Origin of the sequence: Acinetobacter towneri DSM 14962 = CIP 107472, assembly GCF_000368785.1 — a bacterium.
GTDB classification, from domain to species: domain Bacteria; phylum Pseudomonadota; class Gammaproteobacteria; order Pseudomonadales; family Moraxellaceae; genus Acinetobacter; species Acinetobacter towneri.
Genome location: NZ_KB849689.1, coordinates 373,964 through 430,169, shown reverse-complemented (window position 1 = coordinate 430,169; position 56,206 = coordinate 373,964). Strand labels below are relative to the sequence as shown.

Annotated in this window: 58 protein-coding genes and 3 pseudogenes (1 of these 61 only partly in view); 28 read left to right on the top strand and 33 right to left on the bottom strand. The window is 40.0% G+C overall.

Going from position 1 to position 56,206, the window contains the following annotated elements; all coding sequences use genetic code 11:
• Window positions 1–641: pseudogene (locus tag F947_RS14255) on the bottom strand (IS3-like element ISAba20 family transposase); the annotation flags it as partial.
• A 71-nt stretch (window positions 642–712) separates the two neighbouring features.
• Between F947_RS14255 and F947_RS14975 the strand changes: the two are divergent.
• Window positions 713–832 (top strand): annotated as a pseudogene (locus tag F947_RS14975) (transposase); the annotation flags it as partial.
• Between the two features lie 54 nt (window positions 833–886).
• Entirely contained in the window at window positions 887–1,024 is a 138-nt protein-coding gene (locus F947_RS14615; RefSeq protein ID WP_154648276.1) for a hypothetical protein, read from the top strand.
• Between the two features lie 489 nt (window positions 1,025–1,513).
• Here the strand turns inward: F947_RS14615 and F947_RS14610 are convergent, their stop codons facing one another.
• Together F947_RS14610 and F947_RS06335 are read right to left on the bottom strand one after the other, a co-directional pair.
• Entirely contained in the window at window positions 1,514–1,675 is a 162-nt protein-coding gene (locus F947_RS14610) for a hypothetical protein (protein ID WP_004973471.1), read from the bottom strand.
• Between the two features lie 532 nt (window positions 1,676–2,207).
• The gene (locus F947_RS06335; RefSeq protein ID WP_026438431.1) at window positions 2,208–2,438 is read right to left on the bottom strand and encodes a hypothetical protein; all 231 of its coding nucleotides are present in this window, start codon (window positions 2,436–2,438) and stop codon (window positions 2,208–2,210) included.
• A gap of 212 nt (window positions 2,439–2,650) precedes the next feature.
• Here F947_RS06335 and F947_RS06330 point away from each other — a divergent pair, with 212 nt between their 5' ends.
• A complete protein-coding gene (locus F947_RS06330) occupies window positions 2,651–3,145 on the top strand; it encodes a CinA family protein (RefSeq protein ID WP_004973467.1) in 495 nt (164 codons plus the stop codon).
• A 7-nt stretch (window positions 3,146–3,152) separates the two neighbouring features.
• Here the strand turns inward: F947_RS06330 and F947_RS06325 are convergent, their stop codons facing one another.
• The 4 genes from F947_RS06325 to prpB form a co-directional block, all read right to left on the bottom strand.
• Complete coding sequence (locus F947_RS06325; RefSeq protein ID WP_004973465.1) at window positions 3,153–3,428, bottom strand: type II toxin-antitoxin system RelE/ParE family toxin; 276 nt, start codon at window positions 3,426–3,428, stop codon at window positions 3,153–3,155.
• 5 nt (window positions 3,429–3,433) lie between these two features.
• On the bottom strand, window positions 3,434–3,655 hold the full coding sequence (locus tag F947_RS06320) for a TA system antitoxin ParD family protein (RefSeq protein WP_004973462.1): 222 nt from the start codon (window positions 3,653–3,655) through the stop codon (window positions 3,434–3,436).
• Window positions 3,656–3,953: 298 nt separating this feature from the next.
• Window positions 3,954–5,090: a bifunctional 2-methylcitrate synthase/citrate synthase gene (gene prpC / locus F947_RS06315; RefSeq protein WP_004973461.1), complete on the bottom strand. Its 1,137-nt coding sequence runs from the start codon at window positions 5,088–5,090 to the stop codon at window positions 3,954–3,956.
• A 4-nt stretch (window positions 5,091–5,094) separates the two neighbouring features.
• Entirely contained in the window at window positions 5,095–5,979 is an 885-nt protein-coding gene (prpB, locus tag F947_RS06310; protein ID WP_004973459.1) for a methylisocitrate lyase, read from the bottom strand.
• 336 nt (window positions 5,980–6,315) lie between these two features.
• On the opposite strand from prpB, the gene F947_RS06305 reads away from it, so the two are divergent.
• From F947_RS06305 to F947_RS06295, 3 genes are all read left to right on the top strand, one after another.
• A complete protein-coding gene (locus F947_RS06305; RefSeq protein ID WP_004973457.1) occupies window positions 6,316–6,966 on the top strand; it encodes a TetR/AcrR family transcriptional regulator in 651 nt (216 codons plus the stop codon).
• A 112-nt stretch (window positions 6,967–7,078) separates the two neighbouring features.
• The gene (gene argF / locus F947_RS06300) at window positions 7,079–7,999 is read left to right on the top strand and encodes an ornithine carbamoyltransferase (RefSeq protein ID WP_004973455.1); all 921 of its coding nucleotides are present in this window, start codon (window positions 7,079–7,081) and stop codon (window positions 7,997–7,999) included.
• Window positions 8,000–8,147: 148 nt separating this feature from the next.
• Window positions 8,148–8,636: a hypothetical protein gene (locus tag F947_RS06295; RefSeq protein WP_004973445.1), complete on the top strand. Its 489-nt coding sequence runs from the start codon at window positions 8,148–8,150 to the stop codon at window positions 8,634–8,636.
• Between the two features lie 75 nt (window positions 8,637–8,711).
• Here the strand turns inward: F947_RS06295 and F947_RS06290 are convergent, their stop codons facing one another.
• The 7 genes from F947_RS06290 to rpiA form a co-directional block, all read right to left on the bottom strand.
• The gene (locus F947_RS06290) at window positions 8,712–9,065 is read right to left on the bottom strand and encodes a YnfA family protein (RefSeq protein WP_004973443.1); all 354 of its coding nucleotides are present in this window, start codon (window positions 9,063–9,065) and stop codon (window positions 8,712–8,714) included.
• Window positions 9,066–9,180: 115 nt separating this feature from the next.
• Window positions 9,181–11,457, bottom strand: a complete 2,277-nt coding sequence (gene clpA, locus F947_RS06285; RefSeq protein WP_004973441.1) for an ATP-dependent Clp protease ATP-binding subunit ClpA — start codon at window positions 11,455–11,457, stop codon at window positions 9,181–9,183.
• Between the two features lie 9 nt (window positions 11,458–11,466).
• Window positions 11,467–11,883 (bottom strand): ATP-dependent Clp protease adapter ClpS, encoded by a 417-nt coding sequence (gene clpS / locus F947_RS06280; protein ID WP_004973438.1) that lies wholly within the window; start codon window positions 11,881–11,883, stop codon window positions 11,467–11,469.
• Between the two features lie 19 nt (window positions 11,884–11,902).
• Entirely contained in the window at window positions 11,903–12,676 is a 774-nt protein-coding gene (locus F947_RS06275) for a DUF6776 family protein (protein ID WP_004973436.1), read from the bottom strand.
• Between the two features lie 79 nt (window positions 12,677–12,755).
• On the bottom strand, window positions 12,756–13,811 hold the full coding sequence (gene argC / locus F947_RS06270) for an N-acetyl-gamma-glutamyl-phosphate reductase (RefSeq protein ID WP_171062573.1): 1,056 nt from the start codon (window positions 13,809–13,811) through the stop codon (window positions 12,756–12,758).
• A gap of 187 nt (window positions 13,812–13,998) precedes the next feature.
• Window positions 13,999–14,679 (bottom strand): M48 family metallopeptidase, encoded by a 681-nt coding sequence (locus F947_RS06265; protein ID WP_004973431.1) that lies wholly within the window; start codon window positions 14,677–14,679, stop codon window positions 13,999–14,001.
• A 91-nt stretch (window positions 14,680–14,770) separates the two neighbouring features.
• Window positions 14,771–15,442 carry a ribose-5-phosphate isomerase RpiA gene (gene rpiA, locus F947_RS06260; protein WP_004973429.1) on the bottom strand — a complete coding sequence of 224 codons (672 nt, stop codon included), beginning with the start codon at window positions 15,440–15,442 and terminating at the stop codon, window positions 14,771–14,773.
• 106 nt (window positions 15,443–15,548) lie between these two features.
• Between rpiA and ilvA the strand changes: the two genes are divergently transcribed.
• The 3 genes from ilvA (at window position 15,549) to F947_RS06245 (ending at window position 19,210) form a co-directional block, all read left to right on the top strand.
• The gene (gene ilvA, locus F947_RS06255) at window positions 15,549–17,087 is read left to right on the top strand and encodes a threonine ammonia-lyase, biosynthetic (protein WP_004973427.1); all 1,539 of its coding nucleotides are present in this window, start codon (window positions 15,549–15,551) and stop codon (window positions 17,085–17,087) included.
• Between the two features lie 129 nt (window positions 17,088–17,216).
• Window positions 17,217–17,873 (top strand): potassium channel family protein, encoded by a 657-nt coding sequence (locus tag F947_RS06250; RefSeq protein WP_004973425.1) that lies wholly within the window; start codon window positions 17,217–17,219, stop codon window positions 17,871–17,873.
• The gene (locus F947_RS06245) at window positions 17,870–19,210 is read left to right on the top strand and encodes a TrkH family potassium uptake protein (RefSeq protein ID WP_004973423.1); all 1,341 of its coding nucleotides are present in this window, start codon (window positions 17,870–17,872) and stop codon (window positions 19,208–19,210) included. Before F947_RS06250 ends, F947_RS06245 begins: the two co-directional genes overlap by 4 nt.
• 96 nt (window positions 19,211–19,306) lie before the next feature.
• Here F947_RS06245 and F947_RS06240 read toward each other — a convergent pair whose 3' ends face one another.
• From F947_RS06240 to F947_RS06230, 3 genes are all read right to left on the bottom strand, one after another.
• Window positions 19,307–20,455, bottom strand: coding sequence for a phospholipase A (locus F947_RS06240; protein ID WP_004973421.1), 1,149 nt, complete (start codon window positions 20,453–20,455; stop codon window positions 19,307–19,309).
• 34 nt (window positions 20,456–20,489) lie between these two features.
• A complete protein-coding gene (locus F947_RS06235; protein ID WP_004973419.1) occupies window positions 20,490–23,429 on the bottom strand; it encodes an insulinase family protein in 2,940 nt (979 codons plus the stop codon).
• Between the two features lie 151 nt (window positions 23,430–23,580).
• Window positions 23,581–24,030, bottom strand: coding sequence for a GNAT family N-acetyltransferase (locus tag F947_RS06230; RefSeq protein WP_004973417.1), 450 nt, complete (start codon window positions 24,028–24,030; stop codon window positions 23,581–23,583).
• A gap of 139 nt (window positions 24,031–24,169) precedes the next feature.
• Here F947_RS06230 and F947_RS06225 point away from each other — a divergent pair, with 139 nt between their 5' ends.
• The 8 genes from F947_RS06225 (at window position 24,170) to F947_RS06190 (ending at window position 30,166) form a co-directional block, all read left to right on the top strand.
• On the top strand, window positions 24,170–25,174 hold the full coding sequence (locus F947_RS06225; protein WP_004973415.1) for an adenosine kinase: 1,005 nt from the start codon (window positions 24,170–24,172) through the stop codon (window positions 25,172–25,174).
• Window positions 25,175–25,188: 14 nt separating this feature from the next.
• Window positions 25,189–25,500, top strand: a complete 312-nt coding sequence (locus tag F947_RS06220) for a Rieske (2Fe-2S) protein (protein WP_171062577.1) — start codon at window positions 25,189–25,191, stop codon at window positions 25,498–25,500.
• A 153-nt stretch (window positions 25,501–25,653) separates the two neighbouring features.
• Window positions 25,654–26,262: an OB-fold-containig protein gene (locus F947_RS06215; protein WP_004973411.1), complete on the top strand. Its 609-nt coding sequence runs from the start codon at window positions 25,654–25,656 to the stop codon at window positions 26,260–26,262.
• A 554-nt stretch (window positions 26,263–26,816) separates the two neighbouring features.
• Window positions 26,817–27,008, top strand: a complete 192-nt coding sequence (gene cydP / locus F947_RS06210) for a cytochrome oxidase putative small subunit CydP (RefSeq protein ID WP_004973408.1) — start codon at window positions 26,817–26,819, stop codon at window positions 27,006–27,008.
• A complete protein-coding gene (locus tag F947_RS06205; protein WP_004973406.1) occupies window positions 27,008–28,588 on the top strand; it encodes a cytochrome ubiquinol oxidase subunit I in 1,581 nt (526 codons plus the stop codon). Before cydP ends, F947_RS06205 begins: the two co-directional genes overlap by 1 nt.
• Window positions 28,589–28,590: 2 nt before the next feature.
• Window positions 28,591–29,736, top strand: a complete 1,146-nt coding sequence (cydB, locus tag F947_RS06200) for a cytochrome d ubiquinol oxidase subunit II (RefSeq protein WP_004973405.1) — start codon at window positions 28,591–28,593, stop codon at window positions 29,734–29,736.
• Between the two features lie 24 nt (window positions 29,737–29,760).
• A complete protein-coding gene (gene cydX, locus F947_RS14250; RefSeq protein ID WP_004860610.1) occupies window positions 29,761–29,862 on the top strand; it encodes a cytochrome bd-I oxidase subunit CydX in 102 nt (33 codons plus the stop codon).
• Between the two features lie 4 nt (window positions 29,863–29,866).
• Window positions 29,867–30,166 carry a cyd operon YbgE family protein gene (locus F947_RS06190; RefSeq protein ID WP_004973403.1) on the top strand — a complete coding sequence of 100 codons (300 nt, stop codon included), beginning with the start codon at window positions 29,867–29,869 and terminating at the stop codon, window positions 30,164–30,166.
• A gap of 251 nt (window positions 30,167–30,417) precedes the next feature.
• Here the strand turns inward: F947_RS06190 and aroC are convergent, their stop codons facing one another.
• The 3 genes from aroC to F947_RS06175 all read right to left on the bottom strand — a co-directional run bounded on the left by aroC (window position 30,418) and on the right by F947_RS06175 (window position 33,023).
• Window positions 30,418–31,512: a chorismate synthase gene (gene aroC / locus F947_RS06185; RefSeq protein WP_004973401.1), complete on the bottom strand. Its 1,095-nt coding sequence runs from the start codon at window positions 31,510–31,512 to the stop codon at window positions 30,418–30,420.
• A gap of 13 nt (window positions 31,513–31,525) precedes the next feature.
• Complete coding sequence (prmB, locus tag F947_RS06180; protein ID WP_004973398.1) at window positions 31,526–32,536, bottom strand: 50S ribosomal protein L3 N(5)-glutamine methyltransferase; 1,011 nt, start codon at window positions 32,534–32,536, stop codon at window positions 31,526–31,528.
• A 106-nt stretch (window positions 32,537–32,642) separates the two neighbouring features.
• Window positions 32,643–33,023, bottom strand: coding sequence for a lysozyme inhibitor LprI family protein (locus F947_RS06175; protein WP_004973395.1), 381 nt, complete (start codon window positions 33,021–33,023; stop codon window positions 32,643–32,645).
• A gap of 230 nt (window positions 33,024–33,253) precedes the next feature.
• Here F947_RS06175 and F947_RS06170 point away from each other — a divergent pair, with 230 nt between their 5' ends.
• The 4 genes from F947_RS06170 (at window position 33,254) to F947_RS06155 (ending at window position 37,907) form a co-directional block, all read left to right on the top strand.
• Window positions 33,254–33,559 (top strand): hypothetical protein, encoded by a 306-nt coding sequence (locus tag F947_RS06170; RefSeq protein ID WP_004973392.1) that lies wholly within the window; start codon window positions 33,254–33,256, stop codon window positions 33,557–33,559.
• Between the two features lie 143 nt (window positions 33,560–33,702).
• The gene (locus tag F947_RS06165; protein ID WP_004973390.1) at window positions 33,703–35,076 is read left to right on the top strand and encodes an ABC1 kinase family protein; all 1,374 of its coding nucleotides are present in this window, start codon (window positions 33,703–33,705) and stop codon (window positions 35,074–35,076) included.
• A gap of 269 nt (window positions 35,077–35,345) precedes the next feature.
• Window positions 35,346–36,656: an acyl-CoA dehydrogenase family protein gene (locus tag F947_RS06160; protein ID WP_004973388.1), complete on the top strand. Its 1,311-nt coding sequence runs from the start codon at window positions 35,346–35,348 to the stop codon at window positions 36,654–36,656.
• Window positions 36,657–36,707: 51 nt separating this feature from the next.
• Window positions 36,708–37,907 carry an acyl-CoA dehydrogenase family protein gene (locus tag F947_RS06155; protein ID WP_004973386.1) on the top strand — a complete coding sequence of 400 codons (1,200 nt, stop codon included), beginning with the start codon at window positions 36,708–36,710 and terminating at the stop codon, window positions 37,905–37,907.
• 89 nt (window positions 37,908–37,996) lie between these two features.
• Here F947_RS06155 and F947_RS06150 read toward each other — a convergent pair whose 3' ends face one another.
• The 3 genes from F947_RS06150 to F947_RS06140 form a co-directional block, all read right to left on the bottom strand.
• Complete coding sequence (locus tag F947_RS06150; RefSeq protein WP_004973384.1) at window positions 37,997–38,332, bottom strand: type II toxin-antitoxin system PemK/MazF family toxin; 336 nt, start codon at window positions 38,330–38,332, stop codon at window positions 37,997–37,999.
• Entirely contained in the window at window positions 38,332–38,580 is a 249-nt protein-coding gene (locus F947_RS06145) for an AbrB/MazE/SpoVT family DNA-binding domain-containing protein (protein ID WP_004973383.1), read from the bottom strand. Before F947_RS06145 ends, F947_RS06150 begins: the two co-directional genes overlap by 1 nt.
• Window positions 38,581–38,756: 176 nt before the next feature.
• Window positions 38,757–39,962, bottom strand: a complete 1,206-nt coding sequence (locus F947_RS06140) for an alkane 1-monooxygenase (protein WP_004973378.1) — start codon at window positions 39,960–39,962, stop codon at window positions 38,757–38,759.
• Between the two features lie 166 nt (window positions 39,963–40,128).
• Here F947_RS06140 and F947_RS06135 point away from each other — a divergent pair, with 166 nt between their 5' ends.
• Window positions 40,129–41,082, top strand: a complete 954-nt coding sequence (locus F947_RS06135) for an AraC family transcriptional regulator (RefSeq protein WP_004973376.1) — start codon at window positions 40,129–40,131, stop codon at window positions 41,080–41,082.
• Between the two features lie 5 nt (window positions 41,083–41,087).
• On the opposite strand, the gene lpxB is transcribed toward F947_RS06135, so the two are convergent.
• Window positions 41,088–42,263, bottom strand: a complete 1,176-nt coding sequence (gene lpxB, locus F947_RS06130; RefSeq protein WP_004973375.1) for a lipid-A-disaccharide synthase — start codon at window positions 42,261–42,263, stop codon at window positions 41,088–41,090.
• Window positions 42,264–42,489: 226 nt separating this feature from the next.
• On the opposite strand from lpxB, the gene F947_RS06125 reads away from it, so the two are divergent.
• The 3 genes from F947_RS06125 (at window position 42,490) to F947_RS06115 (ending at window position 45,222) form a co-directional block, all read left to right on the top strand.
• Window positions 42,490–43,377 carry a sulfite exporter TauE/SafE family protein gene (locus F947_RS06125; protein WP_004973373.1) on the top strand — a complete coding sequence of 296 codons (888 nt, stop codon included), beginning with the start codon at window positions 42,490–42,492 and terminating at the stop codon, window positions 43,375–43,377.
• 170 nt (window positions 43,378–43,547) lie between these two features.
• Complete coding sequence (locus F947_RS06120; protein WP_042068745.1) at window positions 43,548–44,639, top strand: 3-deoxy-7-phosphoheptulonate synthase; 1,092 nt, start codon at window positions 43,548–43,550, stop codon at window positions 44,637–44,639.
• 61 nt (window positions 44,640–44,700) lie between these two features.
• A complete protein-coding gene (locus tag F947_RS06115) occupies window positions 44,701–45,222 on the top strand; it encodes a protein tyrosine phosphatase family protein (protein WP_004973370.1) in 522 nt (173 codons plus the stop codon).
• A gap of 34 nt (window positions 45,223–45,256) precedes the next feature.
• Here the strand turns inward: F947_RS06115 and ispF are convergent, their stop codons facing one another.
• Window positions 45,257–45,745, bottom strand: a complete 489-nt coding sequence (gene ispF, locus F947_RS06110; protein ID WP_004973369.1) for a 2-C-methyl-D-erythritol 2,4-cyclodiphosphate synthase — start codon at window positions 45,743–45,745, stop codon at window positions 45,257–45,259.
• Window positions 45,746–45,843: 98 nt separating this feature from the next.
• Here ispF and F947_RS06105 point away from each other — a divergent pair, with 98 nt between their 5' ends.
• Window positions 45,844–46,494 (top strand): A1S_1983 family putative colistin resistance protein, encoded by a 651-nt coding sequence (locus F947_RS06105; protein WP_004973366.1) that lies wholly within the window; start codon window positions 45,844–45,846, stop codon window positions 46,492–46,494.
• A 68-nt stretch (window positions 46,495–46,562) separates the two neighbouring features.
• Here the strand turns inward: F947_RS06105 and F947_RS06100 are convergent.
• Window positions 46,563–47,870: pseudogene (locus tag F947_RS06100) on the bottom strand (RNA-guided endonuclease InsQ/TnpB family protein).
• 59 nt (window positions 47,871–47,929) lie between these two features.
• Between F947_RS06100 and tnpA the strand changes: the two are divergent.
• Window positions 47,930–48,328, top strand: coding sequence for an IS200/IS605 family transposase (gene tnpA / locus F947_RS06095; protein ID WP_004970281.1), 399 nt, complete (start codon window positions 47,930–47,932; stop codon window positions 48,326–48,328).
• 76 nt (window positions 48,329–48,404) lie between these two features.
• On the opposite strand, the gene F947_RS06090 is transcribed toward tnpA, so the two are convergent.
• Complete coding sequence (locus tag F947_RS06090) at window positions 48,405–49,313, bottom strand: AEC family transporter (protein ID WP_004973361.1); 909 nt, start codon at window positions 49,311–49,313, stop codon at window positions 48,405–48,407.
• Window positions 49,314–49,539: 226 nt separating this feature from the next.
• On the opposite strand from F947_RS06090, the gene F947_RS06085 reads away from it, so the two are divergent.
• On the top strand, window positions 49,540–50,502 hold the full coding sequence (locus F947_RS06085) for an IS30 family transposase (protein WP_004973357.1): 963 nt from the start codon (window positions 49,540–49,542) through the stop codon (window positions 50,500–50,502).
• Between the two features lie 75 nt (window positions 50,503–50,577).
• Here the strand turns inward: F947_RS06085 and rodA are convergent, their stop codons facing one another.
• The 6 genes from rodA to F947_RS06055 form a co-directional block, all read right to left on the bottom strand.
• A complete protein-coding gene (gene rodA / locus F947_RS06080; protein WP_004973355.1) occupies window positions 50,578–51,714 on the bottom strand; it encodes a rod shape-determining protein RodA in 1,137 nt (378 codons plus the stop codon).
• 127 nt (window positions 51,715–51,841) lie between these two features.
• Window positions 51,842–52,573 (bottom strand): 2-C-methyl-D-erythritol 4-phosphate cytidylyltransferase, encoded by a 732-nt coding sequence (ispD, locus tag F947_RS06075; RefSeq protein WP_004973351.1) that lies wholly within the window; start codon window positions 52,571–52,573, stop codon window positions 51,842–51,844.
• Window positions 52,530–52,934: a septum formation initiator family protein gene (locus tag F947_RS06070; RefSeq protein WP_004973349.1), complete on the bottom strand. Its 405-nt coding sequence runs from the start codon at window positions 52,932–52,934 to the stop codon at window positions 52,530–52,532. Before F947_RS06070 ends, ispD begins: the two co-directional genes overlap by 44 nt.
• Before the next feature lie 13 nt (window positions 52,935–52,947).
• A complete protein-coding gene (gene eno / locus F947_RS06065; RefSeq protein ID WP_004973347.1) occupies window positions 52,948–54,237 on the bottom strand; it encodes a phosphopyruvate hydratase in 1,290 nt (429 codons plus the stop codon).
• Between the two features lie 73 nt (window positions 54,238–54,310).
• Window positions 54,311–55,168 (bottom strand): 3-deoxy-8-phosphooctulonate synthase, encoded by an 858-nt coding sequence (gene kdsA, locus F947_RS06060; RefSeq protein WP_004973345.1) that lies wholly within the window; start codon window positions 55,166–55,168, stop codon window positions 54,311–54,313.
• 31 nt (window positions 55,169–55,199) lie between these two features.
• Window positions 55,200–56,206, bottom strand: the 3' portion of a protein-coding gene (locus F947_RS06055; protein ID WP_004973343.1) for a CTP synthase. It continues 634 nt past the right edge of the window; the window shows 1,007 of its 1,641 coding nt (coding positions 635–1,641); the start codon falls outside the window, past its right edge; the stop codon is at window positions 55,200–55,202.

Below are 56,206 nucleotides of genomic sequence, written 5' to 3'. Positions count from 1 at the left end.
CATAAAGTCCATTGACCATGATTCATTCTTAGCTGTCGGTACTGCAAGGGTTTCAGGCTGTTCTCGTTTAATCCGCTTATTAGGCTTGATTCTTAAATTAAGCTCAAGCTCCTTATAAATGCGATAGACACGTTTGTGGTTCCATTTGTATTTTTTAACATTACGCAAATACAGGAAACAAAGCTTGAAGCCCCATGTTTTATGATCATTGGTTAATTGAATCAACCATTCGGCAATCTGTTGATTCTCTTCATCTAAACGAGCTTTATAGCGATAACACGTTTGACTGACTTTAAAAATTAAGCAGGCCATGCTGATTGAAATCTTAAATTGCTCAGTAGCTTGCTGAGCAAGTGACTTTCGCTGAACAGGCCTTAAAACTTTTTTAAAAGTGCATCTTGCAAGATGTCTGACTTTAGCCGCTCATCAGCATACATGCGTTTTAAACGGGCATTTTCAGCCTCAAGTTCTTTAAGCCGCGTCATCATTGAAAGATCCATGCCGCCATATTTGGACTTCCACTTGTAGAATGTAGCAGAGCTCATACCATGTTCGCGGCACAAGTTCGGTATGGGTGTTCCTGCTTCAGCTTGCTTCAAGATACTCATGATCAAGCTGTCTGAATACTTAGATGTTTTCATAGAAAATCTCCTTAAATCAAGGTTATTCGATTTTCTACTTTTAAACTCAATTATTTTTAGGGAGGATTACCGTATGGAAGCAGATGAAATATTATTGGCGAGATTTTCAAGTCATGACAGCTGATAAAATAGAGCAATGGGTGGAGAGAGTATCAAACCAATTCGGAAAAGAATACATGTTTACTTTTTAATGACAGCTTAAGGGGCTGTAGTCGATAAGGCTAAATACCCACCAAAATTAGGAGATGACAACAGCACTCAATGGTCTTTCAGCAGCGATTAGTACAGGGATGGTAACGGTTGCGAAGAAAGGTGGTGGTATTGTTATTAATACTGCTAAAAGTACTAAACGTATTTTAGAGCCTGTAAATTATTTTGTGTAAGTTCGATTTTTTAATCGATCATCGAACGTAATCGTAAATCAGTTCATCGCTAAATGATATAAGTAGCGCTGTTGTGCAATATTGGCATTTGAATACTTTTTATGAGGTTCATTCTTCTTGTAATTCTATTACTGAATAAACCCTAAGTGGCCGACTTGGAATAGGAATGAGTGGTAGGGAACGAATAGGAATAGGTGGTAGGTTTATGCAGAAATATGCACCTTATTTTGATCTTTATAATAAAGGTCACTTTTGTACATAAAAATAATGACTTATCTTAATAAATACTGCGCTAGTCTAAATTTTAGACAAAAAAAATCCCACATGGGAATGTGGGAAAACTAAGAAACTACAGCTATGTTTCGTTCATTTATTTTATCGTCATCTGACCGACAAACAGTGGCATAAAATTACTTTTTTAAGTCTATTTTTCACCTTTAACATATCCCATTGGATCCGCATCGAAGTATACGATTTACACCTAGATTATTATTTCCGATCTAACTCTACTAGACCCTGTCTTGCTTCTGTAATGATCAGCTGAATTTCTTCATTTTGCTTTCTCTTTTGTTCAAAATACACATAAATGCCTAGAGAAAATCCCACAGCTAAAATGATCAGCGTCATCATGATAATTGCATTATGATTCATTATATTTAGCCCCTTTAAACTTCCTCACTATTGTGAGATGCAAGGACTATACACAGCAATAACAAAAATGCTCAATTCCAATAAAGAAAATACACTGTTTTTTTTAATTTTATCTAAGAAAAACACTTTATTATTTAACAATATAATAAAAACCAAAATGTAACACGCATTCAAAAAATACGTTAAAATTCAATTATATTTTGTTCTATCTGTCATGATTATATTTTTAAGATATTTTAATTAATTTTCTCTCTATCTCAATTATCAGTCTGTTTAAATAAAAATTGATCTAAAAAACATAAGCTTATTTAAGCCATTACAGCCCGTTTGAAAAATGCTAATCTACAAAAATACCAACACAAATATGTGACGTAGTTAGCATTTTTAATCAATTCTTCAATTTTTTCTTGTGATGTGAAATACAATTTTTTGCATCCAGTGACTAAAAAAACACCAACTTCGATACGCTCCACTGATGCTCAATCATTCTGCTGTTATATTGAAGCTCTGACTAATCTAGATTGAAATGACTTTAAATCACCAAAACTCTGACAATGATGGTTTGATGTTCTTCATTTTCCTCAATCAACTGTAAACGCTTTTGTTCTTTACTCACCACTTTAAAGCGCAAGTTTTGATATTCAATAATGCTTGGAATTTGGTCAAAATATTGTGCATCAGCATCAATTTCATCCTCAAATAATGATGTACCAAGTTGATAGTCCAAACTTTTTAAAACGATATATTTCACCGTTGTTTTCATCACAGCATCCTTTTTATTACTTTTTGCTTTACTTTTATTTGTATCACCGTTCATGCCACGATTAAACCTATAATTGTAAATTTTGCTGTATTTATAGGCAGTTAAATCGTGAACATTCTTATTTTAGCATTTCACTTTTTGATGTTTTTTCGCACAAGTCGACAAAATTCAGTACACTTGAGCAACTTATTCTATTCACTTGCAGATTTATCATGCTCAAACAATGCTGTGCCATACTTGAACAACGCCAACAGACTGTGGCTTTTATTGAAAGTGCCAGCTCAGGTTACTTATGTAGTCAGTTTTCTATTTATAAAAATAGCGGTGCCAATATTTTACTTGGTGGATTAGTCAGTTACGACCCAAGCATTAAACGTGAGATTTTGCATGTGAATAGTGACTTAATTGCCACCTATACCGCTGAATCCGCAGAAGTCACACAAGCCATGGCAGTTCAAGGCAAAAAACTATTTCAACATGCTGATTTTATTGTGGCATGCACAGGGTTACTGAAACCAGGCGGCAGTGCCACACCAGAAAAACCTGTAGGGACATTTTTTATCGCCATTCATTATCAGCAGCAAACTTTTCAGTACAAATATTTTTTAGATGGCAATCCATTACAACAACTAGAACAGCTCACTCTGTTAGTCGCTCAAGACCTGATTGATCTAATGCAAGATACAAACACTTGTACTGCACCCTGAAGTAAACCTATCTTTTTAAGTCTCTATAAAAATTCTCATGACTGCCCAATTTTAAAAGATAGAGTGTCATGATTTCGTCATCACTCACAGAGTAAGCCAGTAGCACAAGCTGTTTGTCCATTTTAAATTTATAAACAAATACTCCTGCTAAATCCCCCACTTTAGCTTCTCCGATATCAGGATTATTCCAAACGGTTATTACGGCATTATCAACATCTTTTTTCTGCTGCTTGGTTAGTTTTTTCACTGTCCGTTCAAATAAGGGAGTTTGTTGTATATTCATTGAACTCAACCAAAGCTATATGGTGTTGTATTCCCTGCTTTGACATGCGCCATACTAAGCAACAAATCTGCTATATCTTGAAAAGTTAAATCGGGATTGTCTTGTGCGATTTTTCCAATTTTAGCCCAGTACTCAATTTGTTTAGTTGCACTTCTACTTTCAGCCATCCCGTAAATCTTTGCTGATTCAACAATATCGCTGTCGATTTTAACTGCTACATGTGACATTGCTTTTTCCTCATATTAATTATGGAATAAATTTTAGCCAATCATGCAACCATTTACAACCTTAAGAAACAAAATACAACAACCTTCTTTTATGATCAAATATTTAAAAATGCGCTATCGTACGTCCGATCTTTTTTAATTCTCTAACGCTTCAATAATTACTCATTGTATTTTTGACTACCCTCATCCAAACCTCAAAAAAAATAAGGTTCCATTGCTTAACAATGAAACCTTATCTTCAGCCTAAACTGCTGCATCACATGATGTTCATGCACGGTACAGCTTTTTAGACAACCAATTAAGCAGCCGAACGCTCTGCAATTGGTACAACTTTACGCAATTCTGGGCCTGTATAATCTGCACTTGGGCGGATAATACGGTTATCTGCACGCTGTTCCATCACGTGTGCTGCCCAACCTGTTACACGGCTCATCACAAAGATTGGTGTAAATAGTTTGGTCGCAATACCCATAAAGTGATACGCAGACGCATGGAAGAAGTCAGCATTACAGAATAATTTCTTCTCACGCCACATCACTTCTTCACAACGCACCGATACAGGATAAAGTACTGTATCACCTACATCTTGCGCTAAACGCTCAGACCAGATTTTGATGATGCCGTTACGTGGATCATTGTCTTTATAAATCGCATGACCAAAGCCCATGATCTTTTCTTTACGTTCCAACTTGCCTAGCATTTCACGTTCAGCTTCTTCTGGCGATGTCCAATTTTCAATCATTTCCATCGCTGCTTCATTCGCGCCACCGTGTAATGGGCCACGTAATGAACCAATCGCGCCTGTAATACATGAATGCATGTCAGACAAAGTTGATGCGCAAACACGTGCTGTAAATGTTGATGCGTTGAACTCATGCTCTGCATACAAAATTAATGACACATTCATGACTTGTTCATGCAATTCATTTGGTTTTTCACCACGTAATAAATGCAGGAATTGTGCGCCAATTGAATCATCATCCGTATTTTCTTCAATACGCACGCCATCGTGGCTATAACGATACCAGTAGCAAATAATAGCTGGCAAAGTCGCCAAGATGCGGTCTGCTACATCTTGTTGCTGTTCAAATGACTGTTCGGTTTCTAAGTTACCTAGCATTGAAACACCTGTACGCATCACATCCATTGGGTGTGAATCTGCAGGAATACGCTCAAGCACTTCTTTGAGTGCTTGAGGCAATGCACGTAAAGATTTCAATTTTGCTTTATAGGCAGCCAATTGCTCTGAAGTCGGCAATTCACCAAAGAAAATCAAGTATGCAACTTCTTCAAACTGACAGTTTTCTGCCAAGTCTTGCACATCATAACCACGGTAAGTTAAGCCTGCGCCACTTTTACCAACAGTTGAGAGTGAGGTTTTACCTGCCACTTGTCCACGCAATCCTGCGCCTGTGAGTACTTTTCCTTCAGCCATTTTTTTAATTCTCCTGTTTGAACAGCTTGTCTAATGTATTTTCAAAAGTATGATAATCAAGGAATTCGTATAATTCTTTACGTTGTTGCATTTTGTCTAAGACATTCACTTGCGTGCCATCTTTACGAATGGATTGCATCACTTCAAGTGCTGCTTTTTGCATAGCACGAGTTGGTGAAAGTGGATACAACACCATGCGAATGCCCTGCTCAGCCAATTCTTCAGTGGTGTAATAAGGGGTATCACCAAACTCGGTAATGTTTGCCAATACAGGTACACCTACGGCATCACATACAGTTTTATACATGGTAATATCAGTCATAGCTTCTGCAAAAATTGCATCTGCACCCGCTTCCACACATGCGCAAGCACGGTCAATAACCGCCTGTAAACCTTCTTTTTGCAAGGCATCAGTACGTGCCATGACTACAAAGTTTGAATCGGTTTTCGCATCAACAGCCGCTTTAATACGATCAACCATTTCTTGCTGGGTTACAATTTCTTTGTTTGGACGATGTCCACAACGCTTTTGTGCAACCTGATCTTCAATATGAACTGCAGCAGCACCCGCAGCAATCATTTGTTTAATACTGCGGGCAATATTGAATGCACCGCCCCAACCTGTGTCAATATCCACCAATAATGGTGTATCAACACGCTCAGTAATACGACGTACATCTTCCAAGACGTTGTCTAAACTGGTCATGCCCAAGTCAGGTAAACCGTAAGAATAGTTGGCAACACCAGCACCAGATAAATAAATGGCTTTATAGCCCACTTGTTTTGCCATCATGGCAGCATAAGCATTTACCGTGCCGATAATTTGTAATGGCTTTTCGACTTCCAAGGCTTGTCTGAATCTTAAGCCCGCAGATGTTTGTTCTGTCATCTTCCTTTCCGCTTTTCTTACTATATTTTTCGAGATTCGAGTATATCGAGAATGCGAGATCACGCCATGGCTTTTTAGAATCTATACTCTAAAACTTTAGTCAAATAATTTTCAAATTTATTGCACAATAAATTTTCGTGATGTTGGTTATTCTTTATTTTTGATAAACACAGCTTTTTAGTACACTAAATAAGCAAAATTTAAACTATTTTCTAAAAATATGGCTTTTTCAGCTCAAATCATGCCATGTGCAAGTACACTTCGACACAGCACGCTGTACATATATTTGTTATAATGACAATCTCCCTTCTATTTAATTGATGATTTTTACTCAATATGCACGAACTCGCCCATTTCGCTCCTTTAGGTAAAGATATACCACCAACCAAGCGTGGTCATGAGCGATGTGTAGCGTTATTAGTCAGTGCAACTGAGCTATTTTTAGAGCGTGGTTACGATGCCGTATCCTTAGATGATATTGTGCAACACGCAGGCGGTTCTAAAGCGTCGATCTATAAATACTTTGGCAATAAAGAAGGGTTATTCAAAGCTATTTGTGATTATCGCCGTGATAAATTTTTTCAGGATATTCACATTCCCTTTGAACAAATTGATTCAAATTTACGTGGTTATTTGATTCAAACCTTATTGAATTTTTATCATCATATTTTGGAACCAGAAAATGCAGCCTTTATGCGTCTGGTATTAGAGCAAAGTCAGCGCAATCCTGATATTGCCTTACACATACATGAGCGCGGCCCTTTGCATGTGCAACTTTGTATTGCCAAAGTATTGGAACATGCCAGTCAGCAAGGTTTAATTTGCTGTGAACAGCCTATTTATTCTGCACAACTGTATTTCGGTATTTTAAGAAATTTTGAATGGCGTATCATCATGGGTATTCCAAAACAAGAAACAGTACAAGAAACAACCAATTATGTAAGTTATTGTGTAGATCGCTTTCTAGACGCTCATCAAAAAGCTTAGATTTTTTGCAATTTCTGCATCCTATAGTATATTAGCCGATTCCCTTTTTCACTTAACCAACCAACAACTAATTGTTGTTTTTTCTCATTCAGCAATTATTGTGGAGTAACGAATGGCTCTACGTCACTTTCTAACATTACGCGATTTATCGACTTTAGAACTGAATCAAATTTTGCAACGCGCCATTGAGCTTAAGCGTAAACAGCATAACAATGAAGTTTTCCAGCCTTTTCCTGGCAAAGTCATGGGTATGATTTTTGAAAAATCCAGCACCCGAACCCGTGTATCGTTTGAAGCTGGCATGAGTCAGTTTGGTGGTAGCGCGATCTTCTTATCATCACGTGACACACAATTAGGTCGCGGTGAGCCAATTGAAGATTCTGCACGCGTCATTTCAAGTATGCTTGACATTGTGATGATTCGTACCTTTGGTCACGACATTGTAGAACGCTTTGCTTCTTACTCTAAAGTTCCTGTGATCAATGCCTTAACTGACGATCATCACCCATGCCAACTCCTTGCAGACATGCAAACCTATGTTGAACACCGTGGTTCAATTGAAGGTAAAACTGTGGCGTGGATTGGTGATGGCAACAATATGTGTAACTCATATATTGAAGCAGCACACATGTGGGGCTTTAATTTAAAAATTGCGACACCGAAAGGTTATGAGCCAGAACAGCGCTTCCTGTCTGAATTTGCACACTGCGTAGAATTGGTCGATTCTGCTGAGGATGCAGCAGTGAATGCTGATCTGATTGTGACCGATGTTTGGGCAAGCATGGGACAGGAAGAAGAACAAAAAATTCGTGAAAAAGCGTTTGCAGACTATCAAGTGAATGAACGCTTGATGGATTTAGCACACCCTGATTGTTTATTTATGCACTGCTTACCTGCGCACCGTGGTGAAGAAATTTCTGAAAATATGCTCGATCACAAAAATGCTGTAGTGTGGGATGAAGCAGAAAATCGCTTACATGCTCAAAAAGCATTGGTTGAGTTTTTATTGAATGAAAATCTTAAAAAAGACTAAGCTTTAAAACCCGTCTTAAATATTCGCAAAACTTTGATGAGTTTTGTTACAAACAGCACCAAAAGGTGCTGTTTTTTTATTTGGCTCGCTATAATCTTGAGTTATGGTCTATTTTTCTAAAATTTCTAAAAGAGCCTAGATAAACAATATGATTGATAAAACACTTGCCACAATTACGCTGTGCACTACTACACTGATCGCGAGTGCTTCACTCTATGCCAAAGCCAGTGAATTAGATCAATATTTAGTCCAACAAAAGATTCTAAGTGCAGATTATAAAATTCAAAATATCGTCGCTTTAAATGAAATTTTAGATGTCATTAGTGATGAAGATTCTCGTACTATGCCTTATCAGGTCGATCAAAATACAGTGATTGAACAAAGTACGGCGACAGACAAACAAATCAATATTCGTGGCATGATTATTTCACCTGACTTCACGCAGTTTGTAGAAAGTACGGGTTATAACAATGTCAAAAATATGATTAAACAAAACTTAATTCATAATTGTGAATCTATTTTTGAGCATCAGTTCCAACGGGTAAATCCCTATGTATTGAACTTAAAACTCAGTGCAGAAAAAACCCAGTTTAATGTGCAATTGGCAAATAGCGAGTGCCAATTTAAAGCAGACTGAACTGTATTTAAAACTAAAACAACCTCAGCTTTAAGATTTAATGCCTAAGGTTTAATGCGTAAACCCAAATATAACCTAACGTATTAAACCTTGCGGTTGTAAAATAATGATCAATGCGCCTAAAACTACTATCATTCCACCGAACATATCCCAACGTGTTAAATTGACTTGATCTACATACTTTAACCAAATCAAGGCTGTACAAATATAAATACCACCATAAGCCGCATAAATTCGCCCCGATGCCGCAGGATGTAGAGTCAATAACCACACAAAAGCCGCTAAGGCTAAAATTGTTGGCAGCCATAACCACTGTGATTTCCCCTGATTTAAAATCAAATAAGGAAAATAACAGCCTAATATTTCCATAACTGCCGTAACAAAAAACAAGAACGTTGTACTGGCAATTTTAGTGATCTGAAAATCCATAAATCCTGTGTGGTCTCTCTTTTAGCAGTAACGATTCAAGTTCACGCATCTGCGAATTCATAAAAAATAACCCATGTTCAACATGGGTTATTTTCAAAATTCAAATAAGGATTGATTAGGCTGGTTCAGCCGTTTGATCTTCAAAGACTTCAAGTTTCAAACCGACTGCCTTACCGTTCTCTTTCTTCACAGAAACAGCCACATTACCGCCCTGTTCTGCAAGTTCACCAAACAGAATCATTTCTGCCAATGGCTTTTTCAAGTGTTCCTGAATCAGACGTTGCATTGGACGTGCGCCCATTAAGCGATCATATCCATGCTCAGCCATCCATTCACGCGCATCTTGATCAACCTCAAGAATGACTTTTTTATCATCCAACTGCGCTTGTAATTCAGTCAAGAATTTATCCACTACATTTTCAATTACTGTAGTAGGTAAAGCTTTAAATTGAATGACCCCATCCAAACGGTTACGGAACTCAGGTGAGAAGGCTTTTTTCATCGCTTCTTGGTTGTCATTACTGTTGTCTTGATCCATGAAACCAATGCTCACGCGGGAAATACTTTCCGCACCAATATTAGTGGTCAGAACCAAAATCACATTACGGAAGTCTGATTTACGACCATTATTATCGGTCAATGAACCATGATCCATAATTTGCAGCAATAGGTTAAATACATCAGGATGCGCTTTTTCAATTTCATCCAACAACAACACACAATGCGGATTTTTATGAATCGCATCGGTGAGTAAGCCACCCTGATCAAAACCGACATAGCCTGGAGGTGCACCAATTAAACGTGAAACGGCATGGCGCTCCATGTACTCAGACATATCAAAGCGAACCAATTCCACACCCAACAGTTTTGCCAACTGCTTGGTAACTTCGGTTTTACCAACGCCTGTCGGGCCAGCAAATACAAAACTACCCACTGGTTTGTCTGGTGTTTTTAAACCAGCACGTGACAGTTTAATTGCTGATGCTAACGCTTCAATAGCTTCATCTTGACCAAAGACCACACGTTTTAAATCACGCTCAAGATGTTCAAGTACAGTCTTGTCATCTTTCGATACGGTTTTAGGTGGAATACGTGCAATTTTAGAGACGATATCTTCAATGTTTTCTACTGTGATTAAAGTATCATCTTGCTCAGCTCTTAAACGGCGCTGCGCACCTGCTTCATCAATCACATCAATGGCTTTGTCTGGCAAGAAACGGTCATTGATAAATTTGGCCGATAACTCTACCGCAGACACCAATGCTTTATCATCATATTTAACATGGTGAAATTCTTCAAATTTCGATTTTAAACCACGTAAAATATCAATCGTTTCTGAAATTGAAGGCTCATTCACATCAATTTTTTGGAAACGGCGTGAAAGTGCATGGTCTTTTTCAAATACCTGACGATATTCTTGGAATGTCGTCGAGCCAATGCAACGCAAAGTACCATTTGCCAACGCAGGTTTAATTAAATTTGATGCATCCATAGTGCTGCCCATGCTTGAGCCTGCACCAATAATCATGTGGATTTCGTCAATAAATAAAATGGCATCAGGTTTCTTTTTCAAGGCATTTAACAGTTGTTTTAAACGCTTTTCAAAGTCACCACGGTATTTTGTACCCGCTACCAACGCACCGATATCCAAACTATATACTTCGGCATTTTCGAGTGGTTTTGGCGCTTTACCATTCACAATCAGCCACGCCAGACCTTCGGCAATAGAGGTTTTACCCACGCCTGGATCACCCACCAACAATGGGTTGTTCTTACGACGACGGCATAGAATTTGTGCAGCACGCTCAATTTCTTTTTCACGCCCAATTAACGGATCGGTTTTACCCTTTTGCGCTTCAGTATTCAAATTAAGCGTGTAAAGCTCTAACGGGCCAGCATTGGCAGAGCTTGAACTTTCGCTATCTAATTCTTCAACCTCTTCTTCCGCTTGCGTTTCGTCTTTACGTGTACCGTGCGATAAGTATTGCGTTAAGGTCAAACGGTTAATTTGATGACGCTTGAGTAGATACACGGCAAATGAATCACGTTCAGAGTACATTGCCACTAAAATATCTGCGCCTTCAACCGTACGGTCACCACCGCTAGATTGCACATGGAAAATACCACGCTGCAAAATGCGGTCAAAACTTTCGGTCGGGTGCGGTGCCTGATCGTTATTTTCAGCAAGTTTAGGGGTATGTTGTTCTACATATTCTTCGAGTTCTTTACGCAGCACAATAACATCTGCACCACACGCCTTGAGTGCATTGACTGCCGAATCATTGTCTAATAAAGCCAATAATAAATGTTCAACCGTTAGAAACTCGTGTCTCTTTTGACGAGCCATGCTAACAGCCAAACGTAGTGATACTTCTAATTGACGACTGAGCATGTAACCCCCTTAATCTTTAGGCTCAATCTGACAAAGTAATGGATGACCTTGTGATCGAGCGTAATTATTGACTTGGTTCGCTTTCGTTTCCGCAATATCCCGCGGATAGACCCCTGCGACACCTTTTCCTTCATAGTGTACAGTTAGCATTACTTGAGTCGCTTGGTCAAGATTCATTGCAAAGTATTGTTGTAAAATTTCAATTACAAAGTCCATTGGGGTGTAATCATCGTTCATTAAAACGACAACATATAAAGGTGGGCGTTTTAATTGTGGCGGCGCAGTTTGTACCGCAATATCACCATCATCTTCATGTCCTGCATCATCCACACTTAAACGCGGGGTTAAATGCCAATCGACATAGCCAGATTGATGAAAAGTGGTTTTAATTTCATTTAAACAGATGGATCTTTTTTGGGTTCGCATAAGTTTTACATATCACACATTATTGAGCGCTAGCTTCTGCTTGTGGAATTTCAGAAATAAAGGCAGAATCTGCCTCCACGGCTTTGCCTTTGCTCCAACTGAAGCGTTTAATCACAGGAGTTGCGCCATTTAAACGGACTTCAATAAAGTCTGGATTAAAGCCTTTAGGCATGCTCCAGCGCCCTGTTAAACGCTCATAATTATCAAAATTAAAATTGCTGTCTTCCATCGGAACAACCAGCACTTCTGTGCCTTGAATTAAACGCAGTTCTACCGTACCACTTGCACGTCGCTTGTTTGGACTCACTTGTACCAAATCGACCTGATATTCATAAGCATTGTCTGGTAATGGTTTCACCCCAAGATTTTGCACGGTCAGGCTTAAACCACCACGTTGACGCAAAACTTCACGATAAATCGCACTCATGCCTTCAGTACGTTGCTTATCTTCAGTTGCTTGAGTGAAAGCTTGATACAAATCATTGGAGTTACTGACCGCAACATCGCGTTCTTGAACCGCAGCATTTAAGCTCTTATTCAGACTTTCCAAACGCGTTTTTTGTTCTTGCACCACTTCAACCAGTTGTTCTGCATCGGCATCGTAACCAACCACAGTTAAGCCCTGACGATGCCCGACTGAATAGCCCAAAAAGCCACTACCTAAAATTAAAATGGCAGCACCAATTGCCAAAGGCACATTGCTTTCAAGAAATGGCTTTTTTTCTGGCGGTGTAGATGAGGGTGTCATGCTTGAATTCGACTGTGACGTGGTTTCTGTATCGGTGTTATGCATCGTCATCTCTTGTTTTGATTCATTCAAAGCACACATTTAAATCGAAATCTAAATGTGTGTGAAGTTGAAAAACGTGTTCTTATGGTAATAAACCAATCACCTCAAGTCCTGCATGTTCTGCAAAACCAAACATGAGGTTCATATTTTGTACTGCTTGCCCTGCTGCACCTTTCACCAAGTTATCTTGTGCCACCAAAAGTACTAATTTTTTCGGTTGTGGCTTATACAATGCGATACGCAACTGGTTAGCGCCACGTACTGAGCGTGTTTCTGGTGAACTGTTGGCTGGCATGACATCTACAAACTGTTCATTGGCATAAAACTGCTCATACAGGCTTTGTAAATCTGCTGCATCACCTGCATCAGTTAAATCTACATAAATGGTGCTGAGCATACCGCGAATCATAGGTACTAAATGCGGTACAAACACAATGTGATTAAACACATCTTTTTGACCCGAAATATTTTCCAATGCTTCTACAATTTCTGGATGATGACGATGCCCCGCAACGCCATAAGCCTTAAAGTTGTCGGCATTTTCAGAGTAAATCATGCCCAAACTGGCTTTACGCCCTGCACCAGATACACCCGATTTTGCATCAATAATAATACTTTCAGGTTTCACTAAAGCTTCAGCTTGTTTAAATAATGGCGCTAAACCAAGTTGCACTGTGGTTGGATAACACCCTGGGTTACCAATCACCTGTGCTTGTTTAATTTGTTCCCGGTTGAGTTCAGACAAGCCATAAACTGAATCTTTTAAAATGTCTGGGCAAGCATGTTGCATGCCATACCATTTTTCAAACTGTGCTAAATCTTGCAAACGGAAATCTGCTGCTAAATCGACTACTTTGGTATTGGCTGCAACAAGTTCCGCAGCATGTTGCATGGCAACGCCATGCGGTGTAGCAAAGAACACCACATCACACTGTTTTAATTCTTCGATGTTTAAATCTGAGTAGCATAGGTTTGTGTGCCCACGCAGGCTTGGGAACATATCATCTACACGGCGACCCGCTTCTGTACGTGAAGTCAGTACATTTACTTTTACATTTGGGTGTCGTAGCAAAAGACGCAATAATTCAACGCCTGTATAACCTGTACCACCGACAATACCAACTGAAATCACGTGCATTACCTCAATTCAAAAGCATGTTTAAGCTAACGCTATAGTATGACAGGAAGTTTTGGTTTTCTAAACTGTTTTACTAGGGTTTTGGGGCTTTTCTTTATTCTGTTGATTTTATAAAAGATGATTTGGATTGTAGTCAATACGTGCAACACCTTTGCATTGTAGTCTTATCATGTGGGTGTTGGCTTTTTTATTGATACCACCACCAAGGCAAAGACGTTGTTTTTAACTGCTTGCGATGCTGCAAATAGTGCGCATCATGCCGTTGTACTTCAACCCAAAATGCAGGACTATGATCAAAATGTCGTGTATGCGCCAACTCATGCACAGCAACATATCGCACAATTTGTTCAGGAAACAACACCAAGGCGCTATTGAGCATAATATGCTGTTGCGTACTGCAACTGCCCCAACGGGTTTTCGGTTGACGAATTGCGCACTGTTTAAATGGCAAAGCAATTTCATGACTGACTGTTTGCAAATATATCGGCAACATTTGTTTGGCATAAGCAATAACAAAGGCTTTTAAATATGCCGCAGGTTGGCGGTCACTAACCCATAGGCAATGCTGTTTTAAATCTAAAATAAAACTGTGTTTTTGTGTTTGATAATGAATATTTAAAGGCTTAGCCAAATTAAAAAGTGATAACTGATTTGGCAATTCACGCCGAACAAGTCCTTGCTGCGCCTGCTGTTTATGCCAAGTTTCAATCATCCACTGTTCAGATTGCTGCAAAAAATCCTGAATTTGTCGCTGAGTACAATATTTCGGTACAGTTAAGCGAATTTGATGCGGCTCGACACGCAAACGTAAACGTGTTGCTTTTGCATGTGGTGTGATTTGAATTTCAGGTAAGTCGGATAATGTCATTGTTGTTCTTTTATTAAATCCTCCCCGACCCCTCCTTTAATAAAGGAGGAAGAAAAGCCCCCCATTAAAAACAAGGGACTTGGGAGACGAATTAAACCGCAGTACGTTCTTCAATGCCGTTATTGGTCGCTACAATTGCAATATCTGCTTTATTGATGGCAAAAATACCATTGGTCACAACACCCGGAATATCATTCAAGGTTTTTTCTAATTCCAACGCATTTAAAATATTTAAATTATAAATATCTAAAATCACGTTACCGTTATCAGTTACCACACCTTCACGGTAAGCAGGATCGCCACCTAAAGCCACAATTTTACGTGCTACCGCAGAACGAGCCATTGGAATCACCTCAATTGGCAATGGAAACTCACGTCCTAATTGCTCTACCCATTTTGAATCATCGACAATACAGATAAACTTACGTGCAATAGAAGCCACAATTTTTTCACGGGTCAACGCTGCGCCGCCGCCTTTAATCATGTGCATGTGACGGTCAATTTCATCTGCACCATCAACATAAGCATCTAAACTGCCCACAGAGTTCATATCGACCACTTCAATACCAAGTTTCTTTAAGCGCTCCGCAGTCGCTTCAGAACTTGCCACAGCTGCTTCTAATTGTAATTCAGGCAATAAATCAATCAGGAAATTCACTGTACTGCCTGTACCTACCCCCAAAATCCCGCCTTTAGGCAAATGTTTTAATGCTGCTTTGGCAGCCGCTTGCTTCTTTTCATCTTGGGTAGCATACAGACTCATGACTTCACTCAACTATTTTTGACATTTGTTGCCGATTTTACAGCGCAAATGTGCAGGGGTTTGTTACAATAACCCCCTATTTTAAACTGTTAGATGGAAGATTAACATGCTGTCTCGTTTGGTTCGACAAATTTTACAAGCAACGGTCTACGATGTTGCAATCGAAACCCCACTCGACGCAGCGCCACGAATTAGTGAAAAACTGAACAATAACATTCGCTTTAAACGTGAAGACTTACAACCTGTATTCTCTTTTAAATTGCGTGGTGCGTATAACCGTATTAGCCAATTACCCAAAGACCAACTTGAACGTGGTGTAATTACTGCCTCTGCAGGCAACCATGCGCAAGGTGTAGCATTGTCTGGGCAAAAACTGGGCATTCGCGCCATTATCGTTATGCCTAAAACCACGCCAGATATTAAAGTACAAGCGGTAAAACGCTTGGGTGGCGAAGTGGTATTACATGGTGACTCATTTGATGTTGCCAACAAATATGCAATTCAACGTGCTCAAGATGAAGGCATGACTTTTATTCCACCGTATGACGATGAATTGGTCATGGCAGGTCAAGGTACGATTGCCAATGAAATTTTGCGTCAATGGCGCGATGTCGAATATGTTTTCGTTGCTGTTGGTGGTGGCGGTTTAATTGCAGGTGTTGCAGCCTACTTGGGCGATGTCGCACCGCATGTCAAAGTCATTCCTGTAGAATATGATGAATCGGCTTGCTTAAAAGCGGCTTTTAAAGCCAATGAACGGGTTATTTTGCCGCAAGTGGGTTTATTTGCCGATGGTACTGCTGTCGCACAAATTGGTGAGAAACCGTTTGAAGTTTTACAACTACAAAAATCAGATCAATCAGGCCCAATTGTTGAGCGCGATGTAGTTTTGGTGAATACCGATGAAATCTGTGCGGCAATTAAAGACACCTTTGATGAAAACCGCAGCATTGTAGAACCTTCAGGTGCAATGGCTTTGGCAGGCATCAAAAAATATGTCGAGCAACACCAATTGCAAAATAAAAATATTGTGTCAATTGTCTGTGGCGCAAACATGAACTTTGACCGTTTACGCTATATTGCGGAACGTACTGAACTCGGTGAACATAAAGAAGCAATTTTTGCCGTGACCATTCCAGAAGAAAAAGGTGCGTTCCTTAACTTCTGCCGTGCGCTGCAAGGTCGTAATATCACCGAGTTTAACTACCGCGCCAGCGATGCTACTGCTGCACAAGTCTTTGTCGGCATCAGCTTAAAATCTGGTGAAAAAGAACGCCACGACATTTATGAGTTACTCAAAACCCAGTACGATGTTGATGATTTGTCGGATGATGAAGTAGCAAAACTACACATTCGTTATTTGGTCGGTGGTCATGCCGATATTGAAAATGAACGTCTATTCCGTGTGGAATTTCCAGAGCGTCCGGGTGCATTACTGACTTTCTTGGAGCGCTTAGGCCCAACCCATAACATCACCCTGTTCCATTACCGTAACCACGGTGCAGCGGAAGGTCGTGTATTGGTCGGTTTAGAAGCTTCGGATGCCAAACAGAACCCAGATGGTTTAATTGAAACTTTGGAAAAGATCACTTATCCATACCAAGAGATTACTAATAACTTGGGTTATCAGCGTTTCTTAAAATAACCGATCACACATCTCAATAAGTGCAAAAAACCGCTGATTTCAGCGGTTTTTTAGTCATATTGCTACAGTATAGAGCCCTAAAATATTTTAGAATATTGGAAGAATAATATAATTTTTCAGGATGATGCTATGGCACAATTTGCTGTCATTGGTTTAGGTAGCTTTGGTGCAACTGTGGCGACACAATTGGTCAAACTCAACCATGATGTCATTGGGATTGATAGCAATAAAAAGTTTGTAGAAAACATTGCCGATCAAATTACCCATGCGGTGATTGCCGATGCAACCGATGAACACGTTTTGGAAGAACTGAATATTCAAAATTGTGATGCAGTGGTGGTCGCCATTGGTGAAGATATTGAAGCCAGTATTTTGTGTGTCTTAAATTTAAAGAATTTGGGTATTTCTAAAATTTACGTTAAAGCCAAAAGTAAAGCGCACACCATGATTTTGACCCATTTGGGCGTAAGTAAAATTATTCACCCTGAAGAAGATATGGGCGTTCGCATCGCGCAATCGCTGAGTTATCCGATGGTGAGTCGTTATATGAGCCTAAACGACAACCACTATATTGTAAAAGTAAAAATTAAAGACAACTTGCATGGCACGCGCATTCATAGTCTGATGTCACATGCACCCGAGGTTAAACTTTTACTGTTTAAACGTGCCGAAACGATTTTCTATACGCTTGAATCCAATTTAATGCTACAAACAGATGATATTTTGGTGGTTGAAGGACAACTTGAACCATTAAAACGCTTATCTAAACAATTTAAGTCAGAATGAAAAAAACAGCGAAACAACCAATCAAAACTGTCAATTTAAGCCCACCCAGTCTTTTGGCACTGGGCTTTTTAAGCTTTATTAGCATTGGCACAATCTTGCTGAAACTGCCCATTTCCCATCATGGCGAGATGAGTTGGATTAATGCCTTATTTACTGCTACATCTGCAGTGACGATCACTGGATTGTCTGTAGTGAATATTGGCGATGCTTATACCGTATTTGGGCAAATGGTCATTATGTTGTTGTTACAATGTGGTGGCTTAGGTTTTATGACTTTTGCGATTTTAGCGGTTTTAAGTTTGTCATCCAAAATTGGTTTAAAACAACAAATCATGGCGCAAGACACCATTGGGCAAACCAACCTGTCTAAAGTGTCGATGACCATTAAAAGCGTGTTGCTCTACTCATTGTTTTTTGAAGGGATTGGCACGGTTATTTTAACCTTGGCATGGATGCAGGATTATCCATTTAGCGATGCATTTTTCTATGCGGCTTTCTATAGTGTTTCAGCCTTTAACAATGGTGGATTTTCATTATTTCCCAATAGCTTAATGAGTTTTGCAGATCAATACCTGATTACCTTAACTATTAGTATGCTGTATATCATTGGCGGTATTGGTTTTGTGGTACTCATGGATATTAAACGTGCCAAACGCTGGAAAAAACTCTCACCCAATAGCAAGCTGATTTTATCGACCATTGCTGGTTTAAACTTTGTGGCCTTTCTGCTGATTTGGGCGATTGAAGCCAATAATCCACATACCCTTGCAGCCATGAGTATTGGCGATCAAGCCCTCAATGCATGGTTTCACGCTACCGTTCCTCGCTCATCAGGCTTTAATAGTCTAGATGTCGCAAGTATGCAAAATAGCTCGACCTTGCTCACCATGCTTCTGATGTTTATTGGTGGTGGTTCGCTCAGTACCGCAGGCGGTATTAAAGTTGGCACATTTATTATTGTCATTTTAAGTGTGATCAGTTTTTTAAGACGTTCAGATGAGGTGCGTGTGTTTAATCATGCTGTACCTGAACGTACCACCTTTAAAGCTTTGGCGGTGATCAGCATCACAGGTATGTTAATTTGCCTCGGTTTGTTTAGCTTACTTGCCCTTGAACCGAAACTGAATTTTTTAGACCTGTTGTTTGAGGCTGTATCTGCAGCGTGCACGGTGGGTTTATCCCGTGGTGTTACAGGTGAATTACAACCTGCCAGCTTAATTATTTTAATGTTGTTGATGTTTGCAGGTCGTTTAGGGCCGCTGACTTTGGCTTATTTAATCGCCACACCACAAAAAAGCCGACTTAAACATCCAACCGCAGATATTCAAGTTGGATAAAAGCTGGATACGATCCGACTTCAAAAACAAACGCCAATCTTCAAGATTGGCGTTTTATATTCAGCGAGCAATAATGAGAAATCAATCTTAATCTACTTAAAACCAATTCATTAAAGACACACCCAAACCAACATAGGTGGCGCGGTGGTTATAATCAATCAGGCTTTCACCATAACCATCAAACAATTGGAAATGACCGCGTAATTTTCCACTGATTGGGAAAACCCAGTCAAACTGTGCTGCACCGTGCGCGTCATCACCGCCTTTTAAGCTATGACGAAGCATCAAAGAAAAGTCATGCTCTTTCCAGCGATAAAATGCCAACATATCGCCACGCCCGATATAATTTTTAATTTCAGGGTTATTGTCATCGCTGCGGTCTTCTTCAATGCGATACCACGGACGTAACATCAAGGCAAAATTGTCTTTTTCAAAACCTAAATTAAAAATCACCCGATTCCAACTGCGTGATAATGGATCAGAACGACCATTGGACTGGTGATTCAATGTCAGCCCCATCAAACGCCCATGTAAACCAAAAAGCTGATAATTGGTACGGAACATTAAACTGGCTTCAGGCTCATAATTGATTTCACGAAATGGGCGTGACTCATCACCATTGTAAACTTGCCAGCGAGAAGACTGGGTATATCCTAACCAGACATCACCATTATTCCCTAGCAAGTTCTCAACCGCTTTGGTTTTTAAAGAAAGCTGAAATTTACTTTCCATTGAAGTAAGATTCTGCTCCTCACCCAATTGAACTGTGTTTTGCTTATTTAAACTTTGAGGACGTTCGTTTTTATCACTGGTCCAAAAGCCGGGCATTAAATACACAGGCTGATAAGCACGTAAATTCCATGTACCCAACTTACTGTCTGCCGAAAGTTCCCAACGCTTATCCAGTAAAGATACATTCGGATCAAGCTTTGGTACATCAAAAGAAAATAAATTGCTTACGCTTACTGCAATTTTTTCTGTCACCGTTTCGGGTTCAGGCGCTAGTGCCTGAGCAGCTTGACGCTCGCTAATCAGCGCTGTTTTTTCTGCTTCAGGAATTTTAAACAGAGCATCGTAACACACCAAACGATCAGCATTTGACTCTAAAGCCACACAGGCTTCAGGTGTTGCAGGTGCAACTAAGCTAGCTGGGTCTTGTGCATAGGTTTTCGCCACAAACACTGTGCTGAGTGCGGCAACACTCAGCGACAGTCCTGTGCGTTCAAACAGTTTGAACGCGCTCATAAATCCCCCCAAGTTTTCGTTGTTATTTCACGTATCAGTTCACTTGTTTAATTTCAAAACCAAGTTCGAGCAATGCTTCACGTTTTGACACAGGTGCGACTACGGCTTTAGATGCTTGCTGCTGACGCAAATATTGCTCTGCAACACGTTTTAAATCGTCTAAAGTCACCGCCAATAAACGCTCACGTAATACTGTGCGGAATGAGGGTGTACGCGCGTGCAATAATGCATAACATGCAGTAATCGCTTCACCTGCAGGCGAACCCGGTTTATCCATGCTGGCAATCAAACCTAAAATCGCTTCTTCTAGTTGATGCGGCAACTGCTCTGCATTAAATAACCAATCAATACTCGCTTCAAAGTCTGCAAAAGTTTCTGCCAAGCGTGGGTCACGATAACTATAGAAACGGAATGAACATGCATTGCCATCGTAGCTTGCACCGCCACCGTAAGCGCCGCCTTTTTCACGGATTGCGCTGTGTAAGAAACCATTGCGCAAATATGCAGCCAATACCATCAAAGGTGCAGCATCAGGATGCGACACTTCCACCGCAGGATACGCTGCTGCACAGAATTGCACATTGGCTTGAATCAACCATGCTTGATCTTGCGCTGAATCATCTACAGGAACTTGAGTTAAAGCAGCAGGATTTTCTGCAACAGTAAGTTTATCCCAAACTTCTTGAACTTCTTCGACCAAACGGTCAGATTGATGTTCTTCACATACCAACAAAAATTGTTTAGGTGCTTGCAGTAATTTATGGTGGATCAATTGCAATTCAGCAATCAGTTTCTCGTACTCCGCTGTATCTTTTTCAATTTTAGCAACCAAGTCAGCCAACCAATTTAATGCGCCCAAACCTGTGTTGTTGTAATCACGCTGCGCCAAAGCACTGTGATGACGCCCTGCAATTTGCATGGCATAACTGTGCCCCGAACCCGACAAACGTGACTGCCAACGGGTTTTTCGTTGTTGTAACAGCTCGATAATGCGGTCTTTTTCATCAAAACGTAATTGCTCAAATGCTAATTTCAGCAAGCGGATGGCTTCAAGATTATTCACCAAAGACTTAGTGGTTAATGTGAGCCATGCACTGATCTGATTTTTGTCATCGACTTTAGAACGTAAAGATGCACCCATGCCCAAACCACCGCTAACTGCGGTTTGTAGCTGTTGCAATTCTAAATAGCCGTATTCACCTGCACCCACTTCGCCCATTAAAATGGACAGCAAATTAAAGTATGGCGATTGTACAATTTCATCTGGAATTTGAATCAACACTTGCTGATAGTAAATTCCATTGGTTCCTGCATGATATAAATTTAAAGGATAATCAATGCGGTTACTGATAATTTCACGCAACTCACCCTGCACAATATGCAAGGCTGCAGGCACATCTTCCAAACCAACTTTTGGCAATAAGTTCAAATCATCGGGCGTATCTTGACGGACTTTTAAAGCTTCCGTTTGCGCGACGATTTCTGCTTTTTGCTCATCTGTGAGTTGTGCGCCAATTTCAGCCAAACGTGCTTTTTCAAGTGCAGTATCTTTGGCCGATTTTTCTGCATCCGGTACCAAAGTCATTTGCACACGGTGTGGGTTATCAATTAAATGTGTCTGAATTAATTGCGATAACCACATTGGGTCTTTAAGTTCTTCTTTGACTTGTTCAATTGCGGTATCTACATCCCACACCTGAATTGGGTCATTGTGGTGAATTGCACTGCTTAAACCATTTAAAATCAAGCTCAACCCGTATGGCATACCATCGCCATTAATTTCACGCTGATGCAATTCAATTTGATGCAAAATTGCATCAACCAAAGCCGTATCTACAGGCTGCGCAGCCACGTCTTGTAAAACTTTTAAAACGCCCGCCTGAAATTCTGCTGCATGTTCAGGGTTAGAACCTTGCACACCACAGAAGAACGTCATTTCAAAGTTGGAATCATCTACACCCATCAATGGCCCTGTAGATTGTGCATGCGCCCAAGTTTCCAAATAATGACGCAGTGGTGATGCAGAGTTTTCGAGTAAAACACCTTCAACCAAACGCATACCCAAGCGTAATTTAATATCGCTCGCTTCAGGCAATAACCACGCCAAAACATGATAAGTTTTATCTTTGAGTTCTTCTGCATCGACTGCATAACTTTCAGTCACTGACACTGGTGCTGCTAAACGACGTTCAGGTTTCGAATATAGCGTTTCGCCCTGCTCAAATTTCGCCAAAGCCAACTGTTCAAACTGTTCTTGTAAATCGTATGCAGGCGTATTGCCAAAAGTCATAAATACCGCATTACTTGGGTGATAATGTGACTTATAAAAATCTACCAATTCTTGATAGGTTAAATCTGGAATATCTTTCGGGTCACCGCCTGAATTGTAGTGATAAGTCGTTTCAGGGAATAAATGATAAGCCAATTGATGATAAAGCTGATCGGATGGCGAACTCATCGCACCTTTCATTTCATTAAATACCACGCCTTTATAAACAGGCTCGCCATTTTCCAGCTCAATACGAATACCTTCCTGAGCAAAATCCAGAGGATTTAAATTGGCTGCAAAAGCCGCATCCATATACACCGCAAGCAGGTTTTGGAAATCTTTTTTGTTTTGTGTTGCAAATGGATAAGCCGTCCAATCTGCCGCGGTAAATGCGTTCATAAAAGTATTCAATGAACGACGAATCATTAAAAAAAACGGGTCACGGACAGGGAATTTTTCAGAACCACACAACGCAGTATGTTCTAAAATATGTGCCTCACCTTTGGAGTCCATCGGCTGAGTGCGAAATGCGACTAAAAATACATTTTCATCATGATCTGTCGCCAAATGATAATGCACCGCACCTGTAACTTTATGTTTATATTCAGACACTAAAATGTCTAAGGCTTCAACATGGTGTTGACGTACCAACTGAAACGCAGGATGTACAGTCTGGGAAATGGTTTCAGTGACATCTACAGTCATGTGATCTCCTAAAAATAAGCAAATAAAAAACTAAAGCCATTATAGCTTTAGTTCTTTAGATAATTCACGTTGAAAACCCGACTAAATTGATTGAAATTTGCAAAGTATCAACAAAATGCTGCCTACACTGCTGCTTGTAGCATGAGCAAAACTAGATCAGGTATTTAAAATAACTATAGTTTGGATGATTTTCGACATACACATAATTCTGTTTTTGATAAAAATGCGCTGCCGATTTGGTATCAGTGTTTAAACACAACGCCGAAAAATTAGCACGTGCTTTTTTCTCTAAATGTTGCAAGAGCTGTTTACCTACGCCATGTTTACGATAATTTGGCAAAACATAAAAACGACGTACACGTCCAATACGACTTTCAATATCTTGCTCATTCCATTGCTGGTTTAAGCCACCACATGCAACCAATTGATCACCATCGTAAACAAACAATAAAAACTCACCAGGCTGATTAAAGCGGTTTTTACCACTTTCCCATTCTTCAATTAAACGATGGACAAAATCAAAGCCTTCTTGAGCAGCATGTTTGGCCAAAGTCTGAATTTGCGTTGGTAACTCTTGTGCTTCTTTAATTTCGATGTTCATCTAACCTTCCTGATAACTCTGCTAAACCCCTATTTTTCATCAATAACATTCATTCAGCTGAATTTTATTCATGAAACTACAGCAATCCTGAGCATTGGTGTAAACTTAGCGTTTTTAATTTTGACTGTGATTTAAAGACATGGCAACTGTTGACCTTTTTGCAATTGGTAATGCATTAATTGACCAAGAATTTCAAGTCTCGGATGACTTTCTCATTCAACATAGCTTGCAAAAAGGTACTATGCAATTAACCGATGGTGAAACACAAGCAAATTTATACAACAACTTAATTAAAACACAAAGACATAAAGGCCAAGCTTCGGGTGGTTCTGCCGCAAATACCACCGTTGCATTTAGTGCTTTAGGTGGTCAAGCCTTCTATGCCTGCCGTGTTGGTAACGATGAATTGGGTGATATTTACCTCAAAGGCTTAAATGAAGCAGGTATTCACACCACAACCAAATCGGTCAGTGAAGGCGTTACAGGGACTTGTATGGTACTTGTGAGTGATGATTCTGAACGTACCATGCATACTTACTTGGGCATTACCGCAGAACTTTCTGCTACACAAATTGATTTTGAGCCACTTAAAACAGCAAAATGGCTTTATATCGAAGGTTATTTATCTACTAGTGATACTGCACGTGCTGCGGTAAAACAAGCGCGTGAAATTGCCAAAGCCAATCAGGTTAAAATTGCACTGACTTTATCTGATCCTGCCATGGTGCAATATGCGCGTGAAGGTTTGGATGAATTACTAGATGATGGTGTGGATTTGATCTTCTGTAACCAGCAAGAAGCCATGATGTACACAGGAACGGAAACGGCTGAAGCGGCATTAGAACAACTAAAACAAAAAAGCAAATACATTGTCATTACATTGAGCGCACAAGGTGCCCTAATTTATGATGGCAACAACGCTTTTTCTGTACCAGGTCGTCAAGTCACTGCTGTTGATGCCAACGGTGCGGGTGATGCCTTTGCAGGTTCATTCCTGTATGCACTCAATGCAGGCTTAGGTTTCCAAACTGCAGCTCAACTTGCCATTCTGATTTCAAGTGAAGTGGTTTCTCAATTCGGCCCTCGTCTTGCGGTAGAAGATTACGCTAAACTTTTGCATAGCATTCAAAAGGAATCTGCATAATGAATAAAATTTGTATGATGGAAGACATTCCTGAGCGTGAAGCACGTGCCTACGAAACGCCAAATGGTGACACAATTTTTATCACCCAACGTGATGGCATGTATTACGCTTACCAAAACGTCTGCCCACACCTACAAGTGGAATTAGAATTTTTAGAAAACCAGTTCTTAGACCGCGACCAAGAATATATCGAATGCTCAACGCATGGTGCATTGTTTATGGTTGAAACAGGTGAATGTATTTCTGGCCCTTGTTTAGGTCAATCACTTGAAAAAGTCGAGATCAGCGTTCATTCAGATGGTGGGATTTACTTGATGAACGACTAACTTTTTTGCAACTTTCAGAAAGAAGCGAAAAGTTCCAAATCTTAGCTCTATACAAAACTAGATCATTTATCTATGCTCTCTAAGCAGAGCTAGATCAATGATCTGTGTCTAAATAGCATCACCTATAAATATTTCAACACGTGAGTTTAGCGCATGCATGAGTTTTTATCTGATTTGAACTTAATGCCCTTTCACCTCAGCCTAGTTGTTTTATTGCTACTCAGCACTGTCGAAACGATTGGTTATTACTTTAATTTTCGTCCAAGTCAGTTGCTCAAGCGTGCATTTTCACAACGGATTACAGAATCACCACTTTTAGATGTTAAATTTTCTAAGGTACTGATTTTTATTTTTTTACTGATGAATTTCAGTGTTGCAGGATATTTTTTACAGTTTTTAATTTACTCACAACAACAACATTTCGTTCCCGCTTATTACATTATTATTCCAGCGTTTATTATTGCCATCTTTTTTACAGTCTTTATGATTCACTGTTTAGACCAAGTGATTAAGCCCAAATATAGCGTGCGCCAAGTCGATTTACTCGGACGTTTAGCCACAATTTCCAGTGGTAATGCCCGTCCTGGTTTTTCTGCACAAGCACGTGTACGTGATGAGTTTGGGCAACTGCATTATGTGCAGGTTGAACCTGAATTTGGTGAACTTGAATTTCAAGCTCAAATTATTATTGTGCGCAAAAAAAGATCTCACTATCTTGCCAAAAAAATTTCGGCATCAAATAACCTATTTAGCAATCAATAAGTTATTTTTTAAGATTTAAAACCAATCTTGCTGACCTAAGAAAGTTAAAATTTTTCACTCAAACTCAACGCAATCTGTTTATTTATAAATGATACACTTCATGTGATCTGAACAATATTTAAACAAACTTATTATGAAAAAATGCTATTTACGTTAGACTAAGCCAAAGACAAAGCACCACTACATTGTAGGGAAATAAAAAAAATGTGCGGAATCGTCATTAAACTTTAACAAATGAATGAGAATAATTATTAGCTGATAATATCTCTAATTTATTGTGGTTTTTAGATTGATTTTTATTCATAGCAATTTAGTCAGATTTGCTTTTTTAAAATATAAGCATTTTAGTCAGATTTGGAATTATTAATTACAAGTGTTCCTGTCAAGTTTAAAAAATACTAATTCCTCCCGTTTATTATCAGCAAAACACAAAAACAAACCATTGATTTATAATAAGTTAACAATATATTTTCATTTTAACTGTGCCAGCTATTTTTTTTTGTATGTTTTTGTTTAATAATATAAAACACAGTTTAAAAAATAGGCTTATAAAAGTGAGCTTAGTTCCTAAAGATTTAAATAGAAAAGTAGTTCGTGAACTCACGGTCATTTTAATAATTAAGGTCGTGCTGTTAATGGTCATCAAAAATATTTGGTTTGATGCCCCAACTATTCCTCAAAATTTTGATTCACAAGTTGCTGAGCGTATTGCTGGCAGTCCTTCCTCAATCAAGGAGACACGTTGATGATTTCTGAAAGCGTGGTCGATCTCTCGCGGTTCCAATTCGCAATGACCGCGATGTATCACTTTATTTTTGTTCCACTGACTTTAGGTCTGGCTTTTATTCTTGCCATTATGGAAACCACGTATGTGATTTCTGGTAAAGAAATTTATAAAGACATGACCAAATTCTGGGGAAAACTCTTCGGTATTAACTTTGCCTTAGGGGTAACCACTGGTTTAACCATGGAGTTCCAGTTTGGTACAAACTGGGCGTATTACTCACACTACGTGGGTGATATCTTTGGTGCACCACTCGCAATTGAAGGTTTAATGGCCTTCTTCTTAGAATCGACCTTCATTGGTTTATTCTTCTTTGGATGGGATCGCCTCTCCAAAGTGCAGCACTTATGTGTAACGTGGCTGGTTGCGCTTGGTTCTAATATGTCCGCTCTCTGGATTTTAGTTGCCAACGGCTGGATGCAGAACCCAGTGGGTTCTACCTTTAACTACGAAACCATGCGTATGGAATTGGTTGACTTCGGGGCGTTAATTTTAAACCCTGTTGCGCAAGTTAAATTCGTACACACTGTTTCTGCAGGTTATGTAACGGGTGCTATTTTCGTTTTAGCGATTTCAAGTTATTACTTATTGAAAAAGCAAGACTTGCCATTTGCGCGTCGTTCATTCGCTATTGCAGCAATTTTCGGTTTAGCTTCTACTTTATCTGTAATTCTACTTGGTGATGAATCAGGTTATGAATTAGGTGATGTTCAAAAAACCAAACTCGCAGCAATTGAAGCAGAATGGGATACTCACCCTGCTCCTGCAGCGTTCACTTTATTTGGTATTCCAAACAAAGAAACGCAAACGACAGATTACGCAGTTAAAATTCCTTATGTAATGGGGATTATTGCAACGCGTTCTATCACCGAAGAAGTGACTGGTATTAAAGACCTGATCGCAAACCACGAAGTTCGTATTCGTAACGGTATGGTTGCTTATCAACAACTTGAGCAATTACGTGCGGGCGACCAATCTCCTGAACTTAAAGCTGCATTTGAGCAAACTCAAACCGATTTGGGTTATGGTTTATTGTTGAAAAAATACACGCCAAACGTAGTAGATGCGACTGACGAACAAATTAAAATGGCTGCTGCGGATACTATTCCACACGTACCAAGTTTGTTCTGGGCATTCCGTGCCATGGTAGCTTCTGGTTTCTTAATGCTGTTGTTATTCGCACTTGCAACTTTTGCAGTGGCTAAACGCAACGCAGAAAGTAAACCTTGGTTATTAAAATTTGCGTTATTCTCATTACCATTACCTTGGATTGCAGCGCAAACAGGTTGGTATGTAGCAGAAGTTGGTCGTCAACCATGGACAATTGGTGAAGTACTTCCAACACACTTGTCTGCATCTTCACTCAGCACTGGCGACGTATGGGGCTCAATCATTGCATTGGCAGCGTTCTATACCGTTTTGCTGATTATTGAAATGTACTTGATGATCAAATTCTCACGTCTAGGCCCAAGCTCGCTTCATACTGGTAAATACCACTTCGAGAAAATTGAAGCTGCGAAAAAAGCCAATGAGGAGGCTTAAGCATGATCGAATATGAATTACTCAAAATCATTTGGTGGGTGTTAGTGGGTGTATTACTCATTGGCTTTGCCCTCACCGATGGCTTCGACATGGGCTCAATGGCGATCATGCCATTTGTAGGTAAAAATGACGAAGAACGCCGTGCTGCAATCAACACGATTGCACCGCACTGGGATGGTAACCAGGTTTGGTTCATTACAGCGGGTGGCGCGTTATTTGCTGCTTGGCCAATGGTATATGCAACAGCATTCTCAGGCATGTATTGGGCACTACTCTTAGTTCTGTTTGCCCTATTCCTGCGCCCAGTTGGTTTTGACTACCGCTCAAAACTTGAAAACACCAAATGGCGTACATCTTGGGACTGGGGTTTGGCTGTAGGTGGTGCAGTTCCTGCATTAGTGTTCGGTGTTGCGTTTGGTAATATGTTCCTTGGCGTACCATTTACCCTAGACGAAACTGTACGTTCAACATATACAGGCAGCTTCTTTGCATTATTAAACCCATTCGCTTTAGTGTGTGGTTTAGTCAGCTTGTCTATGCTTTGCGCGCATGGTGGTGCATGGTTAATGCTGCGTACCGATGGTGACTTACGTGCACGCTCTGCAAAAGCAACGCAAATCATGGGCATTGTGTTCCTTGTGTGTTTCTTGGGTGCAGGCGCATGGCTATACTTCGGTGGTATCGAAGGTTATACCCTAGTCACTCCATACGACACGAACGGCGTAGCAAACCCATTGGCTAAAGAAGTTTTAACCAATGCAAACCCAGGTTGGATGAACAACTACTCAGCGTACCCTATTACCATGATTGCACCAATTATGGGCATCTTGGGCGGTATTTTGATTATTCTTGCAGCAGGTAAAAACAAAGCTGGTTTAAGTTTCACAGGTTCATCTTTAGCGGTGATCGGTGCGATTTTAACTGCAGGTTTTGCATTGTTCCCATTCTTAATGCCATCAAGCCTCAACCCAGTTGCAAGCTTGACCATGTGGGATGCGGTATCAAGTAAAAACACATTAACTGTAATGACTGTTGCAGCATGTATCTTCGTACCAATTATTTTGCTATACACCACTTGGTGTTACTACAAAATGTGGGGCGTTATCACCAACAAGCACATTAAAGAGAATTCACACAGCCTTTACTAAGGCTGTGTCTAAGGAGAATAAATTATGTGGTACTTTGCATGGATTCTCGGTATTCTGATGGCATGCTTTGCAGGTGTCTTGAGTGCCCTGTATATTGAATCTCATCAAGACCTTGACGAGGAATAATTAGATGACAGACACTGCAGTGAACGCTGAAACAACAGTTCAAAAACCGAACAAGATTGCGATGGTTATTTCATGTTTATTGGCATTCCCACTCGCAGCTGTACTGCTTCTTCATCCAGCAGCAATGCTGGATGCCAACGGTGAATATAGCCACCGTGCCATGATGTTTATTATGATTGGTATTTCAGGTGGCTTTGTACACGGTGTTGGTTTTATTCCACGCTTCTGGTTTTGGAAATGGTTATTTAGCCCATTTGTGGCTTGGCCATTGATGATTTGGGGTTATTACACTTGGTTCCTTTAATGAAGTGTAAATAAGTTCCTTAAAAAGAGCGCGATATGCGCTCTTTTTTATTGGCCTAATTTTAGGAGCCGCAGATCATTCCTTGCATCTTCATTATAAAAAACAGCGTACAAAATTTTGAAACGCACAATCTAAAAGATGAACTAATCTCAAAATTCAGGTATTAAAAAGCCAAACGCTGGTGTTTGGCTTCTTTCTCAACAATATTTTTATAACTATCGATGACAATACGTCTTGCTTAAAGCATATTGTTATTTTGGCTCAATGGGTGCAAACGGTGCAACCACATCGGCATTTTGCGCACGATGACGCATGAAATGATCCATCAACACAATCGCAAGCATAGCTTCTGCAATTGGCGTTGCACGCACACCTACGCAAGGATCATGGCGTCCTTTGGTCAGTACGTCTGTATCTTCACGGTTTAAATTAATGGTTTTGCCTGGCGTGGTAATACTGGCTGTTGGTTTTAAAGCAATCGCAACACGAATATCTTGACCACTAGAAATACCGCCTAAAATACCGCCTGCATGGTTCGCCAAAAAGCCGTCAGTGGTCAGTTCATCACGGGTTTCATGCCCAAACTGCGCTGCCACTGCAAAACCATCTCCAATTTCAACGCCTTTCACAGCATTGATAGACATCATGGCATGGGCAATATCGGCATCTAAACGATCAAAAACAGGTTCGCCCCAACCCACAGGCACTTTTTCAGCTACAATTTCCAGTTTTGCACCACAGCTTGTACCCTGTTCACGCAAAGACGTTACCAATGCTTCAAAACGTGGTACAGCATCGGCATCGCCACAGAAAAATGGATTATTTGGTACTTCGTTCCAATCTAGCTTTTCAGCTTTTTCTGTGCCAATTTGCGTGACGTGACCACGAATCACAATTCCAAATTTTTCGAACAGGTATTTTTTTGCAATTGCACCTGCTGCAACGCGCATTGCTGTTTCACGTGCGCTTGAACGTCCACCACCACGATAATCGCGGAAACCATACTTTTGCGTATAGGTATAGTCTGCATGCCCGGGGCGGAAAGTCTGTGCAATATTGCCGTAGTCTTTCGACTTTTGGTCGGTATTACGAATAAGTAAACCAATTGAAGTTCCAGTGGTTTTACCTTCAAAAACACCTGAAATAATTTCAACTTCATCGGGTTCTTTACGCTGTGTCGCAAACTTAGACGTACCCGGTTTACGGCGATCCAAATCTTTTTGTAAATCTTCTGCAGACAGTTCAATCCCCGGTGGCACGCCATCGACAATCGCCATCAGACCTACGCCATGAGATTCACCACAAGTCGTTACACGGAAAAGTTGCCCTATACTATTACCTGCCACGTCCAACGACTCCTTATGCTTGAACAGATTGAATAAATAAATCGCGATATTGACGGCATTGTGCTGCAGTCAATGCAAAAATACCTGAACCACCTTTTTGGAATTTTAACCAGTGCAAATCAACCGTGTTGAAATTCTGTTTCATCGCCCATTCAGAATTACCTACTTCAATCACAATCAGACCATCTTCAGTTAAGTAATCTGCCGCCTGCGCCAACATTTTACGGACTAAATCTAAGCCGTCTTGCCCTGCAGCCAATGCCAATTCTGGCTCATGATGGAATTCTTCAGGTAAATCTGCCATATCTTCCGCATCAACATACGGCGGGTTAGATACGATTAAATCATACTGATTTTCGGCTGGGATTTTGGCGAATAAATCAGACTCAAGCAACGCCACTTGGTATTGTTTGTTGTGATGTTCACAGTTAATTTGTGCGACTTCCAAAGCATCTTTTGAAATGTCAGTTGCATCGACTTCAGCATCTGGAAAAGCATAAGCCAAAGCAATCGCAATACAACCTGAACCCGTGCACATATCCAAAATACGTTGTGGGGTTTTAGGCGCAGCATTGGCTGGTAAATTGTTATCTGCTTCGCGCATTTGACCTTCTTCATCTAGGCAATATGGCGCAAAACGATTTTCAATTAGCTCGGCAATAGGTGAACGTGGAATTAGAACACGCTCATCGACATAAAATGGTTTTCCGAAGAAATACGCCAAGTTTAATAAGTAAGAAGTTGGTACTTTTTCATTGATACGGCGTTCGAGCAAGCTTAAAAATTCAGCTGCTTCGCTCGGCAATAATTTTGCATCTAAAATTTCAGCGTCTGCATTCCAGTCTAAAGACAAAGTTTGTAACACCAATGCAGAACTTTCTGCAAAATAATCTTCTGTACCTTGACCTAAATGTGCATCGTATTGACGTAGTGCTGTAACCCCAAAGCGAATAAAATCACGAATGGTTGATAGGTTTTCAGCAGCTTCCTGCAAATGTTCAGGGCTAATTGTCGGTCGATCCACTTAAGGCGCTCCAAGGTCAAATTTTAAAACGCCTTATGATACCTTGTTTTGCTCGGTTTTATAATGTTTAAGCAGTTTCCAAGTAATTTATTTACTATGGTTTTACTTATTTGATTCCCACAAACTGACCTTGATAATAATCAGCGCGCTCTGCTGTTTGCAGCAAAACACATTGTGCACGTTGTAATGCGGCAAAATCGCTTTGAGTCGATAAATAACAGCGTTGTTTTACACGGTTTTCCCAAAGTTGATGCTGTTGTTGAATATTACTGGCATTGCCTGCGCTGCGTTTTACATAGGCTTTATAGTGTTTTTTGAGTCGTTTGGTTTGTGCTTTTTGCTCAGTTTTAATACATTTTTGCGATTGGGAAATTTTGCCATAACTATTGTTCATACATTGCGTATAGCCTTGTGAAACGCCATTCGCCCAAACTTGAGCTGTACCCAAAGTCAGCATCCCCAATAGTGTAAATATCCAAACTTTCATATTTTCCCCTGAGCGCAGTCTGTTTTTAAAGCGCGGTAAATTTTCAATATTTTATAATTTTACAAAACCCAAATTGCTGCATTGATGCTACAAGATTCAGGTTAAAAAGCATATAGTCAATCCCCTGCTTTTTATGATTCAGTCTATGATAAATGCACAACAATCATTGAAAAATGTGACAATATCCCAATAATTGAATTACTCATTTTATAGATGAAGCTTTCAGCCTTATGAGCTACAAACACAATAATTTGATGGCCATGCGCCAAAGCTATTGGAACGACAACCACTCTGATGCAGTCTTGATTGAAAAACAATTTTTTCAGCAAATTTTGATTGAAAACGGCATTTTTGAAAATGCGTCATTAGATGATGCCAAATATCTATTTTTTAGTTTGCCCAGCGTGATTATTGTTAAGGGATATGCGCATGGTTTTTTACACGATTCTGTAAAATTGATGATTCTCAAATTTATCCAAGACAACAAAGCGCAATTGATGAAAAAAGCCGAAACCAAAGTGCAATATCGGATGTAAAAGTACTTTTAAGCCGTTTTTCATACTTTTTTCACGAGGAAACTCGTCGTTCAGCAAGTTGAACTTTTTTAATACGTTAAGACGCGCTAATATCCGTTACAATCTAATTTTCCTGCGTATTGCTGATTTAAGGATTGATTTTAATGTCAGATCAGAACGATAAGCTTAAACAACTCAAGACTTCCTCTATGGATCGACGCTTATCCATCGCAAAGGCATCTTTACTTGCAGGAACACGATGGGCAGCCTCGAATGCCACCTCTATGTTTTCAAGCGAAGAAGAAAAAGAACGTAAACGAAAAAAAGCCATGAAAGAACAAGCCGATTACTTGGTGGCTGAAATTGGCAAACTCAAAGGCTCTATCGTGAAGATTGGGCAAATGATGGCGCTGTACGGCGAACATTTTTTACCTGAAGAAATTACGCAAGCACTCAACACGCTGAATAACCAGACTGTCGCATTGGCATGGCCTGCAATTAAACAGCAATTACAGGCACAGTTAGGTGCCAAACTTGATGATCTCACCATTGATCATGAGCCATTAGGTACAGCCTCTTTGGCTCAAGTTCACCGCGCGACCCGCAAGTCGGATGGTTTGGAGTTGGTATTAAAAATCCAATATCCAGGCGTAGCAGATGCGATTGACTCAGACATGAGCCTATTTAGAAATATGCTCAAATTGACACGCATGGTGCCGCAAACCCGTGAATTTGATCAGTGGTTTGATGAAGTGCGTGAAATGATGCATCGTGAAGTCAACTATCAAATTGAAGCGGAAACGACACGTCGTTTTGCTGCCCGTTTAAAAGATGATCCGCGCTACATTGTGCCGCAAATTGTGGATGAATACTGTAGCGACCAAGTGCTGTGTATGACCTTTGAACGTGGCGTACCGATTAACAGCCCTGTCATGCTCTCATTACCTCAAGAACGCCGTAACCAATTAGGCGAAGCCTCTTTAGAAATTGCTGTGCGTGAAGTATTTGAATGGGGCGAAATGCAGACTGACCCGAACTTTGGCAACTACTTAGTTCGCTTAGGTAATGGTGAAGATATTCACGATAAAATTGTACTGCTCGACTTTGGTGCTATTCGTCAATTTGATCAACACTTGCTGACTGTGGCGCGTAATTTGATCAAGGCGGGTTATTACCACGACCCACAAATGATGGTGAATGCCATGACGGGTTATGAGTTTTTTGACAGCATCCCTGAAAGCATTAAACCTGACATGGCAAAAGTGTTTCTATTGGCAACCGAAGCCTTTAGTCACTTAGACAATAACCGCGATTTACCTGCAGGCGTGATGGATGAACAATCGCGCTATGACTGGAAAAAAAGTCAGCTGCATAGCCGTGTCATGCAACAAGCATCTAAATCGATGGCTTCGCGTTACTTTAGTGTGCCGCCTAAAGAATTTATGTTTATTAGCCGTAAATTTATTGGTGCCTACACCTTTATGACCGTGATTGATGCGAAAACCAATGTCCGCAAAATGATTCAAAAGTTTATTTAAGTCCCAACTTTTATTTCTTTGATCAAAGCTGTTATATAGACCTAAATGATTGTTGCCCACTCGATGCAATTGTCATTTAGGTCAATTTATTTTAAAAGCGTAGATTTCTATAAAATTAATAATCTATAAAAATCCACATATTAGTCCAGTTATAAGAAAATTTTTACCGTTTATCTTTGACAATTCTGCATGTCAGCAATGACATAGTTTTTTTATAGTCTGCATGTCAGCATAAAAAACAAGCATTCTCTGTGTAGGACAACACAATCATGAGTCAAATGATAAACAAAGCCCAAGGATTCGGCTTAGCGCTACTCACTAAAATGGCATCGAGTGATCTGCTCGATCAATTCAAATTACGCAAATGGGTTGAACAATCTCTATATCACTCAGCCAAAGCAGGTTTTAAAACCTTTGAAACCACTCAAAAAAATTTTAAAAGCACACAAAAATTACCGCAACAACGACTGACACGTCAATCCAAAGATTTATTTGATTTGTCATTGAGTGAAGAACAGCAAATGCTGGTCGATGCCATGCAGCAATTTGCTACAGAAGTGATCTATCCATTGGCACATCAGGCAGATCATGATGCGAAATTCCCACAAGTATTATGGCAATACAGCACAGATTTAGGTTTGAACACCTATGCTCTGCCCGAAGCTTTAGGCGGTGTTGCCACTGAACAAAATATTGTCAGCCATATTTTAATTGCCGAACAATTGGCACGTGGCGACTTTGGCTTAACCGCAGGATTACTTTCCACATTTGGCGTAATGAATGCCATAACTCGCTGGGGTTCAGAACAGGTTCAAAATCAGTATTTATCTGCGTTTTCCGAAACAGACGCGAACCATCCAACGCCACTTCAAGCCACTTTTGCGATTCAGGAAAATACTGCTGCGTTTAATCCGTATCAGCTAAAAACCAAAGCGACTTTGCAAAATGGACAGTACCTAATTACAGGTGAAAAAACGCTGGTGATTTTGGCCGAAACAGCAGATTTATTTTTGGTTAGTGCAGAGCTAAATGGTCAAGCCGATGTGTTCATTGTGCAACGTGATGCTTCTATTCAATTTAAAGCAGCGCCTGCAATGGGCTTAAAAGCCTGCGAAACGGCGACTTTAAAGTTTAATCAAACCCCTGCGGAGCGTTTAGGCACAGATGATTTCGATTACAGCGCATTTTTAGATTTAGGCAATCTCATGTGGTGCGCCATGGCAGTTGGTTGCTGTGAAGCAGTGAAAAGTTATTGTATTCGCTATGCCAATGAGCGCACTGCATTTGGCGAACCAATTTCACATCGTCAAAGTGTGGCTTTTATGATTGCAGATATGGCCATTGAAATTGAAGCCATGCGCATGCTGTTGCTGAATGCAGCGAGTCTTGCCGAATCGGGTAAAAACTTTCATCGAGAAGCATATTTAGCACGTCTGCTCTGTGCAGAAAAATCTATGCAAATTGCCACCAATGGCGTGCAAATTTTAGGTGGTCATGGCTTTACCAAAGAACATCCTGTAGAACGTTGGTATCGTGATTTACGTGCGACTGCAATTATGCATTCAGGCTTGCATGCTTAATCTCACACCATCAATAAACGATAGCCAGCTAGAAAAATAAGGAATACATCCATGAATTTACAAAATCCAAAAAAATTCAAAATGTTGGTCGATCAGGCACATGAAGTTGCTTTAAATGTATTACGTCCCATTTCAAGGAAATATGATAAAGCCGAACACGCCTACCCGAAAGAATTAGACATGCTTGCCGCCTTAGTTGATGGTATGAACCAAGCGGGCGATGGCATGAATGCAGGTGCAGCAGTCAACAAACGTGGTGACACATCTACAGGTAACAAAAATGGCGTAAATATGTCTACCGCACTGAGTATTGTCGAAATGTGTTATGGCGATACAGGTTTATTACTCAGTATGCCACGCCAAGGTTTAGGTAATTCTGCGATTGCTGCGGTGGCCAATGAAGAACAATTACAACGCTTTAATGGTGTTTGGGCAGCCATGGCAATTACCGAACCCAACTGTGGTTCTGACTCTGCGGCTATTCGTACCACTGCCACCAAAGTAGACAATGAATATATTTTAAATGGTGAAAAGATTTTTGTGACCTCTGGTGACCGCGCCGATGCCGTTGTTGTGTGGGCAACCTTAGACAAAAAACTGGGACGTGCTGCGATCAAATCCTTTGTTGTGACTAAGGGCACACCTGGCATGACCGTGGAACGCTTAGAACATAAATTAGGGATTAAAGCCTCGGACACAGCAACAATTCGATTTGAAAATTGCCGTGTTCCTGCGAGCAACCTTTTAGGCAATACAGAAATTGATGTTGCCAAAGGGTTTGCAGGTGTGATGGAAACCTTTGATAACACTCGCCCTTTGGTGGCAGCTATGGCCGTTGGTTGTGCCAAAGCCGCTTTAGAGCGGATTAAGGAAATTTTTAAAGACCAATTAGATGCAAATTATGCCACGCCCTATTTACAGTGTTCACATATCGCAGCACAGACTTATCGGATGGAAGCAGAATGGGAAGCCGCACGTTTATTGATGCTCAAAGCAGCATGGATGGCAGACAATAAACAGCCTAACTCACGCGAAGCTTCTATTTCCAAAGCCAAAGCTGGTCGCGTGTGTAATGAAATCACGCTCAGGTGTGTCGAGTTAGCTGCATCGGTGGGTTATAACGAAGATGAGTTATTGGAAAAATGGGCACGTGATTCGAAAATTTTAGATATTTTTGAAGGTACGCAACAGATTCAGCTATTGATTATTGCCCGTCGTGAATTAGGTAAAAGTTCGAGTGAGCTCAAGTGATTTTATGATTTAAGGCATATAGTAAAGTAAGATAAAAGACAGATTTTCATAGAAATATTGCTATAAATTTCTGTCTTTTTCGATATAAATTAATCTTCAGGTGAAAAAATTGCGATATATCTTGCTAAAACCTCATCCAAAACATCTGCGTGCGAGGATTCTAAAAACCGCGCGTGTCTAGCTTCAAAATCTAAAGCTCTAGGTTGATCACAACGCACAATACCTGTAGTTTTCCCACCAATAAGCTCTACAGCGAAACCCATATTTCGTGCAAAGTTTCCACCAGAAGTAATAGGCAAAACAATCGGCATTTTAGTAATAAGATTAAATGACTTAGGTGAAATAACAAATACAGGTCGCTTACCTTGTTGTTCATGTCCAAGTGTTGGATCTAATGAAATCAAATAAATATCGCCTTGATTCATTAGATTTCTTCTCGCCCAACTGCTTTTACATCATGCCACGCATCTTGCTCTAATGCTAAAGCTTGATGCTCTTGCAGCAAGTCAGCCAATTTATAAGATGGCTTCGCTTTAGGTTCGACCACTAACTTACCATTCACAATGCTCAGAGAAACTTCCTTTCCCGCATCTAAACCTAAACTTTTTAATAATGTAGGCGGTACGGCAAGCATGACCGAACCACCTACTTTTCTCAAGTTTGTATGAATCATACCCACCTCAATATTATATAAATATATAACTTTATTATGCGCCAAAATGAGATGAAGTCAATTCATAGTAAGATGAGTGAAAATAGACATCTGGTATACATCTCAATCTTTCCTTTGAAAGATATATACAAAAGAAATATCAAAATGAATATTAAAAAATAATCTTAATAATTCAATCAATTATCCACCACACCAAATTTCTTAAAAATTCGTGCACGGCGTTTAGGCTGAATATTGGCTTTGTTTAAATTGCCTTGATAATGTTCAAATACACGTTTATCCATAATTTTAAACCACAAAGGTGGAATCATGGCAGGCAGCAACATGCTGGCATAACCGCTTGGTAATTCAGGCGCTTCATCAAAATGTCGCAAAGCCTGAAATGGTCGGGTTGGATAAGCATGATGATCGGAATGACGTTGTAATTGATACAAAAACAAATTGGTCACAATATTGTTATTATTCCAGCTGTGTTCAGGCATAGTGCGCTCATATTTGCCATGCGCATCTTTTTGTCTAAGCAAGCCATAATGTTCTATATAATTAATTATTTCAAACAGGCTAATGCCATAAAAAGCCTGTGTCGCCAAATACGGAATGATCCCAGTACCAAAACGCGCCAACAATGCAGCATGAAATGCCGCACTCATGCCCCAGCCTTGTAATAATTCATTGTCTTTCGACCAAAAACTTTTGCCTTTACGTTTTAAACGCTGAGTTTCAATTTGCAGTGCAGACTTAAACGAACCTTTTACCGTGCGGGGCCAAAACTCATAAAATGTTTCTCCCATACGTGAAGATGCAGGGTCTTCAGGTGTCGCAGCACGTTTATGATGCCCATACGGATGCTCAACCCGAAAATGGTTATATCCTGTTGGTGCTAAAGCCAAATGTGACAGTAAGTGATCTATTTTTGAAGATTTATGGCTGAGTTCATGCGCAGTATTGACAGCAATACCATTCACCATCCCCATGGAAATACCCAGAAAAATTTTATCGACTAACGAGGTTTGTGGCCGTCCAACCAAATAAGCTGCATAAATATTGGCGGCATATTGCAAAGGAATAAAACTTTTCACCAAACGCGAATAATACCGATCTTCCTCAAGTCGTTTCACATCTTCATTGCTTGGGTTGTTGGCATCTTGACCAATTAAAGTATCAATTGTTGGAATAATCACATGCAATAATAAAGGGCCACCTAGAGCAAAAACTTTTTTCGCAGGCTTCGGAGCGAATTGATAACCCGCCAAAATCCCCATCCCCAATACAGGTAAAAATGGGCTGATCAACCATAAATAACGCTTTTTATCGAGTTGAGCCGCGCTTTTATAAGGAACATCCTGTTCCATCTCTTTAAGCAAATGAAGTGGTGCGTTCATCTTATTTTCTTCCTTCTACGCTGTTCTACCTATATATTTGAGGAAAGACACGAGAATGAACAGTTGCAGACGTCCAAAAAAGCTATGCAAAAGTCTTTGGCGCAAAAATGCGCTATATTGTCCTGAAATCACAGGTTTATTTTTTTTAATGATTTATGCTTAAAATATGGATGCTTTAAGTAAAATTTTTGATGATATACATCTGCACCAATCAGAATATATCTATTTAAATCCTCAAGGAGATTGGTCATTTCAATATCGTGACCAAGGGGCAATGCTGGCTTATGTAGTACTACAAGGCTCGCTGCATATCCATTTATCTGCACAGACACACCTTCACATTGATGCAGGTGATATTGTCCTGATTCCATCGGGTTGCAGTCATTACGCAAGTGCAACTGCAGACACTCACTGGACAGAACACTTTGATATTTCGGATTTATTTCAAATTCAGTCACAGCAGTCAATAAGTTTTGGCACGATAAATCACACACAAGCTGAAGACGCATTTATTTTGGTGATTCAATGCCACATGGACACCACCATGGCAAAACCGCTTTTAAGTGCCCTACCCGAATATCTGCATATTCCGCATATCATGTGCAGCACAGCGCCCGAGTGGTTACAAATTGGCTTGCAATTTTTAGCGGTGGAAAGTCATCAAATCCGACCGGGACGGGATAAAATATTAGATCACTTGGTCAGTATTTTACTGATTGAATGTGTGCGTGATTATATTTTTCAGCTTGATGACTCAAATAACTGGCTCGGCGCTTTGGCACATCCTGAACTTTCCAATGCGCTCGCAGCTATTCATGGTCAACCCGAAAAAGCATGGACGGTAGAAAGTTTGGCAGAACAATGTTGCATGTCACGTTCTAAATTTGCCAATTTGTTTAATCAGGTGATTGGTGAGCCGCCTTTGGCATACTTACAACAACATCGGCTACGCTTGGCATCGCATTATTTACAGCAAGGACAATTGTCGATTCAACAAATTGCCCATCGTGTCGGTTATTCTTCCGAAACCGCCTTTAGCCAAACTTTTAAAAAGCAATTCGAGCTAACACCTAGCCAGTATCGGCAGCAGTTTCAAAACAACAATGCAATCACGAAATGAACAGTTTAACGATCTAAAATCGCCAAAATTGCTTGTGCAGGGTCTTCGCTGTTATCGGACAATAATTGCTTATGCATAGTGATATGTTGCATCACTTGAATTTGTGCAGTTTCGATATAAATTAACTTTTCAATTTCTGCTGCCAAACGCTCTGGTGTTGCATCATCCTGAATTAATTCCTGAATAACCTTTTTACCTGCAATAATATTTGGCAATGAATAATAAGGAATTTTCACCAACAGTTTCGCAATCCAGTACGTAATGCGATTGAGCTTATAAAACGTAACCATTGGACGATGTAATAGCATCGCTTCTAACGTCGCCGTGCCTGAAGCCAGTGCAATCATATCGGACGCATTCATTACCTGACGACCAATTTTGGATTCTGTGCCACGATTTTCCATCAATTGCACTTTGTCTTGTAATGCACTCGGATAAGACTGCAGTAACGCTTCAATTTGTTGTTTACGTGCATCATTAATTGCAGGAATTAAAAACTTAAACTGCGGATATTTTTGCGTCAAAATATAAGCCGCATCTAAAACTAACGGCCCTAAACGCTCAATTTCACCACGTCGGCTACCAGGCAATAACGCAATATGTTGTTGCTGTTGGTCTAAACCCAATTCTTGTTTTGCTGCAGCAATTGGATTTTCCAACGGCAACTGACTCGCCAAAGGATGTCCGACAAAGGCTGCAGGCACATCCCATTTTTTAAAAAAGGCTTTTTCAAACGGAAATAAACACAGTACCAAATCTATACTGGCTTTAATGCCATGTACCCGACCTTGTCGCCATGCCCATACCGAAGGACTGACATATTGCACGGTTTTAATCGGCAAGTTTTTCTGTTTTAAACTTTTGGCAAGACGTAAATTAAAATCAGGCGCATCAACTCCGACAAAGACATCGACGGGATGTTGAGTCCACTTTTCGACCAAACCATCCCGTACTGCAAAGAGTTTTTTCAAATCTTTCAGCACTTCAACAATGCCCATTACCGATAAAATATCCATCGGATAATAACTTTTAAAACCTTCCGCAATCATTTGCGGGCCACCAATGCCTTCAAACTCTGCATCAATGCCTTGCTCACGAAAACGTCGCATGAGTTGTGCCCCTAAAGTATCACCCGATACTTCTCCCACAACGATACCTATTTTAAGTTTCCGATTTTGCAAGCGTTTTGTCCTCTAAATTTTAATGGATATGAATTTTCGCATTTTAGCATAGCCACTGTATTTTGTAAGAAACAGAAAGTAAGCCGTGGCTTGAATCTGCGATCTTTTGCACTGATTTTCCACATTGACTATATCTGTTTTAAGAATAAGTAAATCATTAATCAAGACAACAGCTTATTGCCAAAAGTCATAATATATTCACGATTTTTGACTTCGGCATATCTTCATGGTTGGTCCTTTAGAGTTTATTTTGGCAGGTGTATTGGTCGGCTTCTGCGTGGGTGTGACTGGCGTAGGTGGCGGTTCACTGATGACTCCCATTCTGATCAGCTTGTTTAAAATTGAACCTCATATCGCAATTGGAACAGACCTACTTTATGCCGCCATTTCAAAATTCTGCGGCTCATTGGTTCATGCCAAAAAAATGAATATTGTATGGCCCATTGTCATTTGGCTTGCGGTGGGCAGTATCCCTGCTTCATTTGCGACCCACTGGGTTTTAGAGAATTATTTAAGCCAATCTACCCATTACAAAATGGTACTGACCGTGGTACTGGGCTTTATGTTGACCTTAACTGGCATCTCAATTGTGTTTCGCAGTCAAATTGAAACGTTTTTTAATAAATACCATAAACAAGAATTGCCCGATATGACCCAAGACCTTGAAAAGGTCAAACTACAGGCTGCAGATAAGCGTGCCCTCATTGTAATTATGGGAGTTGTACTGGGTGTATTTGTCACACTTTCTTCAGTGGGTGCAGGTGCTTTTGGCATCATGGCATTGGTACTGATGTTCCCGAATCTACCGATGATTCGTATTATCGGTTCAGATGTCGTGCATGCCGTCTTACTTACCCTAGTTGCAGGCTTAGGTCACATGAGTTCAGGCAATGTCGACTTTCACCTATTGGTTTGGTTGTTGGTTGGCTCGATTCCTGCAATTGTGGTGGGAACTTTAGTCAGTTCACGTTTACCTGAAAAAGTGATTCGTAAAGTTTTAGGTATTACCTTATTTATTATCGGGATTAACTTTATGGTCAATCCTGTGAAATCAAAACCTATCAGCACACCAGAAACTGCAACAGCAGTTTCTGAGGCACAAGCCAGCCAATAATGAATGCTTTATCTGACAGGATTTTGCTAAAACAGACCGTTTAATTTATCTACCCGATTCATCACTTATTTTTTAAAGAAGTATTCATCTTTTTATAACAAAATACAGTGAAATTCATGTTATATTCAGACTATTAAACAATCTTTTGTATGATCAAACCAGTGACGGCAATGAATACTTTACAGTCTAATCCTCTTACACAATCAGACATCGATGACGTGAATATTGAAAGTATTCAGCCACTCGTGACTCCTGCAGAATTAAAAACTGAGTTACCTTTGACTGAAAATGCTTATCAAACCGTTCTTCGTGGTCGTGAAACAATCCGCAATATTTTAGATGGTAAAGACAAGCGTCTATTTGTGGTGATTGGTCCATGTTCTATTCATGACCCTGCTGCTGCACATGAATATGCAGATCGTTTAAAAGTATTAAGCGAAAAAGTAAAAGATTCTCTTTATATTGTGATGCGTGTTTATTTTGAAAAACCACGTACTACAGTGGGCTGGAAAGGCTTAATTAACGATCCAGACATGAATGACTCTTTTAACATTGAAAAAGGCTTGCGTCTTGGTCGTAAACTTTTACTTGAGTTAAATGAAAAAGGTTTGCCATGTGCGACTGAAGCACTTGATCCAAACTCTCCGCAGTATTATCAAGATTTAATTTCTTGGTCTGCAATTGGTGCACGCACTACAGAAAGCCAAACGCACCGTGAAATGTCATCTGGTCTTTCTTCTCCAGTCGGCTTTAAAAATGGTACAGATGGCGGCTTAACAGTTGCTACCAATGCCATGCAGTCGGTAAAACACGGTCACAGCTTCTTGGGTCTTAATGATCAAGGTCAGGTTTCAGTAATTCGTACTAGCGGCAACCCGTATGCACACGTGGTTTTACGTGGTGGTAATGGCAAGCCTAACTACGATGCAGGCTCTGTTGCAGATGCTGAAAATGCATTAAACAAAGCCAAAGTCAGCACCAAAATCATGATTGACACCAGCCATGCTAACTCAAACAAAGACCCATTCTTACAGCCATTGGTATTAAAAAATATCACTGAGCAAATTTTAGATGGCAATAAGTCTATTGTTGGGATTATGGTCGAAAGTCACCTGAAAGGTGGTCGTCAAGATATTCCTGAAAACTTATGCGATTTAGAGTATGGTAAGTCTGTGACTGACGGTTGTATCGACTGGGATACCACTGAAAAAGCATTGCTTGAAATGCATGAAGCATTAAAAGACGTTTTAGTGAATCGTTAAGATTTAAAAACGCCATCTTCATGATGGCGTTTCTATTTGTAGCATAGGAAATTCTGCGCGCATGAATGACATTGAAACCCAACTTAGCCAAATTAAAAATTTCCAGTTCATTCATGAGCGTTTGTTTTCTTCAGGTCAGCCTACGGCTGAAGAATTAAAACAAATTAAAGAATATGGTATTGGCACTGTCATTAATTTGGCTGAAAGTGATGCGGAACACGCCCTTCCCCATGAAGACAAAATTTGTCTGGATGTTGGACTAAACTATATTCAACTGCCAATTTCATGGGAAACACCATCCTCTGATCAATGTTTATTATTGCTCGATTTGGTCAATCATTTATTAGAAAGCCAAATGGTGTGGGTACATTGCAGCAATAACAACCACGTCAGTAGTTTAATGTATTTGTATCGTCAATATTTTATGGATGTGGATATTGCAACGGCTCAAGACTTTTTACATGATATCTGGAAACCCAATGAAACTTGGACAGGCTTAATTCACGCCGTTTCTTTGCAATTACAAGGTCGTAAAGCCACGCAAGATTTACAACAAGCTTTAGAATCTGCTGAACTTTCTTAATTCAGCAGATTGTATAGATAAAATTCTAACGCGATTATTTTGTATGAGAAATCAATACAATCGCTGTTGCTAAAATACCTTCCTGACGCCCAGTAAAACCTAATTTTTCAGTGGTTGTCGCTTTGATACTGATTTGTGTGACCTCTACATCCAATACATCAGCGACACTTTGGCGCATTTCTAGCGTATGCGGTGCAAGTTTAGGACGTTCGCACGCCACAGTAATATCGGCGTTATTCAGTTTATAGCCACGGTCTAAAATGAGTTGATAAACCTGTTTAAGCAATACCCGACTATCTGCACCTTTATAATTTGGATCGGTATCTGGAAAATGCTGCCCAATATCCCCCAGCGCCAAAGCACCTAATAATGCATCGCATAGTGCATGCAGCACTACATCACCATCTGAGTGTGCTTTTAAACCTTGTGTATGAGGAATTTGAACACCTGCAAGCGTCACAAAATCTCCCGCTTCAAAGGCATGAACATCTAATCCTTGTCCAATACGAATCTGTGCAACCATGTTCAACTCCTGTAGAAATAAATCATTGAAATCTTGTATTCATACTTTCGATTTCGCTATATTAGACCTAGCGCAACATAGTGAAAGTATAAGCGATCATGCTGTTGAAATCTGAGATTCATCTTATCAAAAACTTAAGTACACTGCTGTTATTTGGCTGTTTATATTCATCTTTCTCTTATGCACAAGGGATTGATTGTAGATCTACACCCAATAAAAAGTTGGCGCAGGTGTGCACAGAAAATTTCTCAGAATTGCGTGAAAAATTAAGTGATCAACATTTAACAGCTTATTTGATGAGTGATGCGCCTATTCGCTTGTTAGAAGATACTCAGCAATTGTGGATCCAACGCTTACAGCAATGCAAAAGCTTAAATTGTTATACTCAGCAATTTGATTTTAGAATTGATCAACTGAATTTTTTCACTTCAATGAATCAAAGCATGACTCAACATTATTTAAAATATGAAAATGGTCAATTTGCTGCACAACCCGTACATTTACAAATTCATCAACTCAATAAAAACAGCATTAAAATTGAAGGTATTGCTTATCGCAATCCAAATAACCGCCTTGAAAGCCAAAGTATTGCCTTTTTAGCTTATACAACACCTGATCAAAAAAACAAAATCATCGACAATGAGCACGATTGCAGTTATGAGTTTAATTATTCTAAAGCAATCTTAAAAATTCAAACCAAACAAAAAGGTTGTGAACGCTTTGCGGGCATCTATCGTTTATACGATTAATGCTGAACATTGACATACTCCCACCACTTTCGTTTTCACTCAAGTGGGGGATTCTAAAAGCAAAGCTCTTAGGCGACTTCCTCACGGATTTCGCTTGCTTTCTGCTTCTTAGGGCGACCTTTACCGCATCCACCCTCCACAGACAAAACGGCATGTCCTGCCGACAATATATTACGAGATGCGTTTAAATCCGCATTCGCAACATAACCGCATCCGACACACTCAAATTTAGCTTGAGTTTGTCGGTTTTCTTTTGCTACATGACCACATTCACAGCAGGTTTGACTTGTGTACTTCGGATCAACTTTTACAAGTAATCCACCTCACCATTGTTGCTTATATTCCAACATACTAACGAGCATGCCCCAACCTTGATCTAGGATTGATTTGTTTAAGCCTGACTTAGCTTTTACATTCTTTCCTTGATTTTCGATTGTGCCACTTGCTGACTTCGACATATTTGCTACTTTTAAATCCTCAACAGCAATCATTGCGTGGTTTTTGCTGAGCGTTGTAGTGATTTTTTGCAAGTAGTCATGACGAATATTGGCAATGTGATGATGTAGTTTATTGATTTTAAAATTCAGTTTTTTCCAATTTTGACTAAATTTAACTTTCTTTCTCTGCTTCCGTTGAAGTCTAGCTAATTTAATCTGATTGGTTTTAAAGCTATTGATCGGGTCAAAGACCTGACCATTTGAGGTAGTGATTAATTTCTTAACACCAAGATCAACACCAATCGCTGATTTTGATGGGTGGATCGGCATTTCACTAAGTTCTGTTTCAGTACAGAATGAAACGTACCAACGTCCTGACACCTTACTGATCGTCACATTTTTTATTGTGCCTAGAATCTCTTGCGACTTCCTGAATTTAATAACACCTACGCCATTAGGGAGTTTGAGTTTATTTCCTTTAACCCAACAGTATTTATCGAATTGTACAAGGCGAATGGAATCATAACCGTCTGATTTTTTCTTAAATCTAGGCATAAGTGGGCGCAACTGAACCTCAGTACCATCAGCCAATTTAAAAAATTTAGGTTTCTTAGGTTTGCGCTTTTTTTCTTTTAGTCGAGCATGTTCTTTAGGGTTGAAAAACTTCCCCCATGCTGATGCAAGATCACGAACTTTTTGTTGAAGTGACACAGCATTTGAATTTCCATCTAAAAAGCTAAACTGAGGATTCTTTTTCAGTGCTGTTATCTTTTTTACTAGATTCACCGCATTAATGTGTTTATTTTGAGCAAACATTTCAAATGAAATTGCTAATATTTGATTCCAAACAAAGCGTGCAGAGCCAACGAGATTATTTAAAATAACCTCTTGCTCGACATTAGGCTCAAGCCTAAATTTATACGCTTTGTTGATTTTCATTAATGAGTGTGTATCTGTTAATATGGTGCTGATTCTAACATTTTAGGTATATTTTTTCAATGAGTGAGATATATAAAAACCGACATTCAGCCTTTAATCTTCATGTTCATTTAGTTTTTATAACGAAATATCGAAAAAAAATACTAGGTGAGTTGCATCATAAATATTTCAATGAGTGTGCAACTGAAATATGTAAAGATTTTGATGCTGAATTAAAGGAATGTAATGGTGAATCCGACCATGTTCACATGCTTATTCAGTATCCACCAACGGTACAGTTAAGCAAATTGGTTAATAATTTAAAGTCTGTAACAAGTAGAAGAATGCGAAATGAGTTTTTAGACTTGAGAGGGAATTATACAAAACCTGTTTTATGGTCAAGATCATATTTTGCAGGGTCTTGTGGTGGTGCGCCTTTGGAAATAATCAAACAATATATTCAGAATCAACAAGGTTGAAATTTGTGAAATTCACCTCCACCCTGACTGACGAGTGGAGTCCTCTTTCACTTGGAGATAGATTGTATTAGACAGATTAAATGAGCAACCACAACACAATTGGCAAAGTTAATGCGGCGAATACGGTTTGCAAGCTAATAATTGAAGCCATTAAACGACTATCTCCCCCTAAAACTTGTGTAAGTACATAAGCTGCCGATGCAGTAGGTAAAGCAAAAAACAAGACTAAAATTTGCGACTCCAACACTGGAACATTTAAGCTCTGACAAATTAGCCAAGCCAAAGCAGGCATAAATAACAAACGCCCGAACACATTCAATGCCAATGCGAATACATCTCGTTGCAAGCCATTAAATTGTAATGCTGCGCCCACACACATTAATCCCAAAGGCAAACTGCATAACGCTATTTGACGAATAAAATGCGCTGCACCTTCCCACAAGCTCAAACCTGATAAATTAAATAGACCGCCAACAATACACCCTAAAATTAATGGATTTTTCATTAATGACCATAGGATTTGCTTTGCCTGTAAAGTCTTAGTATCGCTTAAAGCCAGCACAGATAAAACATTCACCAATGGAATGCAGAACACCAAAATAATCACAAACAGCGCCATGCCCTGCACCTGAAACAATGCTGCGACCAAAGCCAAACCGATATACGTATTGAAACGTACCATGCTTTGCATATACACCCCAAAACGGACTGCGGGTGTTTTGAAATAGCCGCGCAAGGCATATAACAGACAACTTACTAAAGCCACAATAATCCCTACGACCGACAAAATCTGTGCGATTGATTTCGCTTCAATGTTTGCTGTAGCGAGGTTTAAAAACAACATGCTAGGAAACAAAATATAGTAATTTAACTTTTCTGCACCCTTCCAAAATGGCTCATCCAACATACGTGATTGCTTAAGCAGATAACCCATTGCAATTAAGGCAATCAAAGGGAAAAGTGCAATAAAAATTAAATGGGTCATGGGGTGCTCTGTGTTACTGTTATGCTGTTCTTTTTAAATTATTGCTTAATAAATAAAGTAAATTTACTGGATATTATAAGGATTGTTTTGTGTTTATCCTAATTGCTTAGGCTTTTTAAAACCGCAGATTCAAATCCCAAGTGCAACACATTTGTAGTTAGTTGAAAAAGTTAGGTGTATTCATAGAATCATTAGACTTTTTCAACCCGCAATTGGAAAGCACACAATGAAGAAATACACCCAACTTTCTCAAGATGAAAGATACGAAATTTATGCTACTTTGAAAAGTAAAAGTTCAATCGCTACCCTTGCTCGGGAGTTAGGACGTTCACGATCAACCATCTACCGTGAATTAAAAAGAAATACTGGGCAACGTGGATATAGAGCTCAACAGGCAGCTAAATTTGCAAGTCAAAGACGGTACCGTCCTTCATCATCAATGACAGCATTTGCCTTCGCTTATATTGATTATTTGATTGGTTTGGACTGGTCACCAGAACAAATTTCAGGTGCTTTAACACAACGCGGTTGGCTGGATGTACCTTCACATGAGTGGATTTACCAGTACATTTATCAAGATAAATCAAAAGGCGGTAAACTTTATCTACACTTAAGGCTTCAGAAGAAATATCGAAAACGCGGTTACAAAAACACGGATCGTAGGGGGCAAATCATTGATAAAACAAGTATTCACTGCCGAGACCAGGTCATTGATCAACGACAACGTTTAGGAGATTTCGAAGGTGACACGGTGATTGGTAAACATCATAAAGGTGCTTTATTGACTCTCGTTGATCGAAAGAGCCTGTATGTACATATTGTTCATTTAGGGCCAACGAGAGCATCCTCTCAAACAATTACTTGTGCATTAGATCGTTTACAAATGAGCCATGCTTATAGTGTGACATTTGATAATGGCAAAGAATTTTCCGAACACAAAAGAATTACTGATGCTTGCATAGAGACGTATTTTGCTGATCCTTACAAGTCTATTCAGCGAGCTAGAAATGAAAATACGAATGGTTTAATCCGTCAATATCTGCCAAAATCATCATCGTTTGATGACGTGTCAAACGAACAAATAGAGCAGATAGAATTTGCACTCAACCATCGTCCTAGAAAAACACTAGGTTGGTATACACCGAGTGAAGTTATGGCTGGTTTTTATACTGTTGCACTTGCCGCTTGAATCCGCCAACCACAAAAAGAGAAAAAGATGATAATAGCAAAACTCACCTACATCATCTTTCAGATGGATTCTGTATTAACGATGAGTATGGATAGACATCACAATCCCCATACTCGCCAACATGGAAATAACAGCCGTTCCACCATAACTCATCAGCGGCAATGGGTCACCCGTTACAGGTAAAATACCACTCACCATCCCTGAGTTTAGAAATACAAAGAAAAAGAAAGTCAGACCAACCGTGCCTGCATACAAACGTCCAAAATTATGGAAACAATTCATCCCAATCATCAAACAACGTAAAATAATGGCAGCAAACAAACTGAACAGTAAAAATACGCCAATAAAACCAAATTCTTCGGCATAGGTCGACATAATAAAGTCAGTATGATGTTCAGGCAGATAACCCAAATGTGATTGCGTTCCTTCTAAATAACCTTTACCTGTAAAGCCGCCTGAACCAATGGCAATTTTAGATTGAATAATATTCCAGCCTGCCCCCAAGGCATCCGACTCTGGGTCAAATAAGGTGAGTACCCTTTTCTTTTGGTACTCCTGCAAAAAGAACATCCAAAGCAATGGTGCTGCGAGCGCCAATGCAGTGATTGCTCCTAAGATTAATCGCCATGACATGCCACTTAAAAATAGCGCAAAGACACCGGGAATAATCAAACCAATGTTTAAATCGGGTTGCAATGCCACCAAGACAAAAGGAATCATCATAATCACTAAAGCGACAATGATATGGATCAATTTAGGCGGGAAAGCACGACGCGAAAAATACCACGCCATCATCAATGGCATGGCAAATTTCATAAATTCACTGGGTTGCATACTGCCAATACCTGGCAAGCTGATCCAGCGTTTTGCCCCCATACGGGTTTCACCAATGACCAAAACCAAAACCAGCATGATGACTGCAAAGATATAAAAATATGGACTGGCAGCTTGATATACCTTAGGCGGAATTTGCGCCAAAATAATCATGGCGATAAAACCAATGCCAAAACTGGTTGCTTGACGCAGCACCATCCCCATATCTTGCGCGGTGGCACTATATACCACCATTAAACCCAGAATCGCATTTAAAATCAGAAAACACAGCAACCATGGATCTAAATGTAATTTAGTCCAGCGTGAGGAATCATTTTTAATGCTTCTACCATCACGTAATGAGTGACGTAAAAAACGATACTGCTGCGATGGATTCATGCGACTCAAAGGTATTTAAAATAGACAGGATGGACAATTATAGAAGCAAAGCGGCACAGAGTGAATCATTAAAGCTTAATCGTTGAAGATTCAAGTTTAACGCGGTGTTAATTACACTAGATTTTTATCATCCATGTTGTTGTGAGGCTAAAATTAAACGTGCCAGCTCTAAATCATCGGGATAGGTGATTTTAATATTATCCGAACGACCGTGCACAACATTTACAATTTGCCCTGCTGCTTCTAAAGCACTGGCCTCATCGGTAATCGTCAATTGCTGTTTTAATGCAGATTCAATGGCTGTTTTAAGCACATCAAGTTTAGCAATTTGCGGAGTTTGCGCTTGCCAAAGTTGGTCACGGCTTACCGTGGTTTCAATTTTTGTGCCTTGGCTTACCTTTTTTAAAGTATCACGCACTGGAATAGCCAAAATTGCACTTTGATCTGTTGCCAGTGCAGTCTGATACAACTGTTCAAGGCAAGCAGCTGTCACACAAGGACGCGCTGCATCATGCACCAAAACCCAGTCATCTGCATGGGCGATTTCAGATAAATAATGCAGTGCATTTAAGACTGAATCCACTCGCTCTGCACCACCTACGCAAAAATGTGCTTTTTCTTTTTGTGCCAAGTTTAGGTTTTGCGCTACATCATCTGCTTGACCAATCGCCAAAACATAACCCGCTAAAGGCAAGTGATTTAAACGTGCGATGCTGTGCGCTAAGACTGTTTGATCTTGAATATACTGATATTGTTTAAGTTCAGTTCTAGAAAAACGACTACCAGAACCCGCTGCGGGAATAACCGCCCAAAGTTTAGGGTGTCGGGGCGGTTGCTGCTGCAAGTTGTTGTGATTCATTGGTGCGTAAATCTACTGTGGAATTCGGTTGAATATAAATTGGTTTATATTGTGTGCTGATGGTGCTCATTTGCACAAAGGTTTCATGTGGCTTAATTAAGCCTAAATCTAAACGGGCATGCTCTTCAATGGCTTCTACCCCATTTTTTAAATCATAAACTTCTGCTGCAAGTACACGATTGCGCTCCTTCAGCTCTGTATTTAATTCTATTTGTTGTTGGATTTTTTCTGTCAGTGCAGCATGGTCACGATAACCACCTTCACCAAACCAGTGTAAATATTGAAACCCTGCGATCAAAAAGATCGCAAGGCCCAACAATGCTTTACTCGCTTTGGAGTCAAATACATTTAATAATGACATCTACTGATTTCGCTTAGTTCAAACCTTTGAACTCAGCTTTACCGCGATATGCAGCATTCGTCAATTCTTCAATACGAAGTAATTGGTTATATTTTGCTACACGGTCAGAACGGCACAGTGAACCAGTCTTGATTTGACCTGCTGCTGTACCTACTGCAAGATCCGCAATTGTAGAATCTTCAGTTTCACCTGAACGGTGTGAAATAACAGTTGTGTAACCATTGGCTTTCGCAAGGTAAATTGCATCAAGCGTTTCAGTCAAAGTACCAATTTGGTTGTACTTGATCAGGATTGAGTTACCTACTTTTTCATCGATACCGCGTTGTAAGATTTTCGGGTTAGTAACGAACAAGTCATCACCGACCAATTGAATCTTGTCACCTAAGATCGAAGTGAGGTAAGACCAACCTTCCCAATCAGACTCATCTAAACCATCTTCAATTGAGATAATTGGATATTGATTTACAAGACCAGCTAAATAGTCAGAGAATTGGTTGCTTGTGAATGCTTTGTTGCCTTCACCTGCAAGAATGTACTGACCATTTTTGTAGAATTCTGAAGATGCACAGTCAAGCGCCAACATGATGTCAGAACCCGCTTTGTAGCCAGTCTTCTCAATAGCTTCAAGAATAACTGTGATTGCTTCTTCGTTAGAACGTAAGTTTGGCGCAAAACCACCTTCATCACCCACTGCTGTGTTTAAACCTTTTTGATTCAATACAGATTTTAATGAGTGGAAAATTTCTGCACCAGCACGTAATGCTTCAGAGAATGAAGTAAAGCCCACTGGCTCAATCATGAACTCTTGAATATCAACGTTGTTGTCTGCGTGTGAACCACCATTTAAGATGTTCATCATTGGTACAGGCATGGTTAAAATGCTGTTGTTACGAAGGTCTGCGATGTATTGGAAAAGAGGAATTTTCTTTTCATCAGCAGCAGCGCGCGCAGCAGCCAAAGACACGGCTAAAGTTGCGTTAGCACCTAATTTTTCTTTGTTTTCAGTACCATCAAGCGCAATCATGGTGTTGTCGATGTCTTTTTGTTCAAACACAGACTTACCAAGTAAAGCATCACGAATTAAAGTATTGACGTTATTTACCGCAGTTTTAACGCCTTTACCCAAGTAACGTGCTTTATCGCCATCACGAAGTTCTAGAGCTTCACGAGAACCAGTTGAAGCACCTGATGGTGCACATGCACGGCCAACTACGCCAGATGCTAAGATTACGTCTGCTTCGATGGTTGGGTTACCACGAGAGTCCAAAATTTCACGTGCACGAATGTCAACGATTTGGCTCATGAACAATTCCTCAGTTGATTAATAACGTGATGCTTTAGGCATCAATGAGTCTATAATTTAATATGGATCTAATTTAGTGTGTATCTAGCTTTTGGAAACCTTTTACCAAGGTATCCAATTCTTTAAGCTGTGCCAAGAACGGCTCAAGTTGTGATAGACGCAATGCACATGGGCCATCACACTTTGCCTGCTCTGGTTCAGGATGTGCTTCTAGGAATAAACCTGCCAAGCCAGTTGCCATACCTGCACGTGCCAAGGTGGTAATTTGTGCACGACGACCACCTGCCGAATCTGCACGACCACCCGGAGTTTGCAAAGCATGGGTTACATCAAAGAACACAGGTACATTCATTTCTTTCATGATGTCAAAGCCCAGCATATCGACAACCAAGTTGTTGTAACCAAATGCTGAACCACGCTCACAAAGAATCAATTTGTCATTCCCTGCTTCTAAACACTTATGCAAAATATGACGCATTTCGTGCGGCGCAAGGAATTGTGCTTTTTTGATGTTGATAATGGCTTGAGTTTTTGCCATCGCTTCAACCAAATCGGTTTGGCGACTTAAAAACGCAGGAAGCTGAATAATATCTGCCACTTCTGCCACAGGCGCAGCCTGATACGGCTCATGCACATCGGTAATAATTGGCACATTAAAATGCTTTTTAATGTCAGCCAGCCATTCAATGCCTTTTTCTAAACCGGGACCACGAAATGAGTTCAGGCTAGAACGGTTGGCTTTGTCAAAACTGGCTTTGAATACATACGGGATATTTAAGCGTGTGCAAATATCCACATAAGTTTCAGCAATTTCAAATGCAAGGTCTTTAGACTCAAGTACATTCATGCCGCCAAACAATACAAATGGCAAATGATTCGCCATTTGTATATCACCCAAACGTACAATTTCTTGTGGTTTTAATTGTGACATTTCAACTTCCTAGTTTATCCCTAAAGCCATCTTATTTGGTTTTTTGATGCTGTTGTTTTGCCGCACCGATAAAGCCAGCAAACAATGGATGTCCATCACGTGGCGAGCTGGTAAATTCTGGGTGGAATTGTACCGCAATAAACCAAGGATGTTGCGGAATTTCAACAGTTTCAACCAAGTGCTGAATTGGTGAATAACCCGAAATTTTAAGACCTGCTTCTTCAAGCACAGGGATATAACGGTTATTCATTTCATAGCGATGGCGATGGCGCTCTACAATTTCTGCAGAACCATACACTTCACGAGTTTTCGTACCTTCAACTAATTCAGATTTTTGTGCACCTAAACGCATAGTGCCACCCAAGTCAGAATCGACAGAACGCTGTTGAACTTCGCCGCGCTCATCTAACCATTCAGTAATCAAACCAATAAGTGGCGACTTAGTCGAACGGTTAAACTCTGTTGAACTTGCATCGGCAATACCTGCCACATTACGTGCATATTCAATCACAGCCAATTGCATACCCAAACAGATTCCCAAGAATGGGACACCGTTTTCACGTGCATATTTGATGGCTTGCATTTTACCTTCGGTACCGCGCTCACCAAAGCCGCCCGGAACTAAAATTGCATCGGCATCTTTAAGTACAGTATTAACGTCTTGGCTTTCAAGGTCTTCTGCATTGACATAGTCAATTTCAACTTTGACGCGGTTTTGAATACCCGCATGCAATAATGCTTCGTTTACAGATTTATAGGCATCTGGCAGTTCAACATATTTACCCACCATCGCCACACGAACGCTGTATTCAGGGTTCAATAATGCATCAACTACGTTATCCCAATCAGATAAATCTGCTTCTGGAAGATCATTGAAGCCAAAACGCTCACAAATTAAATCATCAACGTCTTGTTCATAGAATGTACGCGGAATTTGGTAGATGGTTTTGGCATCTTTACATACCACAACCGCACGTGCTTCTACGTTGGTAAATAACGCAATTTTACGGGTAGTGTCAGCATCAACATCATGTTCAG

Bases quoted from the DNA above. Each gene is read 5' to 3' on its own strand.
- F947_RS14615 (WP_154648276.1), top strand. From the start codon at position 887: ATGACAACAGCACTCAATGGTCTTTCAGCAGCGATTAGTACAGGGATG.
- F947_RS14610 (WP_004973471.1), bottom strand. From the start codon at position 1,675: ATGAATCATAATGCAATTATCATGATGACGCTGATCATTTTAGCTGTG.
- F947_RS06335 (WP_026438431.1), bottom strand. From the start codon at position 2,438: ATGAAAACAACGGTGAAATATATCGTTTTAAAAAGTTTGGACTATCAA.
- F947_RS06330 (WP_004973467.1), top strand. From the start codon at position 2,651: ATGCTCAAACAATGCTGTGCCATACTTGAACAACGCCAACAGACTGTG.
- F947_RS06325 (WP_004973465.1), bottom strand. From the start codon at position 3,428: ATGAATATACAACAAACTCCCTTATTTGAACGGACAGTGAAAAAACTA.
- F947_RS06320 (WP_004973462.1), bottom strand. From the start codon at position 3,655: ATGTCACATGTAGCAGTTAAAATCGACAGCGATATTGTTGAATCAGCA.
- prpC (WP_004973461.1), bottom strand. From the start codon at position 5,090: ATGGCTGAAGGAAAAGTACTCACAGGCGCAGGATTGCGTGGACAAGTG.
- prpB (WP_004973459.1), bottom strand. From the start codon at position 5,979: ATGACAGAACAAACATCTGCGGGCTTAAGATTCAGACAAGCCTTGGAA.
- F947_RS06305 (WP_004973457.1), top strand. From the start codon at position 6,316: ATGCACGAACTCGCCCATTTCGCTCCTTTAGGTAAAGATATACCACCA.
- argF (WP_004973455.1), top strand. From the start codon at position 7,079: ATGGCTCTACGTCACTTTCTAACATTACGCGATTTATCGACTTTAGAA.
- F947_RS06295 (WP_004973445.1), top strand. From the start codon at position 8,148: ATGATTGATAAAACACTTGCCACAATTACGCTGTGCACTACTACACTG.
- F947_RS06290 (WP_004973443.1), bottom strand. From the start codon at position 9,065: ATGGATTTTCAGATCACTAAAATTGCCAGTACAACGTTCTTGTTTTTT.
- clpA (WP_004973441.1), bottom strand. From the start codon at position 11,457: ATGCTCAGTCGTCAATTAGAAGTATCACTACGTTTGGCTGTTAGCATG.
- clpS (WP_004973438.1), bottom strand. From the start codon at position 11,883: ATGCGAACCCAAAAAAGATCCATCTGTTTAAATGAAATTAAAACCACT.
- F947_RS06275 (WP_004973436.1), bottom strand. From the start codon at position 12,676: ATGCATAACACCGATACAGAAACCACGTCACAGTCGAATTCAAGCATG.
- argC (WP_171062573.1), bottom strand. From the start codon at position 13,811: ATGCACGTGATTTCAGTTGGTATTGTCGGTGGTACAGGTTATACAGGC.
- F947_RS06265 (WP_004973431.1), bottom strand. From the start codon at position 14,679: ATGACATTATCCGACTTACCTGAAATTCAAATCACACCACATGCAAAA.
- rpiA (WP_004973429.1), bottom strand. From the start codon at position 15,442: ATGAGTCTGTATGCTACCCAAGATGAAAAGAAGCAAGCGGCTGCCAAA.
- ilvA (WP_004973427.1), top strand. From the start codon at position 15,549: ATGCTGTCTCGTTTGGTTCGACAAATTTTACAAGCAACGGTCTACGAT.
- F947_RS06250 (WP_004973425.1), top strand. From the start codon at position 17,217: ATGGCACAATTTGCTGTCATTGGTTTAGGTAGCTTTGGTGCAACTGTG.
- F947_RS06245 (WP_004973423.1), top strand. From the start codon at position 17,870: ATGAAAAAAACAGCGAAACAACCAATCAAAACTGTCAATTTAAGCCCA.
- F947_RS06240 (WP_004973421.1), bottom strand. From the start codon at position 20,455: ATGAGCGCGTTCAAACTGTTTGAACGCACAGGACTGTCGCTGAGTGTT.
- F947_RS06235 (WP_004973419.1), bottom strand. From the start codon at position 23,429: ATGACTGTAGATGTCACTGAAACCATTTCCCAGACTGTACATCCTGCG.
- F947_RS06230 (WP_004973417.1), bottom strand. From the start codon at position 24,030: ATGAACATCGAAATTAAAGAAGCACAAGAGTTACCAACGCAAATTCAG.
- F947_RS06225 (WP_004973415.1), top strand. From the start codon at position 24,170: ATGGCAACTGTTGACCTTTTTGCAATTGGTAATGCATTAATTGACCAA.
- F947_RS06220 (WP_171062577.1), top strand. From the start codon at position 25,189: ATGATGGAAGACATTCCTGAGCGTGAAGCACGTGCCTACGAAACGCCA.
- F947_RS06215 (WP_004973411.1), top strand. From the start codon at position 25,654: ATGCATGAGTTTTTATCTGATTTGAACTTAATGCCCTTTCACCTCAGC.
- F947_RS06205 (WP_004973406.1), top strand. From the start codon at position 27,008: ATGATTTCTGAAAGCGTGGTCGATCTCTCGCGGTTCCAATTCGCAATG.
- cydB (WP_004973405.1), top strand. From the start codon at position 28,591: ATGATCGAATATGAATTACTCAAAATCATTTGGTGGGTGTTAGTGGGT.
- cydX (WP_004860610.1), top strand. From the start codon at position 29,761: ATGTGGTACTTTGCATGGATTCTCGGTATTCTGATGGCATGCTTTGCA.
- F947_RS06190 (WP_004973403.1), top strand. From the start codon at position 29,867: ATGACAGACACTGCAGTGAACGCTGAAACAACAGTTCAAAAACCGAAC.
- F947_RS06175 (WP_004973395.1), bottom strand. From the start codon at position 33,023: ATGAAAGTTTGGATATTTACACTATTGGGGATGCTGACTTTGGGTACA.
- F947_RS06170 (WP_004973392.1), top strand. From the start codon at position 33,254: ATGAGCTACAAACACAATAATTTGATGGCCATGCGCCAAAGCTATTGG.
- F947_RS06165 (WP_004973390.1), top strand. From the start codon at position 33,703: ATGTCAGATCAGAACGATAAGCTTAAACAACTCAAGACTTCCTCTATG.
- F947_RS06160 (WP_004973388.1), top strand. From the start codon at position 35,346: ATGAGTCAAATGATAAACAAAGCCCAAGGATTCGGCTTAGCGCTACTC.
- F947_RS06155 (WP_004973386.1), top strand. From the start codon at position 36,708: ATGAATTTACAAAATCCAAAAAAATTCAAAATGTTGGTCGATCAGGCA.
- F947_RS06150 (WP_004973384.1), bottom strand. From the start codon at position 38,332: ATGAATCAAGGCGATATTTATTTGATTTCATTAGATCCAACACTTGGA.
- F947_RS06145 (WP_004973383.1), bottom strand. From the start codon at position 38,580: ATGATTCATACAAACTTGAGAAAAGTAGGTGGTTCGGTCATGCTTGCC.
- F947_RS06140 (WP_004973378.1), bottom strand. From the start codon at position 39,962: ATGAACGCACCACTTCATTTGCTTAAAGAGATGGAACAGGATGTTCCT.
- F947_RS06135 (WP_004973376.1), top strand. From the start codon at position 40,129: ATGGATGCTTTAAGTAAAATTTTTGATGATATACATCTGCACCAATCA.
- F947_RS06125 (WP_004973373.1), top strand. From the start codon at position 42,490: ATGGTTGGTCCTTTAGAGTTTATTTTGGCAGGTGTATTGGTCGGCTTC.
- F947_RS06120 (WP_042068745.1), top strand. From the start codon at position 43,548: ATGAATACTTTACAGTCTAATCCTCTTACACAATCAGACATCGATGAC.
- F947_RS06115 (WP_004973370.1), top strand. From the start codon at position 44,701: ATGAATGACATTGAAACCCAACTTAGCCAAATTAAAAATTTCCAGTTC.
- ispF (WP_004973369.1), bottom strand. From the start codon at position 45,745: ATGGTTGCACAGATTCGTATTGGACAAGGATTAGATGTTCATGCCTTT.
- F947_RS06105 (WP_004973366.1), top strand. From the start codon at position 45,844: ATGCTGTTGAAATCTGAGATTCATCTTATCAAAAACTTAAGTACACTG.
- tnpA (WP_004970281.1), top strand. From the start codon at position 47,930: ATGAGTGAGATATATAAAAACCGACATTCAGCCTTTAATCTTCATGTT.
- F947_RS06090 (WP_004973361.1), bottom strand. From the start codon at position 49,313: ATGACCCATTTAATTTTTATTGCACTTTTCCCTTTGATTGCCTTAATT.
- F947_RS06085 (WP_004973357.1), top strand. From the start codon at position 49,540: ATGAAGAAATACACCCAACTTTCTCAAGATGAAAGATACGAAATTTAT.
- rodA (WP_004973355.1), bottom strand. From the start codon at position 51,714: ATGAATCCATCGCAGCAGTATCGTTTTTTACGTCACTCATTACGTGAT.
- ispD (WP_004973351.1), bottom strand. From the start codon at position 52,573: ATGAATCACAACAACTTGCAGCAGCAACCGCCCCGACACCCTAAACTT.
- F947_RS06070 (WP_004973349.1), bottom strand. From the start codon at position 52,934: ATGTCATTATTAAATGTATTTGACTCCAAAGCGAGTAAAGCATTGTTG.
- eno (WP_004973347.1), bottom strand. From the start codon at position 54,237: ATGAGCCAAATCGTTGACATTCGTGCACGTGAAATTTTGGACTCTCGT.
- kdsA (WP_004973345.1), bottom strand. From the start codon at position 55,168: ATGTCACAATTAAAACCACAAGAAATTGTACGTTTGGGTGATATACAA.